The 45,014-nt window shown below is 70.7% G+C and carries 43 protein-coding genes and 1 tRNA gene; 9 read left to right on the top strand and 35 right to left on the bottom strand.

Annotation, left to right across the window (positions count from 1 at the left end):
- From ACLL9L_RS18680 to ACLL9L_RS18695, 4 genes are all read right to left on the bottom strand, one after another.
- A partial coding sequence (locus ACLL9L_RS18680; protein WP_411286158.1) for a PhnE/PtxC family ABC transporter permease occupies positions 1-1,400 on the bottom strand: 1,400 nt, incomplete at its 3' end.
- Entirely contained in the window at positions 1,397-2,143 is a 747-nt protein-coding gene (locus ACLL9L_RS18685) for a phosphonate ABC transporter ATP-binding protein (RefSeq protein ID WP_411286159.1), read from the bottom strand. The genes ACLL9L_RS18680 and ACLL9L_RS18685, both read right to left, overlap by 4 nt.
- Positions 2,140-3,075, bottom strand: coding sequence for a putative selenate ABC transporter substrate-binding protein (locus tag ACLL9L_RS18690; RefSeq protein ID WP_411286160.1), 936 nt, complete (start codon positions 3,073-3,075; stop codon positions 2,140-2,142). Before ACLL9L_RS18690 ends, ACLL9L_RS18685 begins: the two co-directional genes overlap by 4 nt.
- Positions 3,076-3,149: 74 nt before the next feature.
- Positions 3,150-4,232, bottom strand: coding sequence for a radical SAM protein (locus ACLL9L_RS18695; RefSeq protein ID WP_411286161.1), 1,083 nt, complete (start codon positions 4,230-4,232; stop codon positions 3,150-3,152).
- A 103-nt stretch (positions 4,233-4,335) separates the two neighbouring features.
- On the opposite strand from ACLL9L_RS18695, the gene ACLL9L_RS18700 reads away from it, so the two are divergent.
- Positions 4,336-5,016 carry a class I SAM-dependent methyltransferase gene (locus ACLL9L_RS18700; RefSeq protein ID WP_411286162.1) on the top strand — a complete coding sequence of 227 codons (681 nt, stop codon included), beginning with the start codon at positions 4,336-4,338 and terminating at the stop codon, positions 5,014-5,016.
- A 598-nt stretch (positions 5,017-5,614) separates the two neighbouring features.
- Here the strand turns inward: ACLL9L_RS18700 and ACLL9L_RS18705 are convergent.
- Positions 5,615-5,688: transfer RNA gene (locus tag ACLL9L_RS18705), tRNA-Pro, on the bottom strand.
- A gap of 137 nt (positions 5,689-5,825) precedes the next feature.
- On the opposite strand from ACLL9L_RS18705, the gene ACLL9L_RS18710 reads away from it, so the two are divergent.
- Both ACLL9L_RS18710 and ACLL9L_RS18715 read left to right on the top strand, forming a co-directional pair.
- Positions 5,826-6,125 carry a hypothetical protein gene (locus ACLL9L_RS18710; RefSeq protein ID WP_411286163.1) on the top strand — a complete coding sequence of 100 codons (300 nt, stop codon included), beginning with the start codon at positions 5,826-5,828 and terminating at the stop codon, positions 6,123-6,125.
- A gap of 102 nt (positions 6,126-6,227) precedes the next feature.
- Positions 6,228-6,950 carry a hypothetical protein gene (locus tag ACLL9L_RS18715; protein WP_411286164.1) on the top strand — a complete coding sequence of 241 codons (723 nt, stop codon included), beginning with the start codon at positions 6,228-6,230 and terminating at the stop codon, positions 6,948-6,950.
- Between the two features lie 98 nt (positions 6,951-7,048).
- Here ACLL9L_RS18715 and der read toward each other — a convergent pair whose 3' ends face one another.
- From der to ald, 9 genes are all read right to left on the bottom strand, one after another.
- Positions 7,049-8,620: a ribosome biogenesis GTPase Der gene (gene der / locus ACLL9L_RS18720; RefSeq protein WP_411286165.1), complete on the bottom strand. Its 1,572-nt coding sequence runs from the start codon at positions 8,618-8,620 to the stop codon at positions 7,049-7,051.
- A gap of 37 nt (positions 8,621-8,657) precedes the next feature.
- On the bottom strand, positions 8,658-9,365 hold the full coding sequence (gene cmk, locus ACLL9L_RS18725) for a (d)CMP kinase (RefSeq protein WP_411286166.1): 708 nt from the start codon (positions 9,363-9,365) through the stop codon (positions 8,658-8,660).
- Positions 9,366-9,393: 28 nt separating this feature from the next.
- On the bottom strand, positions 9,394-10,470 hold the full coding sequence (locus tag ACLL9L_RS18730) for a prephenate dehydrogenase (RefSeq protein WP_411286198.1): 1,077 nt from the start codon (positions 10,468-10,470) through the stop codon (positions 9,394-9,396).
- A 51-nt stretch (positions 10,471-10,521) separates the two neighbouring features.
- Positions 10,522-11,583 (bottom strand): pseudouridine synthase, encoded by a 1,062-nt coding sequence (locus ACLL9L_RS18735; protein WP_411286167.1) that lies wholly within the window; start codon positions 11,581-11,583, stop codon positions 10,522-10,524.
- A complete protein-coding gene (gene scpB / locus ACLL9L_RS18740) occupies positions 11,580-12,221 on the bottom strand; it encodes an SMC-Scp complex subunit ScpB (protein ID WP_411286168.1) in 642 nt (213 codons plus the stop codon). The genes ACLL9L_RS18735 and scpB overlap by 4 nt, the downstream gene beginning before the upstream one ends.
- Positions 12,214-13,161, bottom strand: coding sequence for a segregation and condensation protein A (locus ACLL9L_RS18745; RefSeq protein ID WP_411286169.1), 948 nt, complete (start codon positions 13,159-13,161; stop codon positions 12,214-12,216). The genes scpB and ACLL9L_RS18745 overlap by 8 nt, the downstream gene beginning before the upstream one ends.
- 4 nt (positions 13,162-13,165) lie before the next feature.
- Positions 13,166-14,092 carry a ParA family protein gene (locus ACLL9L_RS18750; RefSeq protein ID WP_411286199.1) on the bottom strand — a complete coding sequence of 309 codons (927 nt, stop codon included), beginning with the start codon at positions 14,090-14,092 and terminating at the stop codon, positions 13,166-13,168.
- A gap of 220 nt (positions 14,093-14,312) precedes the next feature.
- The gene (gene xerD, locus ACLL9L_RS18755; protein ID WP_411286170.1) at positions 14,313-15,287 is read right to left on the bottom strand and encodes a site-specific tyrosine recombinase XerD; all 975 of its coding nucleotides are present in this window, start codon (positions 15,285-15,287) and stop codon (positions 14,313-14,315) included.
- A 14-nt stretch (positions 15,288-15,301) separates the two neighbouring features.
- Positions 15,302-16,417 (bottom strand): alanine dehydrogenase, encoded by a 1,116-nt coding sequence (gene ald, locus ACLL9L_RS18760; protein ID WP_411286171.1) that lies wholly within the window; start codon positions 16,415-16,417, stop codon positions 15,302-15,304.
- Between the two features lie 180 nt (positions 16,418-16,597).
- Between ald and ACLL9L_RS18765 the strand changes: the two genes are divergently transcribed.
- Positions 16,598-17,203 carry a hypothetical protein gene (locus tag ACLL9L_RS18765; protein WP_411286172.1) on the top strand — a complete coding sequence of 202 codons (606 nt, stop codon included), beginning with the start codon at positions 16,598-16,600 and terminating at the stop codon, positions 17,201-17,203.
- Positions 17,204-17,250: 47 nt separating this feature from the next.
- Here the strand turns inward: ACLL9L_RS18765 and hisS are convergent, their stop codons facing one another.
- Both hisS and ACLL9L_RS18775 read right to left on the bottom strand, forming a co-directional pair.
- A complete protein-coding gene (hisS, locus tag ACLL9L_RS18770) occupies positions 17,251-18,666 on the bottom strand; it encodes a histidine--tRNA ligase (protein ID WP_411286173.1) in 1,416 nt (471 codons plus the stop codon).
- Positions 18,663-19,364 carry an MBL fold metallo-hydrolase gene (locus tag ACLL9L_RS18775; RefSeq protein WP_411286174.1) on the bottom strand — a complete coding sequence of 234 codons (702 nt, stop codon included), beginning with the start codon at positions 19,362-19,364 and terminating at the stop codon, positions 18,663-18,665. Before ACLL9L_RS18775 ends, hisS begins: the two co-directional genes overlap by 4 nt.
- A 112-nt stretch (positions 19,365-19,476) precedes the next feature.
- Here ACLL9L_RS18775 and ACLL9L_RS18780 point away from each other — a divergent pair, with 112 nt between their 5' ends.
- Both ACLL9L_RS18780 and ACLL9L_RS18785 read left to right on the top strand, forming a co-directional pair.
- A complete protein-coding gene (locus ACLL9L_RS18780; RefSeq protein WP_411286175.1) occupies positions 19,477-20,301 on the top strand; it encodes a peptidylprolyl isomerase in 825 nt (274 codons plus the stop codon).
- 74 nt (positions 20,302-20,375) lie between these two features.
- Complete coding sequence (locus tag ACLL9L_RS18785; RefSeq protein WP_411286176.1) at positions 20,376-21,863, top strand: DUF349 domain-containing protein; 1,488 nt, start codon at positions 20,376-20,378, stop codon at positions 21,861-21,863.
- A 180-nt stretch (positions 21,864-22,043) separates the two neighbouring features.
- On the opposite strand, the gene ACLL9L_RS18790 is transcribed toward ACLL9L_RS18785, so the two are convergent.
- The 10 genes from ACLL9L_RS18790 to pdxT form a co-directional block, all read right to left on the bottom strand.
- Positions 22,044-24,383 (bottom strand): RelA/SpoT family protein, encoded by a 2,340-nt coding sequence (locus ACLL9L_RS18790; protein ID WP_411286177.1) that lies wholly within the window; start codon positions 24,381-24,383, stop codon positions 22,044-22,046.
- A 67-nt stretch (positions 24,384-24,450) separates the two neighbouring features.
- On the bottom strand, positions 24,451-24,996 hold the full coding sequence (locus tag ACLL9L_RS18795) for an adenine phosphoribosyltransferase (protein ID WP_411286178.1): 546 nt from the start codon (positions 24,994-24,996) through the stop codon (positions 24,451-24,453).
- Positions 24,996-26,174, bottom strand: coding sequence for a protein translocase subunit SecF (secF, locus tag ACLL9L_RS18800; protein WP_411286179.1), 1,179 nt, complete (start codon positions 26,172-26,174; stop codon positions 24,996-24,998). The genes ACLL9L_RS18795 and secF overlap by 1 nt, the downstream gene beginning before the upstream one ends.
- A gap of 2 nt (positions 26,175-26,176) precedes the next feature.
- On the bottom strand, positions 26,177-28,090 hold the full coding sequence (gene secD / locus ACLL9L_RS18805; protein WP_411286180.1) for a protein translocase subunit SecD: 1,914 nt from the start codon (positions 28,088-28,090) through the stop codon (positions 26,177-26,179).
- A gap of 10 nt (positions 28,091-28,100) precedes the next feature.
- Complete coding sequence (yajC, locus tag ACLL9L_RS18810; RefSeq protein ID WP_411286181.1) at positions 28,101-28,421, bottom strand: preprotein translocase subunit YajC; 321 nt, start codon at positions 28,419-28,421, stop codon at positions 28,101-28,103.
- Between the two features lie 302 nt (positions 28,422-28,723).
- Positions 28,724-29,857: a Holliday junction branch migration DNA helicase RuvB gene (gene ruvB / locus ACLL9L_RS18815; protein WP_411286182.1), complete on the bottom strand. Its 1,134-nt coding sequence runs from the start codon at positions 29,855-29,857 to the stop codon at positions 28,724-28,726.
- Entirely contained in the window at positions 29,854-30,447 is a 594-nt protein-coding gene (ruvA, locus tag ACLL9L_RS18820; RefSeq protein WP_411286183.1) for a Holliday junction branch migration protein RuvA, read from the bottom strand. The genes ruvB and ruvA overlap by 4 nt, the downstream gene beginning before the upstream one ends.
- The gene (gene ruvC, locus ACLL9L_RS18825; RefSeq protein WP_411286200.1) at positions 30,444-30,965 is read right to left on the bottom strand and encodes a crossover junction endodeoxyribonuclease RuvC; all 522 of its coding nucleotides are present in this window, start codon (positions 30,963-30,965) and stop codon (positions 30,444-30,446) included. The genes ruvA and ruvC overlap by 4 nt, the downstream gene beginning before the upstream one ends.
- A 100-nt stretch (positions 30,966-31,065) precedes the next feature.
- A complete protein-coding gene (locus tag ACLL9L_RS18830) occupies positions 31,066-31,824 on the bottom strand; it encodes a YebC/PmpR family DNA-binding transcriptional regulator (RefSeq protein WP_411286184.1) in 759 nt (252 codons plus the stop codon).
- The gene (gene pdxT / locus ACLL9L_RS18835; RefSeq protein ID WP_411286185.1) at positions 31,821-32,441 is read right to left on the bottom strand and encodes a pyridoxal 5'-phosphate synthase glutaminase subunit PdxT; all 621 of its coding nucleotides are present in this window, start codon (positions 32,439-32,441) and stop codon (positions 31,821-31,823) included. The genes ACLL9L_RS18830 and pdxT overlap by 4 nt, the downstream gene beginning before the upstream one ends.
- 211 nt (positions 32,442-32,652) lie before the next feature.
- Here pdxT and kynU point away from each other — a divergent pair, with 211 nt between their 5' ends.
- The 3 genes from kynU (at position 32,653) to ACLL9L_RS18850 (ending at position 35,960) form a co-directional block, all read left to right on the top strand.
- Positions 32,653-33,909 (top strand): kynureninase, encoded by a 1,257-nt coding sequence (gene kynU, locus ACLL9L_RS18840; RefSeq protein WP_411286186.1) that lies wholly within the window; start codon positions 32,653-32,655, stop codon positions 33,907-33,909.
- A complete protein-coding gene (locus ACLL9L_RS18845; RefSeq protein ID WP_411286187.1) occupies positions 33,906-34,871 on the top strand; it encodes a DUF3500 domain-containing protein in 966 nt (321 codons plus the stop codon). The genes kynU and ACLL9L_RS18845 overlap by 4 nt, the downstream gene beginning before the upstream one ends.
- Before the next feature lie 78 nt (positions 34,872-34,949).
- Positions 34,950-35,960 (top strand): aldo/keto reductase family protein, encoded by a 1,011-nt coding sequence (locus ACLL9L_RS18850; RefSeq protein ID WP_411286188.1) that lies wholly within the window; start codon positions 34,950-34,952, stop codon positions 35,958-35,960.
- Positions 35,961-36,057: 97 nt separating this feature from the next.
- Here the strand turns inward: ACLL9L_RS18850 and pdxS are convergent, their stop codons facing one another.
- From pdxS to thrS, 9 genes are all read right to left on the bottom strand, one after another.
- A complete protein-coding gene (gene pdxS, locus ACLL9L_RS18855; protein ID WP_411286189.1) occupies positions 36,058-36,981 on the bottom strand; it encodes a pyridoxal 5'-phosphate synthase lyase subunit PdxS in 924 nt (307 codons plus the stop codon).
- An 84-nt stretch (positions 36,982-37,065) separates the two neighbouring features.
- Positions 37,066-37,614, bottom strand: a complete 549-nt coding sequence (locus tag ACLL9L_RS18860; protein WP_411286190.1) for a hypothetical protein — start codon at positions 37,612-37,614, stop codon at positions 37,066-37,068.
- Positions 37,611-38,798 carry a glycosyltransferase family 4 protein gene (locus tag ACLL9L_RS18865; protein WP_411286191.1) on the bottom strand — a complete coding sequence of 396 codons (1,188 nt, stop codon included), beginning with the start codon at positions 38,796-38,798 and terminating at the stop codon, positions 37,611-37,613. Before ACLL9L_RS18865 ends, ACLL9L_RS18860 begins: the two co-directional genes overlap by 4 nt.
- On the bottom strand, positions 38,795-39,766 hold the full coding sequence (locus ACLL9L_RS18870; protein ID WP_411286192.1) for a phosphatidylinositol mannoside acyltransferase: 972 nt from the start codon (positions 39,764-39,766) through the stop codon (positions 38,795-38,797). Before ACLL9L_RS18870 ends, ACLL9L_RS18865 begins: the two co-directional genes overlap by 4 nt.
- Positions 39,763-40,392, bottom strand: coding sequence for a phosphatidylinositol phosphate synthase (pgsA, locus tag ACLL9L_RS18875; RefSeq protein WP_411286193.1), 630 nt, complete (start codon positions 40,390-40,392; stop codon positions 39,763-39,765). The genes ACLL9L_RS18870 and pgsA overlap by 4 nt, the downstream gene beginning before the upstream one ends.
- A 13-nt stretch (positions 40,393-40,405) precedes the next feature.
- The gene (locus tag ACLL9L_RS18880; protein WP_411286194.1) at positions 40,406-40,987 is read right to left on the bottom strand and encodes an HIT family protein; all 582 of its coding nucleotides are present in this window, start codon (positions 40,985-40,987) and stop codon (positions 40,406-40,408) included.
- 44 nt (positions 40,988-41,031) lie between these two features.
- Complete coding sequence (locus tag ACLL9L_RS18885) at positions 41,032-41,505, bottom strand: XdhC family protein (RefSeq protein WP_411286195.1); 474 nt, start codon at positions 41,503-41,505, stop codon at positions 41,032-41,034.
- Positions 41,506-41,519: 14 nt separating this feature from the next.
- On the bottom strand, positions 41,520-42,569 hold the full coding sequence (locus ACLL9L_RS18890; protein WP_411286196.1) for an SGNH/GDSL hydrolase family protein: 1,050 nt from the start codon (positions 42,567-42,569) through the stop codon (positions 41,520-41,522).
- Positions 42,570-42,658: 89 nt separating this feature from the next.
- A complete protein-coding gene (gene thrS / locus ACLL9L_RS18895) occupies positions 42,659-44,683 on the bottom strand; it encodes a threonine--tRNA ligase (RefSeq protein ID WP_411286197.1) in 2,025 nt (674 codons plus the stop codon).
- Positions 44,684-45,014 lie beyond the last annotated feature (331 nt).

Here is a 45,014-nt window from a genome sequence, read left to right on the forward strand (position 1 = left end):
ACGAGCCGACCGAGGATCCCAGCGGTGTACAGGCCGAGCGCGATGGCGCCCGGGAGGATGCCAGGAAACATCGCGAGCAGGGCGATGACGGCCCACACGGTCGGGGGAACGGAGCGCGCCACCAGCAGCAGGGCTCGGGCGGCGAACTGCCCCGCCAGTCGTGGCGCGCGCCACCAGGGCGGTGCGGCGGTGCCGGATGCGGTCGGGCGCATCCGGGTGGCGAACGGGCCAATGACGAGGGTGATGACCACGGCAAGGGCCATCGCCAGCACTGCCATGGCCACGGTGTCAAGGGTTGCGCCGACGAGCTCGGACCACCCTCCGGGAGGCAGCGCGGGAGGGAACATGTCGTCGAGGAGCCGCTCGGTCAGCTGCCGGGTCCGCGGAGACGTCAGGCCCGACCAGGACACACCCGACGCGAAGCAGGCGATGACCACCCCGCATACGGCCAGGACGGCCGACCACCGTGCCCAGCGGGAGTGGTTGGCGCGGCGGGACAGGGCCGTGCCGCCGCTCCAGTCCGAGCACGTCATCACGGCCAGGTCGGTGCGGACGCGCGAGCTCCAGACGTCGACGACGGCTGACATCAACAGGACAGCACCGACGAGGGTCCACACCTCGTCCCAGGACCGGGAGCGCAGGCTCACCACCAGCTCCTCGCCCAGTCCGCCGACCCCGACGACGCCGAGCACGACACTCGAGCGGATCGCACACTCGAATCGGTAGAAACTGTACGACAGCAGTAGCGGGACCGCGGGGGGCAGCAGGCCGTACGCCAGAGCCGGAAACGAGCGAGCACCGCTGGCTCGCATGGCGGTCAAGGGATGGGGCGAGACTCCGTCGAGGATCTGAGCGAACACGTTCGCCGTCTGGGCGCCGAACGGAATGGCGATGGCGAGCACCGCGACCAGCGGGTCAAGGCCAAGCACGCTGACGAAGAGCAGCGCCCAGATCAGCTCGTGGATGGACCGGGTGGCGACGAGCAACGCTCGTAGGAGGAACCGGACGGCGCCGACGACGGGCCCGGGGCGGCGCCGCCACGCGGCGTTGCTGAGCACCAGAGCACCCATCGCACCGATGGCCAGGGCACCCACCGTGCCCAGCGCGGCATACACGACGGTGACGAGCGAGGCGTGCAGGACAATGTTGAGGAAGTCGGGCGACGTGGCGGGATGGAGCGCGGCGCCGAGTAAGTTGCCGAGCAGGGGCAGCCCACCGGGGTTGACGATGGCTTGATCGGGGGGAGTCGAGCGGGCCAGGGCCCAGCCGACCGGCCCGATGACCGCGAGGACGCCGACGAGACGACGGATGCGGACGCTGGTCGCGCTGACTCGGTGGGGCGGGCGGCCCGGCCCGTCACGGGCAGCCTGGTCCGGGGGGCGGCGCAGGTCGACGGTCATCTCAGGGCGTAAAGCTCGTCGAGATGGCCGTCGTTGACGTCAGCCACCGCCCGGTCCAGGACGATCCGACCGTGCTGGAGACCGATGATCCGGGTGCAGTGCCGTCGCGCGAGCTCTGGCTGGTGGAGGCTGACAACCAGCGTCTGGTTCGGGCTGGCCGTGCGCAGCAGCTGGAGCACTTCGGCCGCGCGGGACGGGTCGAGGCTGGAGACGGGTTCGTCAGCCAGGACGAGCTCGGGGCACTGCACGAGGAGGCGGGCGATGGCGACGCGCTGACGTTCGCCACCGGAGAGCCGCTCGGTGCGTTCGTGCAGGGCGAACCCCAGCCCGACCCGATCGAGGGCGGAGACGACGACAGGGTCTGCTCGAGGAAAGGTGAGGGCGAGCAGCGCTCGGCCTGTGCTCCAGTCGCCCAGGCGGCCGGCGTTGACGTTGTGGAGCACGCGCACCTGGTCCACGAGGTCCAGCCGCTGGCTGATGGTGCCGATCCGCCGTTGTACCGACCTCAGCTGGGACGCGGACAGGCCGCCGAGGTCGGTGCCGAGCACCTCAACCGTCCCCGTGGTTGGAGCCAGCGAGCCGTTGAGCAGCCGCAGCAGGGTGCTCTTGCCCGCACCGCTTGGACCCAGCAGGGCGACGCGCTCGCCGGGGTGGACGGTCAGGTCGATGCCGTCGAGAGCGATCCGGTCGTTGAAGCGAGCCCCCGCGCCGCGCAGCCGCGCCGCCGCAACGCCCTGACTCATGCCAGCAGTCCCAGCGACTTCGCCACGGTCTCGATCTGGTTGTAGTTCGAGGTCTTCGTGGTGATGAACGACGTGGCCCCGAACAGGTCGAGGATGGCCTTGTCCTCGGGCACGCTGGCCTTCAGCCCGAGCAGCGCATCGGTGATCTTCGCGGTGGTGCCGGCGCCGTAGTTCTGGTCCAGGTCCGGCCGGGCCAGCCAGTGGTAGTCGGCGAAGCCGGGAGTGCGCCAAAGGACGACGACCTTGGAGATGTCGACCTTGCCGGCCTTCTGCGTGGACGTCCAGACCTGTTCGTTGACGGCACCGGTCTCGAAGCTGCCCGATGCGACGGCCTCGATCGTCGCGTCGTGGGAGCCGGAGAAGCCCGGCTTTCCCTTGAGGCGCGTCAGGTCCACGCCGCCCTGCTGCATGAAGTACTGCGGCATCAGGCGTCCTGACGTCGAGGTCTCGCTGCCGAACGTGAGCGAGTGTCCTTCCAACGCCTTGAGACCAGAGCCCTCGATGAACGCCTGGAGACCCGAGGACGAGTTGGCGATGAAGAGGCTGTGGAACGCCGCGTCGATGTCGCGCTGCGCGATTGCCGTCGCCCCGAAGACGCGGGCCCGGGCCTGGACTCCGGTCAGTCCACCCATCCAGGACATGCCGATGTCGCCGACCTCGAACGCGCGCACGACGGCGGCGTAGTCGGTGATCGGCTGGTACTTCACCTGGAGCCCGGTCACGCTCGAGAGCCTCGTCGCCAGCAACGGGTAGAGCCGGTTGAGCTTGGCCGGGTCCTGGTCGGGGATCGCGGAGATGACCAGCGGGCCGCCACCTCCGGCACCGGACCCGGCGGTCGTTGACGAGGCGGCGCCGGGCGACTCCGACGAGCAGGCGGCCAGGAGCAGCAGGCTCCCGGAGCCGAGGATGAGACTGCGGCGGGAGGTGCACATCAGGGGTCGCTCCAGATCTGGTCGCTGGGATGGCAGGTCCGGGCGAGCGAGTCGGTTCACCGGGACGGCTGCCGTCAGGCGCACCGGAAGACCTCACGGCCGGATCGGGTGGCGGCGTCCTGGACGGCCATCGTGTCCCGGACCACGCCGAAGACCTCCGCGAGGGGCAGCGGGGCGTCGGCGATGCGCATGTTCGGGTTCGTGACGGCGACGGGATGCCACCAGGCGCCGTCGGCGGTGATCGTGGGCTCGGGTTCCAGGGTGTCGATCGATACGTGGATCCCGGTGTCCGCGAAGCCTTCCTGAGCCACCGGTCGGATGATGCGGTCCGCCGGGTCGATCCCCTCGGCGTCGAGCCGGGTATGCAGCGCCCCGACGGTGGCCGGGTCCTCGTCGTACAACGTCGCGGCCACCCGCACGCGGAAACCCATCGACCGGGCCTCGCCGATGCCGGCTAGGGCCTTGGACCACGAACCGGCGCCGCGTTGGGCGTCGTGCAGCTGCGGCGTCGCCGAGTCCAGGCTGACCTGAAGCACGACGCCGCGGTCCATCGACTCCAGGGTCTGGCGCCGCGTGCCGCGCGCGAAGATCATCGCGTTCGTGAGAATCGTTCGATGAAGCCCGTCGGCTGCCTGCACCAGCTCTCCCAGCTGAGGATGCATGAACGGTTCCCCCCCGGTGAGGAAGACCTCGACCCCGCCGAGCGCCTGGAACTCGGAGAAGGCCTCCGCCGCCACCCCCGGGGTAAGTCGGCGTGCCTCCGCCTTCGGCGAGGACTGCGCGCAGCAGTAGGTGCAGGCCAGATTGCAGTCGAAGTTGGTATACACCCAGAGCCGCTGCCCGACCGGGGTCCGCGCCCCGAGCGTGAACATCGTGTCCGGCTGCGGGCGAACGACCTTGCGCACCGCGAACCACCACGGCCCGCCGTCCCCGTCAGCATGCAGGTCGACAACCTCGTGCCCGACCAGGTCGGCCCACACCGGCAGATCCGTGACGACCGAGGGTTCGGCACTGCGGACGCCGAGCAGATCCCCGTCGTCGAGCCGTCGCATAGCGCGGGTAATCAGCAGCAACAGCCCGCTGCCGCAGTCCATGTCACCGCCGTCCACCAGACGAGCCACGTCGCCGAGCGGTGTGGACGTCGGTGGGGTAACCATGCGTGCAAATCTAAGGGGTCGCCGGCGCGGATCCCCGCATACCGGACATGACGTGCCGCTTACGTGCCGCCCCCTGCACTGGGGCGGCGGTTATGGTCACCACATGAGCACAGACGCGAGCCCGCCCCAGCGGCCGTCCGACGCCGGAGCCCGGAAGAACTTCTGGGAGGGCGTCCATGACGCCAAGGACGTGGACGGCGTCTCGTGGTGGCAGTCAGTGCCAGGCCTGTCTCTGGGCCTGGTCGACGCCACCCACCTGGCCGCGGAGGAAGCCATCATCGACGTCGGCGCCGGGTGGTCGACGCTGGTCGACCATCTCGTCGACCGGGGTTTTCACGACCTGACGGCGATCGACCTCTCGGCCACCGCGCTTCAGACCGTGCGAGACCGTCTCGGCGACGCCGGGGCGGACGTCGTGCTCGAGGTCGCCGACGTCCTCGACCTCAGGCCCCGCCGGCGGTTCGCGCTGTGGCACGACCGCGCCGTCTTCCACTTCCTGACCGAGCCGGACGAGCGGGAGGACTACTTCGCGTCCCTCGAACGGTCCTTGCGTCCCGGCGGCTGGCTGGTGGTCGCAACCTTCGGTCCAGACGGTCCCGCGACCTGCAGTGGCCTGCCCATCGTGCGCTACACCCATGAGGAGCTCGCCGCCCAGTTCCCTGGCTACCAGGAGGTCGACCGCGCCGGGGAGGACCACGTCACGCCCTGGGGGAGCACGCAGCAGTTCACGGCGCTGCTCCTGCGCCGTCCGGCCCGCGCTTCCGGGTCCGGCGCCCAGGGCTGACCCGGGGCCGGTTCGCCAGCGGAGGCGAAGATGAGGCGTTCCCAGTCTCACGTCAGGGCAAAGCCGACGTGGTTCTCGTCCGGTGAGCGGGTGATGTCGCCAACCTCCGCCAGCAGCCGGCCGGCGCCGAAGGGGCCACGACGCGCACCGCCTGCTTGGATGCGCCGGCAAGAGCCGCTGTGGTGGTGCGGGCGGCTGGCGCGTCACGAGAACGAGTGCCCTCACCCCGCTGATCTGTGGGTTGCCCCCGAAGTAGCCCGCCAGAAGTTTGAGGGTGGCGGATTCTCGTGTCCTGCGCCAGTAATTCGTTAGTGAAGTTGCTGGATGGAGTATGCCGCGCACTGGACGCCCGAAAGCGTTGCTGGAGTTAGGTGTTGAGGAGCTGGCGCAGTTGTCTCGGTGGGTCGGCGGCGTCAGTCGTCCCAGGCGCTCCGACACCGGGGCACTTCTTGAGGCTGGCACCGTGTTTTCGGCCTGGTGGGGACAAAGTGGGGACAGGCGGTCCGACGTCCCACAAAGCCCTGGCGAGGCGAGCCTTCGTGAAGGCGGCGTTTGACCTGCGGTGATGCGCCTGCGGTGATGCGGTAGAGCTGTTCGGTCGGGCTGACAGGATTTGAACCTGCGACCCCTTGACCCCCAGTCAAGTGCGCTACCAAGCTGCGCCACAGCCCGTGGCTTGCCCTCCCAGTGGGGAGGAGAGCGAGTGGAACCTTAGCGCACGGCATACGGGCGGTCGAAATCGGGCGTCTCCCCCTAGCGGTGTCTGACGGTGAGGAGCAGGCTGGACCCACTCTGGAAGGAGTCTCACCATGAACGAACACCGCTGGGCAGACGCCCTCACCCACGTCGTGGCACGAACGCCCGAGACGGACGCGGCCGTCGACACCGACCAGGAGCGCGCCGACCACCACCGGGAGGTCAGCGACGACCTGCAGGCCGTGATCACCAGGGTGGGCGCCACCCACAAGGGCGACACCAAGGAGGTCATCCTCGCCAATCTCCAGCGCGCGCTCGAGGCATCTGGGCACTGGCCGCAGCCCCGGTCGTGGCTCGAGGCGGTCGCCGCTGACATGGAGGTCGGGCACCTCTACCGGTGCGGAACTGAGTGAGCCCCGACACACGTTGCGTAGTGACACCGCCCCCGACCGGGTGGTGACCGTCCGCGGCTCCTCCCACATGGGGCGGGACCGGACGGCTACCGAAGGAGTGTCATGGGATTCCTCGACAAGCTCTTGGGCAGGGAGCCCGCCGGCCCGCAGGCCACCTCGCAGGAGCAGCCCTCCCAGCATCAGCCCTATCGGCCTCAGGACGGGGACGGGTCCGCTGCCGGCGGACCGCAGTCCACCGATGAGCGAGCCATCGGCCGCTACCGGTACCTGCTGCGGACCGCTCCTCCGGAGGCCATCGAGAAGGTCCACGCCGAGGCGTTCGCGCAGCTCACCCCCGAGCAGCGGAGCCAGGTCCTGGGCCAGCTGAGCCAGGACCTGCCCGAGGCCGAGCGTCCGCGCAGCGACGACCCGCAGGAGATGGCTCGGGCCGCAACCCGCGCCGAGATGCGCCAGCCCGGCTACCTCCAGCAGTCCTTCGGCCGTGGGCAGATGGGCGGCGGTCGCATGGGCGGCGGCATGGGCATGGGCGGGATGATCGGCGGCTCCATGCTGGGAGGCATCGCCGGCGTCGTGGTCGGGTCGGCGATCGCCAGCAGTCTCTTCGGCGGTTACGACCAGTCCCCGGAGGCCGCCGAGGCGGGTGGCGCCTCGGACGGCTCTGGTGGGGACACCGGCGGCGACGGCTCCGGCGACGCAGGCGGGACGGACGCCAGTGGACAGGACGTCGGGTATGCCGATGCGGGGGGGAGCGACCCGGGCGCTGGTTTCGACTCCGGCGGGGGGTCGGACTTCGGCGGCGGCGACTTCGGCGGCGGGGACTTCTGACCCGACCCACCTGGCCGCGGCGGGGACTTCTGACCCGACCCAGCTGACCGCGGCGGCCCGGCATACCCTGCCCGGCCGCCGCACTCAGGTGTGCCGGGCTACTTCTTGTGGCGCTTCTCGCGGACCCGCACGGACACCTCGATCGGCGTGCCCTCGAAGCCGAACTCCTCACGCAGGCGCCGCTCGAGGAACCGACGGTAGCCCGCCTCGATGAACCCTGACGCGAAGATGACGAAACGCGGCGGGCGGGTCGAGGCCTGTGTCGCGAAGAGGATGCGGGGCTGCTTGCCACCACGGACCGGGTGGGGGTGCCCCGCGACGACCTCGCCGAAGAAGGCGTTGAGCCGACCGGTGGGCACCCGGTAGTCCCAGGAGTCCAGTGCGGTCTCGATGGCGGGGACGAGCCGGTCCATGTGACGGCCGGTCTTGGCCGAGATGTTGACGCGCGGAGCCCACGGGATCTGCACGAGATCGCGCTCGATCTCCCGTTCGAGGTAGTAGCGCCGCTCCTCGTCGAGGTTGTCCCACTTGTTGTAGGCGACGACGAGCGCTCGCCCCGAGTCGATGACCTGCTGGATGACCCGGACGTCCTGCTCGGCGATGCTCTCCTGCGAGTCGATGAGGACCACGGCGACCTCGGCCTTCTCCAGCGCGGTCTGGGTCCGCAGCGAGGCGTAGAAGTCGGCCCCGCGGGTCTGGTGCACGCGGCGCCGGATCCCGGCGGTGTCGACGAAGCGCCACGTCTTGCCCCCGAGGTCGATCAGCTCGTCGACCGGGTCCCGGGTGGTGCCCGCGACGGGGTCGACGACGACCCGCTCGGAGCCGGCGAGCTGGTTGAGCAGGCTCGACTTGCCGACGTTGGGCCGCCCAACGAGGGCCACCCGGCGTGGGCCGCCGCGGCGGTAGGCCTCACCCACCGCGGAGAAGTCGGGGAGCACCTCGAGCACCGCGTCAAGGACGTCACCGCTGCCACGCCCGTGGAGGGCGGAGACGGGGTAGGGCTGGCCCAGGCCGAGGTTCCACAACGCGGTGGCGTCGGACTCGAAACGTTGGTCGTCGACCTTGTTGGCCACGAGAATCACCGGCTTGCCGGCCCGGCGCAACAGCCGCACGACACCCTCGTCGGTGTCGGTCGCCCCAACGACGGCGTCGACGACGAACATCACGACGTCGGCGAGCTCGACGGCGATCTCGGCCTGCTCGGCGACGCGCAGGTGTATGCCGGATGCGTCGACCTCCCAGCCGCCGGTGTCGACGAGGGTGAACCGGCGCCCGGCCCACTCGGCCTCGTAGGCGACCCGGTCACGGGTCACCCCTGGCACGTCCTCGACGACGGCCTCGCGGCGGCCGAGGATGCGGTTGACGAGCGTCGACTTGCCCACGTTGGGCCGTCCCACGACGGCCACGACGGGCTGGGGGCCCGCGAGCTCGTTGCCGTCGGCGTCGAGGCCGTTGGACTCGAGCAGGTTGCGGTCCTCGTCACTGAGGTCGAAGTCGTCGAGTCCCGCCCGCAGGGCCCGCTCGACCGAGGCGTCGACCGGGACGTCGTCGACCAGGGGGTCCTTCGTCCGGACGTCGCGGGTGGGGTCGGTCGTGTCGCTCACAGGGTCCTCGTTCGGTCGATCAGTCAGGTGCTCCGGGCGTGGCTGCAGGAGGCCACAGCCACCCATTGTCCCTCAGTCGTCGAGGTCCTTCGTCACATCGGGCTCAGGCGTGGGCGCAGGGGACCGCCCGCACCACCGCGAGCACCGCCTCGACAGACCCGTCGAAGTCGAGGTGCGAGGTGTCCACCGTGACGACCCCGTCGGCGGCGCTGGTGAACTGCGAGACCGTGGAGTCGTCCCGGTCCCGGCGCACCACCTGGTCGTGGGTGGCGGCCATCGCCTGCGCGTCGGCCTCCCCGTGCAGCTCGGTCGCGCGACGAGCGAGTCGGGCCTCCTCGCTGGCGGTGAGGAGGATCCGCACGTCGGCGTCAGGCGCGACGACCGTGGTGATGTCGCGGCCCTCGACGACGCAGCCGCCCTTCTCCTCGGCCGTCTCGGTGATGAGGGCGCGTTGGCGCAGCCTGAGGATGGCCCGGACCCCGAGGTTGGTCGCGACCTGCGAGACGGCAGCCGAGATGCGCGTCTCACGGATGGCCTCGACCACGTCCACGCCGCCGACGACGACCGTGGGGGCGGACGGGTCGGAGCCGATCTCCAGCGGCAGGGCCTGGGCCGCTGCGCTGACGGACCGCTCGTCCTCGAGGTCGATCCCGCGCTCGAGACACCACCAGGTGACGGCGCGATACATGGCCCCGGTGTCGAGGTAACCGACCCCGAGCTCACGGGCCACGGCTCGCGACACGCTCGACTTGCCGGAGCCGGAGGGTCCGTCGATCGCGACGACGAGATCCTGGATGGGGCTCGAGCACATGGACGGACAGCCTAGAGGACGCCGACGGTCAGTCGTGAACGCGCCAACCACGCTCGTCGAGTGCCCGACGCAGGTGCTCGGCCGAGCCCGGGACGACCGACACCTCGGCCAGGCCGAAGGGCTGGCCGAGCCCGTGCTCGAGGTGGAGATCCTCGAGGTTGACCCCGGCCTCGCCCATGTCGGTGAAGAGCTGGCCGAGGGCGCCGGGGCGGTCCGGCACGACGACCACGACGACCGCGTATGCCGTGGGCGCCGCGCCGTGCTTGCCCGGGATCCGCGCGTGCCCGACGTTGCCGTTGCCGATGGCCCGGTTGACCACCTCGAGGGCCCCGACCCCGTCTGCGGTGTCGAGGGCGTCCAGGGCGGTGATGACCTCGTCGAGGTCCGTGCGCAGCTCACGCAGCACGTCGCGGACGGCTGCGGCATTGCCCGCGAGGATCTGGGTCCAGAGCCGGGGGTCGCTCGCTGCGATCCTGGTGACGTCCCGAAGCCCCTGCCCGGCCAGGGCAACGGCCGGGTCGCTGAGGTCGCGCAGCCGGCTCGCGACGAGGCTCGCGGCGAGCTGGGGCACGTGTGAGACGACCGCGACCGCGGCGTCGTGCTCGTGGGCCTGCATGACGCTGACCGCGGATCCTACGGCCCGGGCGATCTCCCGGACGGCGTCGACCGCTGCCGGGAGGCTGCGTGCGGTCGGGACGATGACCCAGGCCCGCCCCTCGAAGAGGTCGCCGCGCGCCGCCATCGCCCCGCTGCGCTCGCGGCCGGCCATCGGGTGCGACCCCACATAGCGCGCGAGGTCTCCCCCGGCCGCCCGGACGGCGTCGGCGACGGCACCCTTGACCGAGGCGACGTCGGTGACGAAGGCCTCCGGCCAACGTGTCAGCTCCGCCGAGATGACGTCGGCGGCGACGTCCGGCGGCGCCCCGACCACGACCACGTCGGGCTTTTCGGCGACGTCGCTCGCCAGCTCCCCCGCGCCGAGGTCACGCGCGAGGCGCATGGCCGTCGGTGACGGGTCGAGCAGTGACACTCGAAAACCTTTACGGGACAGGGCGATGCCAAGGCTGGCCCCGATGAGGCCAGTCCCGACGATGCGCACGTGCATGCTCACGGCGCCAAGGCTAGCGAGCGGGTGACCCGACCCGGAGCGGACCGCTCACAGGCCGGCCGCGGTGTAGAGCTTTCCGACCTCGTCGGCGCTGAGCTTGCGCGTCCGCCCCGACTTGAGGTCGTTCAGCCGGATCGGGCCGACCTGGGTCCGCACGAGGGTGATCACCGGGTGGCCCACCTCGTCGAGCATCCGGCGCACGACGTGTTTGCGCCCCTCGTGCAGGACCACCTCGACGAGCGCCCGGCCCGGTTGGGAGTCGACGACCTTGAAGGAGTCGACGGTGACCGGACCGTCCTCCAGCTCGATGCCCTCACGAAGCCGCTTGCCGAGGTCGCGGGGCACCGGTCCGGGGATCTGCGCGAGGTAGGTCTTCAGCACCCCGTATGCCGGGTGCTGCAGCCGGTGGGCCAGGTCACCGTCGTTGGTGAGCAGGAGCAGGCCCTCGGTGTCGGCGTCGAGACGTCCGACGTGGAAGAGCCGTTCTGGCCGGTTGGCGACGTAGTCGGCCAGCGAGACCCGGCCGAGGTCGTCGTTCATCGTCGAGACGACCCCGAGCGGCTTGTTGAAGGCGAGATGGACGCGCGACTCGTCGAGCTGCACCCGCACCCCGTCGACGTGCACGGTCTGCCGGGCGGCGTCGATCCGGACGCCGAGCTCCGTGATGACCTGACCGTCGACCTCCACCCGGCCGGCGGTGATGAGGTTCTCGCAGGTGCGCCGCGACCCGACACCGGCGGCCGCCATCAGCTTCTGGAGACGGACACCGTCAGGATCGTGCACGTCGACCGGTGCCGCCTCGGCACGCGGCGGCAGCTTGGTCGGCTGGCTGGCCTTGGTGGAGCCCGCGAACCGTGGGGACGTCGGGCCCTTGCGACCCTGACCCGAGCTGGTCGGGCCACCAGGACGCGGACGACCCGTGCCCGCGCCACCACGCCCGGCCCCACCCGCGCCACCACGTCCGACGCCACCCGGGCCACCACGGCCGGCACCAGGGGCGCCGCTGCGACCTGAGCCGCCGCCCGCACCAGCGCGCCCCGCGCCGCCGCTGGACCCACCACGGCTGCCGCTGCCGCCCGAGCGACCACTTCCTCCCGGCTGGCCGCTCATGACCGACCCTGCTCGGCGAGCTCGTCGAGCACGTCGACCTCCGGGAGGTAGGGAGCCAGCGCCGGCAGGTCGTCGAGCGACCTCAGCCCCATCCGCTGCAGGAAGTAGGAGGTCGTGCCGTAGAGGATGGCTCCACCGTCTCCCTGCTCGTCGAGCTCCTGGATGAGGTTGCGGTTCATCAGGGTCCGCACGACGCCGTCGACGTTGACCCCGCGCACGGCCCCGACCCGGGCCCGCGAGACGGGCTGGCGGTAGGCGACGACGGCGAGCGTCTCGAGCGCTGCCTGGGTGAGCTTGGCCTGCTGCCCGTCGATGAGGAACTTCTCGACCACCGGGGCGTAGTCGGGCCGACTGTACATCCGCCACCCTCCCCCGAGGCTGCGCACCGTGAAGCCGCGCCTGGACTGGGCGTAGTCCTCCTCGAGCGCCGCGAGCTGGGCGAGGACGTCCTCGACCGGCAGCTCCAGCGCCGCCGCGATCGTGACCTCGCTGACCGGCTCGTCGACGACCATGAGCACCGCCTCGATGGCGGACCGGACCCCGCCGGGGAAGGTGTGGACGTCGAAGGCGATCTGCTGCTCGCCCACCGTCTCTGTGCTCGTCTCCGCGCTCGTCTGCTCGCTGGGTGCGTCACTCATGCTGGCCTCCCGGCCTGTCGTGGTCCGTGGTCATGTCGCTGGTCTCGCCGGCTGGGGCGCCGGCCCCGTCCGCGGTGTCGCTCTCGTCGAACTCGTCGCTGACGACGAGCTCGCCGCCGTCCGCGCCGATCCACCGCACGGTGAGCTCGCCGAGGGCCTCCCCCTGCTCCAAGGTGATGGCGGCCTCCTTGAACAGCTCGAGGAGCGCCAGGAAGCGGGCGACGATGACCATCGTGGAGTCGGCGTCAGATACGAGCGCGCGGAACGAGCACGCGCGGTCACGGCGCAGCCGCTCGACGATCAGGCTCGCCTGCTCACGCACGCTGACCTGTGGCGCGTGCAGGTGCTCCAGGCCGACACCGGGAGGGACCTTGGGGGTGATGGCCCGGGCCGCCACCATGGCAAGCTGCTCGGGGGTCACGCCCATGACCAGCTCGGGGAGCAGGGCGGCGAAGTGGGGCTCGAGGCCGGCCTGCCGTGCGGTCATCCTGCCGGCCGTCGCCATCGAGGCGGCGAAGGCCTTGGCGATGTCCTTGAAGGCGCGGTACTGCAGCAGCCGGGCGAAGAGCAGGTCGCGCGCCTCGATGAGGGCGAGGTCCTCCTCGTCGTGGGGGCCGGTCTGTGGAAGCAGGCGGGAGGACTTGAGGTCGAGCAGTGTCGCGGCGATGAGCAGGAACTCGGACGCCTGCCCGAGGTCCCACTCGATGTCGCTGGCGCGGGCCGCCTTGAGGTGGGAGATGAACTCGTCAGTGACGCTTGCGAGGGCGATCTCGGTGATGTCGAGCTTGTGCTTGGAGATGAGGCCCAGCAGCAGGTCGAACGGTCCCTCGAAGACGTCGAGGTGCACCCGGAAGGGCACGGGGGCGCCCCGTCGGGTGATCACGCCCCCGGGAGCGACCCGATCGTCGACGCTCACGTCGACGGGCGAGGCGTCGGTCATCGGGTCAGGCCGCCCCACCGCGCGAGATCAGCTCACGGGCGAGCTGGCGGTATGCCGCTGCGGCGCCGTGCGTCGAGGCGTACGTGGTGATCGGCTCGGCAGCCAGCGTCGCGTCCGGGAACTTCACCGTGCGGCTGATCACGGTGTGGAAGACCGTCTCGCCGAAGTGGTCGACGACCGACCGGACGACCTCGCGGCTGTGGAGGGTGCGGCTGTCGTACATCGTCGCGAGAATGCCGTCGACCTGCAGCCGCGGGTTGAGCCGGTCGGTGATCTTGTCGATGGTCTCGACGAGCAGGGCCACTCCGCGCATGGCGAAGAACTCGCACTCGAGCGGGATGAGGACCCCGTGGGCCGCGGTCAGCGCGTTGACGGTGAGCAGGCCGAGAGAGGGCTGGCAGTCGATGAGGATGACGTCGTAGTCGTCGATGATGGGCCGAAGGACACGGGCAAGGATCTGCTCCCGGGCGACCTCACCGACGAGCTGGACCTCGGCAGCGGACAGGTCGATGTTGGCCGGCACGATGTCGAGGTTGTCCGTGGCGGTGGGCTGGATGACCTCGTGGATGTCGTGGCCGCGCTCGATGAGCAGGTTGTAGATCGTCACGTCGAGCTCGTTGGTCCTGATGCCGAGGCCGACCGACAGGGCGCCCTGCGGGTCGAAGTCGACGACGAGGACCTTGCGACCGACCTCGGCCAGGGCCGCGCCGAGGTTGATCGTCGTCGTCGTCTTGCCGACGCCCCCCTTCTGGTTGCACATGGCAATGATGCGGGCCGGGCCGTGGTCGGCCAGCGGCTGGGGCTCGGGGAACTGCGGCATCGGCCGACCGGTCGGGCCGTTGGCGCCGACGCCGGCGAGCTCGGTCCCGGGCAGTGGGAGGTCTCGCCCCGGCAGCTCATGGGCGCGTCGCTCGTCGCCGGACCCCGGCATCGTGACCTCCACCTCTGATTGAGGTTGAGGCTCGGAGGGCTGGTGGTGCTCGGTCCCCTCGTCGGTGGGTGCCTGGCTGGACGGGTTCACCTCTGCGGTCACAGGTGCGTCACTCCCGGGTGCGTCGATCTGGTCGGTCAGCCTCTCGCTGATCGGCACGACCTTATCAGCGGGCCCACCCCAACCGCCCCGTCGGAAACCTCGCCCGGAGCCAGCAGGGTCAGCGCGCCCTCGGGTGGGCACCGGCATACACCTCGCGCAGACGCTGCACGCTGACCATCGTGTAGATCTGTGTCGTCGTCACCGAGGCGTGCCCGAGCAGCTCCTGGACGACCCGCACGTCCGCGCCGCCGTCGAGCAGGTGCGTGGCGAACGAGTGGCGCAGGGTGTGCGGCGAGATGCGTCCCCGCAGGCCCGCGCGCTCGGCCGTCGTGCGCAGCGTCGCCCATGCGCTCTGCCGGGACAGCCTCGCCCCGCGCTGGTTGAGGAAGAGGGCAGGCGTGCCCTTGCCGCGGGTGGCGAGCTCGGGCCTGCCCCGGACGAGGTATGCGGAGACCGCCTCCCGCGCGTAGCGGCCCACTGGCACGATCCGCTCCTTGCGGCCCTTGCCGAACAGCCGGACGGATCCCGACCCCTGGGCCCCGGGGTCGGCCAGGTCGATGTCGTCGACGTCGAGTCCGACGGCCTCGGAGATGCGCGCCCCGGCGCCGTAGAGCACCTCGAAGAGCGCCCGGTCGCGCAGTGAGGTCGGCGTGTCACCGAGGGACGCGGCGGCGAGAATCGCCTCGACGTCCTCGACCGGGATCGCCTTGGGCAGGCGGCTCGCCGGCTTCGGCGGTGTGACGTCGCCCGCGGGATCGGTCGCGACCTGACCTTCGCGGGCGAGGAACCGGTGGAACCCCCGGACCGCGATGATCGACCGGGCCGCCGACGAGGCGGCGAGCGGCCGATGCTCCGGCGTCCCCTCGCGAAGCGAGGCGAGGAAGGCGCTGACGTCGGCCTCGACGACCGAGCCCGCGTCGGTGATGCCTCGCCCGGCGAGGAAGGAGCGATAGCGGTCGAGGTCGCGACGGTAGGACGTCACGGTGTTCTTCGCCGCGCCCCGCTCGACCTCGAGGTGGTCGAGCCAGCCGATGACGTCCCCCTCGAGCCGGGCCCGCGCCGTCCCGTCCGGCAACGCTGTCCCGTCTGGCAACGCTGTCCCGTCCGTCAGCTCAGGACCTCGTCCAGGTCGACGGAGGCGACCCCGTGGGCCTCGGCCACCGGTCCGTAGGTCACGGTGCCGGCACAGGTGTTCAGGCCCAGGGCCAGGGCGCGGTCGCGTCGCAGGGCGTCTCGCCAGCCACGGTTGGCGAGCTCCACGGCATACGGGAGGGTGACGTTGGTCAGGGCATAGGTGCTGGTGTGCGGCACCGCGCCGGGCATGTTGGCCACGCAGTAGAAGACCGAGTTGTGGACCGCGTAGGTGGGCTCGGCATGCGTCGTCGGGCGGGAGTCCTCGAAGCAACCGCCCTGGTCGATCGAGATGTCGACGAGGACCGAGCCGGGCTTCATCCGCGAGACCTGCTCGTTGGTGATCAGCGTCGGGGCCTTCGCGCCGGGGACGAGGACGGCGCCGATGACGAGGTCGGCGTCGACGATGGCGCGCTCGACCTCGTAGGCGTTGGAGGCGACCGTCTGGCAGTGGCCCTGGTAGATCGCGTCGGCGTGCCTCAGCTTGCTCACGTCGCGGTCGAGCAGGAGCACCTCGGCCTGCATGCCGAGGGCGATCGCGGCGGCGTTCATCCCCGAGACTCCGGCGCCGATGACGACGACCTTGGCGGCGTAGACCCCCGAGACGCCGCCCATGAGGACGCCGCGCCCACCTTGGGCGCGCATCAGCGTGTGGGCGCCGACCTGGGGTGCGAGGCGGCCGGCAACCTCGGACATCGGGGCGAGCAGCGGCAGCGAACGGTCCGGGAGCTCGACCGTCTCGTAGGCGATGCCGGTGACCTTGCGGGCACACAGCTCCTCCGTCAGCGGCTTGTCCGCCGCGAGATGCAGATAGGTGAAGAGGGTCTGCCCCTCACGCATCCGGGGGTATTCGACCGCGACCGGCTCCTTGACCTTGAGGACGAGCTCGCCCTCGGCCCACACGTCGTCGGCCGAGTCGAGGATCTTCGCGCCCGCGGCGATGTAGTCCGCGTCGTTGATGGACGACCCGACACCGGCGTCCTTCTCGACGAACACGTCGTGCCCGTGCCGGGTCAGCTCGTGGACGCCGGAGGGGGTGATGGCGACGCGGAACTCGTTGTTCTTGACCTCGCGGGGGATGGCGACCTTCACGAAATTACACGTCCTTCAAGGGTGCCGGCGCGTCCGGCTACGCTGCCGTGGCTGCCAGTTCGCTCTCGTGGAGCGCCCCGAGTCTAGACCCGGCGCCGACCGTGGGCAGGGACCTCCCCACCTCGGGTGGCACCTGGGTTCGGTCGCGCCCGAGCCCGTGGTCGACGACAGGAGTGTCTCGTGAAGATCTACTCGGACCTGCCCGCCCGACGCAGCGCCCAGCTGCTGTCGGACGTGTTCGTCGTGTGCTGGGTTGCCTTGTGCGCGTGGGTGGGTCGCATCGTGCACGACGCCGTCCTCGGCCTACGGCAGCCCGCCGACGCCGTCGTCGACGCGGGAGGGTCGTTCGGCGAGAATATGACCGGTGCCGGCCAACTGCTCGGGAGGCTGCCCGGCGTCGGGGACGACCTGGCCAAGCCGTTCCGGTCGGCAGCCGGTAACGGTGAGCAGCTCGCCGCGGCCGGCCGCGACTTCGGCATCGCCGTCGACCGGCTCGCGCCGATCCTCGGACTCGTCACGGCCCTGACCCCGATCCTCCTGGTCCTGGGGATCTGGCTGGTGGCCCGGGTGCGCTTCGTCCGGCGGGCACGGGCCGCACAGGGTTTCGTCGACGAGGACGCCGATCTGGACCTCTTCGCCCTGCGGGCGATGGCCCGTCAGCCGATGCACAAGCTCGCCAGGATCAGTGACGACCCGGTTGGAGCCTGGCGGGCCCGCGACCCCGAGGTGATCCGCCGGCTCGCGGTGCTCGAGCTGAGGTCGAGTGGCCTCCGCCCTCCCGACTGACACTCCTCCCCCGGGTGGGATTGTGAACCGGGGGTTGGAGCGCGACATCACCCCGACCGGGCAGAATCGGGGCCCTGGGCAATCCGGGTGACGCTCGCATGGAGGTCGTCGGCGGGGCAGTCCCACGTCGACGCGTCCGCCGCGACCTGCTCTCCGCTGCGAATGTCCTTCACGGCGTCCCCCCCGCCGTGGGGGTCCCCAACGTCCGGGAACCAGACGTAGGGGATGCCCCGCCGCTCGGCATACCGGATCTGCCTGCCGAGCTTCGCCGCGCTCGGGGCGACCTCACACGGTATGCCGCGCCCGCGCAGCGCCGTCGCGACGGCGAGCGAGCGGGGCCGTTCCTCGTCGGTGTTGAGCGCGACGAGGACCGCGGCGGGCGTCGAGCGGGAGGCCGTGACGAGTCCCTTGCCGAAGAGCAGTCCGAGGATGCGCGAGACCCCGATCGAGATGCCGACCCCCGGGTAGGTCGTGCGGCCGTCCGAGGCGAGCGCGTCATATCGGCCGCCCGAGCAGAAGGAGCCCCAGGACTCGTGGCCGACGAGCTGGGTCTCGTAGACGGTGCCGGTGTAGTAGTCCAGGCCGCGGGCGATCCGCAGGTCGGCGACGACCCGGCCGGGGGCGTGCTCCATCCCGGCCGTGATGACGCCGGCGAGGGACTCGAGGCCCTCGGCGAGAATCGGGTGGCTGACGCCGAGGTCGCGGACCCGGTCGACGAACGAGAGGTCCGGGGTGCGGATGCTCGCGAGGGCGAGGCACTGGGCGGCCTGTTCCGTGGTGGCGCCGGCGGCGACGAGCATCGCAGCGACCTTGACCGGGCCGATCTTGTCGAGCTTGTCGATGATCCGCAGCGTCCCGATGACGTCGTCGAGGCCGATGGCGAGGTAGAAGCCCTCGGGGATCTTGCGGTTGTTGACCTGGATGACGAAGTCGCCCACCGGGAAGCGGCCGAACACGTCGGCCACGACGAGCGGCATCTCCGCCTCGAAGTGCGGCGCCAGCTCACCCACGTCGACGACGTCGATGTCGGCCTGGGTGAACTCGCGGTAGCGCCCCTCCTGAGGACGCTCACCGCGCCACGCCTTCTGGATCTGGTAGCGGCGGAAGGGAAAGCTCAGCTTGCCGGCGTTCTCGAGCACGTAGCGCGCGAAGGGCACCGTCATGTCGAAGTGCAGGCCCCACCTGCTGTCGTCCTCGCCACCGCCGAGTCTCGAGACGGCGTAGATCTCCTTGTCGGCGTCCTCGCCCTGGGAGCTCAGGCGGTCGATGGGCTCGATGGAGCGGGTCTCGATCGAGGCGAACCCGTGCAGCTCGAACGTCTCCCGGATGACGTCGAGGAAGCGCTGCTCGACGATCCGGTCGGCGGGCAGGTATTCGGGAAAGCCGCTGATCGGCAGGACCTTGGCAGCCCGGGGGGTCCGGCCCGGGGTCACGGCCGGGCTGCTGCCCGGTCCGCCGCTCACGCCGTCAACCCTTGCAGGTGGGGGTTGGTCGCCCGTTCGCGGGCGATCGTCGTGCCCGGGCCGTGCCCCGGCAGCACGAGCATGTCGTCGGGCAGCGGCAGGACGACGTCGCGCAGCGAGCGCCGCATGGCCTCCGGGTCGCCGCCGGGCAGATCGGAGCGGCCGATCGAGCCGGCGAAGAGCACGTCACCGCTGACGCAGGTGGCGGTGGCGCCGGTCTCCTCGCGCAGCTGGTCCGGCACCTCGGGGAGGGTGAACATCACCGAGCCCTCGGTGTGGCCCGGGGCGTGGAGGACGCTCAGGTCGAGGCCGGCGAGGGGCAGTCGCTCGTGATCGCGTACCGTGACGACCTGGCTCGGCTCACGCCACGTCGACTGCCGGCCGAACTGCCGCTCGAGCATCGCGACCAGGCCGGGCTCGAGACTCGCGAGGGGGTCGGCGAGGCGGTAGCGGTCGTCCTGGTGGATGTATGCCGCGATGTCGCCCCCGCAGACGGGTGTCACGGAGTAGACGTGGTCCAGGTGGCCGTGGGTGAGCAGGACCGCGGCCGGGCGCAAGCGGTGCTCGCGCAGGACCGCGGCGAGCTGCTCCTCGACGCCGATGCCCGGGTCGACGACGAGGCACTCCTCGCCCGGCGAGGTGGCCAGCACATAGCAGTTCGTGTCGAAGGCAGCAGCCGGAAAGGCGATGGTCAGCACTGTCAGAGGGTATCCGCCGCCCCAACCGTCACGGACTCGTGACCCCGTCCCGTGCACGCGGGTTGGGGCCCTGCCTAGACTGACCCTTCGTCCCGGCCAGACCGGGGTCCGCGTGAGGCACGAGCGGGAGCTCGCGCAGAAGGAGGCCCAGTCCGTGCGTGACAAGCAGGCCGTGTTCGCCGTCCTCGGAGTCCTGGTCGTGGTCGTCGGGTTCGTGTGGTTGGCCAACGTGCTGACCAACCGCACCGACACCGCTGCCACCCCCGAGCCCTCGAACACGGTGCAGACGGACCCCTCCGCGGACGCGACGTCCTCCCCCACACCGACGGCCACGCCCTCGGTCCTGGCCGGGTGCACACCCGTCCCCGCGAACCAGACCGCAGTCAAGACGCTGACGGCGCAGCCGGACCTCGAGGGCGCCAAGGGCAAGACCTTCGTCGCGACGATCACGACGAACTGTGGCGCGATCACCGTCGAGCTCGACGGGGCGAAGGCTCCCGCCGCGGTGTCGTCGTTCATCCTGCTGGCCAAACAGGGCTACTGGGCGCCGAGCCCCTGCCACCGCCTGACCGGCGCGGCGCAGGGCATCTTCGTGCTGCAGTGCGGCGACCCGACCGGCACCGGCAGTGGCCCCGGTCCCGGCTATCACTTCGGGGTCGAGAACATCCCCGCCAACGACGTCTACCCCGCCGGCTCCCTGGCCATGGCCCGCAAGTCCGGGGACCCGAACAGCAACGGCGACCAGTTCTTCGTGGTCTACAAGGACACGACGCTCCCGAAGAGCGGTGACGGCAACGGCTACAGCGTTTTCGGCAAGGTCACCGGCGGAATGGATATCGTCGACAGGATCGCCGCCGCCGGGATCAACCCGACCGACCAGACCTCGCCCCTCGCACCGATCAGCATCCTCACCGTGGATGTCCAACCGAAGGCCTGAACACCGTGACTGACGCCGACCTTCCCCTTGAGGAAGACACCGCTGCTGGGGACACCACCCCCCAGCAGCCTCCCGTGACCCCTTCCGACCTCGACGGGGGGCCAGTGCGGGCGGCGGTCCCCGCGGAGCCGGTGGTGGGAGAGCCGGTCCCCGCGGAGCCGGCGGTGGAAGAGCCGGTGGTGGAAGAGCCGGTGGTGGCCTCGATCGTGACGAGGGAGCCCAGCCCGACCCCGGCCGCGATGCCCACGCACCCGTCGGTGTCGCCGGCGAAGCCGTCGCCGGCCATCTTCGCCCGGACCCACGGCGCGCCCGACCGCTCGGCCTTCGGCCGCGTCGCCGAAGACGGGGCCGTGTTCGTCAAGACGGGTGACGGAGAGCGCGAGGTCGGCTCCTACCCGGGGGCGACCCCGACCGAGGCGCTGGCCTACTTCGCCCGCAAGTACGACGAGCTCCTTGCGTCGGCAGACCTGCTCCACCAGCGGGTGACCCAGACGGAGATCGCCGCGAAGGACGCCCAGGAGGGCTACGCCAAGCTCAGGCAACAGACCACCGAGCCCAACGCGGTGGGTGACCTGGCCGCCCTCGAGGCTCGGGTGGCGGCGATCGGTGAGGCAGTCGAGACCCGCAAGGGCCAAGAGGCCCAGCAGAAGGCGGCAGCGCGGGAGGAGGGCCGCGCCCTGCGCGAGAAGCTCGTGGCGGAGGCGGAGAAGATCGCCTCCCAGCCCGAGGAGAAGGTCCAGTGGAAGAACAGCGGCGCCCGGATGCGCGAGCTGCTGGATGAGTGGAAGGAGCACCAGCGCTCCGGACCTCGTCTGGACCGCGCCTCGGAGTCGGCGATGTGGCAGCGCTTCAGTGCCGCCCGTAACAGTTTCGACCGCGCCCGCAGGGTGCACTTCGCCCAGCTCGACGGCCAGCAGTCCGAGGCCAAAGTTGTCAAGGACCGACTGGTCGCCGACGCCGAACGCCTCTCGACCAGCAAGGACTGGGCGCCCACCGCCACGGCCTTCAAGAATCTGATGGACGAGTGGCGGCGCGCGGGCCGGGCCGGGCGGGCCGACGACGACGCGCTCTGGGAGCGTTTCCGCTCGGCCCAGGACGCTTTCTTCACTGCCAAGGACGAGGTCGTTGCAGCCGAGGAGGAGTCCTTCCGCGGCAACCTCGAGGTCAAGCTGGCCCTCCTCAGGGAGGCGGACGGGCTGCTGCCGATCACGGACCTCGAACAGGCGAAGGCCTCGCTGCGCAGTATCCAGGACCGTTGGGACAAGGCTGGCAAGGTGCCCCGGGCCGACATCGACCGGACCGAGAAGGGTCTCAAGCGCGTCGAGCAGACCATCCGGGACTCGGAGGAGAAGCGCTGGTCATCGAGCAACCCCGAGGCGGCCGCCCGAGCCCAGAGCCTGGCCGACCAGCTCGAGTCCGCCGTCGCCGGACTGCGCGCCGACCTCGCCAAGGCCGAGGACTCCGGCAACCAGCCGAAGATCGAGCAGGCGAGGTCGGCGCTCGAAGCCCGTGAGCAGTGGCTCGCCCAGGCCCGAGCAGGCGTCGAGGAGTTCGGCAGCTAGCCCTCTGGCCCAGCCCCACAGGTTGCGCTTACCCCGACATGTTGCGCCCGCGGCCGCGCGGAAGGCGCACTGGCCAGCAAAAGCACGGTCCTGGACGCAACAGGTGGGACGGATCTGCCGTGGGCGTGGTAGCCGGTGCGGCTCGTTGCGGCGCGGTCACCGTATGCCGGTACGCCGCGGTTACGGGGTCGGAGAGGACGCCCGGTCAGTGGGTCTCTCGTCGGGCGTCGCCCTGCCCCCGGTGATCCGGTAGACGTCGAACACCCCGTCGATCCTGCGCACGGCGTTGACGACGTGGTCGAGGTGACCCGGGTCGGCCATCTCGAAGGTGAACCGCGAGATCGCCACCCTGTCCCGAGAGGTCTGCACCGACGCCGACAGGATGTTGACGTGCTGGTCCGACAGCACCCGGGTCACGTCGCTGAGGAGCCGGTTGCGGTCCAGCGCCTCGACCTGGAGCTGGACGAGGAAGACGCTCGACGCTGACGGCGCCCACTCGACGTCGACGAGCCGATCGGCTTGTGCCAGCAAGGACTCCGCGTTCGTGCAGTCCTTGCGGTGCACCGACACACCACTCCCCCGGGTCACGAACCCGAGGATCGGGTCACCCGGGACGGGGGTGCAGCACCTGGCGAGCTTGACCCACACGTCCGCGGTGCCGACGACGACGACACCCGGGTCCCCGGTGCGGCGACGGGCCCGGCTCCTGGTCGGGACGGTGGCCTCGGCGAGGTCCTCGCTGGCCCCCTCCTCGCCCCCGAACGAGGCCACCAGCCGGTTGACGACATGGATCGCAGAGATGTGTCCCTCACCGACCGCGGCATACAGGCTCGCGATGTCCGGATGGCGCAGCTCCCCCGCGATGCCGGTCAGACTCTCGACCGACATGAGGCGCTGGAGCGGCAGGCCCTGCTTGCGCATCGCCTTCGCGATGGCGGTCTTGCCGCTCTCGATCGCCTCCTCGCGTCGCTCCTTGGAGAACCACCCGCGGATCTTGTTGCGGGCGCGGGCGCTCTTGACGAAGGTCAGCCAGTCCCGCGACGGCCCGGCGCCGTCGGCTTTCGAGGTGAGGACCTCGACGACGTCGCCGTTCTCCAGCACCGACTCCAGCGGCACGAGTCGACCGTTGACGCGCCCGCCGATGGTGTGGTGCCCGACCTCGGTGTGCACGGCATACGCGAAGTCGACCGGGGTCGCCCCGGCTGGCAGCGCGACGACCGACCCCTTCGGCGTGAAGACGTAGACCTCACCCCCCTCCATCTCGAACCGCAGGGAGTCGAGGAACTCCCCCGGGTCCTCGGTCTCTCGCTGCCAGTCGAGCAGCTGCCGCAGCCAGGCCATGTCGTTGACCGGCCCTGAGTCGCTGGTCGTCGCGCCGCTCTCACCCGGCTTCGCGTCCTCCTTGTACTTCCAGTGCGCCGCGACCCCGTACTCCGCGCGGCGGTGCATGGTGTTCGTGCGGATCTGGATCTCGACCGGCTTGCCCTCGGGCCCGATCACGGTCGTGTGAAGTGACTGGTACATGTTGAACTTCGGCATCGCGATGTAGTCCTTGAACCGCCCGGGGACGGGATTCCAGCGCGCGTGGAGCGCCCCCAGCGCCGCGTAGCAGTCGCGGACCGTCTCGACGAGCACCCGCACGGCCACGAGGTCGTAGATCTCCTCGAAGTCGCGGCCCCGGACGATCATCTTCTGGTAGACGGAGTAGTAGTGCTTGGGCCGGCCGGTGACGGTCGCCTTGATCTTGGCGCCGCGCAGGTCCTCGGCGACCTGGGTCCGCACGCCGGAGAGGTATTCGTCCCGGGCGGGCGACCGCTCGGCCACGAGGCGCACGATCTCGTCATAGACCTTGGGGTAGAGCGCGGCGAACGACAGGTCCTCGAGCTCCCACTTGATGGTGTTCATGCCGAGCCGGTGGGCCAGCGGGGCGTAGATCTCGAGCGTCTCGTGGGCCTTGCGCTGGGCCGACTCCTTCGAGACGTAGCGCCACGTCCGCGCGTTGTGGAGCCGGTCGGCCAGCTTGATGACGAGGACCCGGATGTCGCGGGCCATCGCCACGACCATCTTGCGCACCGTCTCGGCCTGCGCGGCCTCACCGTAGGTCACCTTGTCGAGCTTGGTCACGCCGTCGACGAGGCCCGCGACCTCGTCACCGAACTCACGGCGCAGCTCCTCGAGGCCGTATGCCGTGTCCTCGACTGTGTCGTGCAGCAACGCCGCCGCGAGGGTCGCCGGCGTCATGCCCAGCTCGGCCAGGATCGTCGTCACAGCCAGCGGGTGGGTGATGTAGGCGTCACCGCTCTTGCGCATCTGGCCGCGGTGCGCGATCTCGGCGATCTCGTAGGCACGCTCGATGACGGCTACGTCTGCCTTGGGGTGGGTGGTGCGCACCGTCTGCAGGATCGGCTCGAGGGCCGGGTTGCCGCTCGAGCGGGTCCCCCCGAAGCGAGCCAGCCGGGCCCGCATGCGTGCGGGCGTCGTCAGCGGGGACGTCGCATCGGTGCGGGCATCCTCACTCATGCAGCGAGTGTAGTCAACGCCTGCGAGCCCGCTGGACGTGGTTCCGGACCGACCCAGACCCGCGAGGTCAGAGCGTGACGACGGCGTTGACCTCGCGCCCCGTCAGCTTGCCCCGCCCGTGGAGGAAGGACAGCTCCAGCACCACCTCGATCGCGACGACCTCACCACCGGCGCGCTCGACGAGCTCCGAGGTGGCTGCGGCGGTCCCTCCTGTGGCGAGGACGTCGTCGATGACGAGGACCCGTGCGCCCGCCGCAAGGGCGTCACGGTGGATCTCGAGGACGGCTGATCCGTATTCGAGCGTGTACTCGACCGAGTGCGTGGCAGCCGGCAGCTTGCCGGCCTTGCGGACGGCGACGAAACCGATCCCGAGTGCGTAGGCGACCGCGCCGCCCAGGACGAACCCCCGGGCCTCGATCCCGGCAACGATGTCGACGCGGCCCGAGTAGCGGGCGGCGACGTCGTCGACGAGGGCCACGAAGGCCGAGCCGTCGGCGAGCAGCGGGCTGACGTCCTTGAAGAGCACCCCCGGCTCCGGGAAGTCGGGGACGTCGCGCAGGAGGCCGACCACGAGGTCGTGGATCGACGCCGGCGGGTCGGCGTCGCCGGTCATCACCGCTTCGACTTCGGGGGGCGCTTCGGCTGGTTGCGCGGGCCGCTCTGGGCCCACTTGTGGACTTCGCGGGGGGCGCCGTCCGCCGCCCGGACGTCCTGGACCACCGTCGACCCCGCGGCATGGTGCGTGGACCCGTCGGACGACAGCGTCGTCTGCGCCTCCGCTGGCGCCCCTGCACCGACGGGGACCGCGACCTTCGTCTTCGACTGTGCTCGGGAGGCTGCCTGGTCGAGGTCCTTCACCGCGGCCTCGCCCCGCCGCAGGTCGACGAGCAGCGGGGTGGCGATGAAGATCGAGGAGTAGGCCCCGACGGCGATGCCGACGAAAAGCGCCAGGCTGAGGTCCAGCAGCGTCCCCGGCCCGAGCCTGGTGAAGCCGACGACGAGGATCGCCGCAATGGGCAGGAGGGCGACGACCGTCGTGTTGACCGACCGGACGAGGGTCTGGTTGACGGCGAGGTTGGCCGCTTGGGCATACGTCCGGCGGCGGTTGGCCATCGCCGCCGTGGTGTTCTCGCGGACCTTGTCGAAGACGACGACGGTGTCGTAGAGGGAGTAGCCGAGGATCGTGAGGAACCCGATCATCGACGACGGGGTGATCTCGAACCCGAACAGCGCGTAGATCCCGACGGTGATGACCAGGTCGTGGATCAGGGCCACGAGCCCCGCCACCGCCATCGTCCAGGTCCGGAAGTAGATGGCCATGACGAGTGCCACGAGGATCAGGAAGACCACGAGCGCCTGGATCGCCTTGGTGCTGACCGACTGACCCCAGGACGGACCGATCAGCGAGGCGCTGACGTTGGTCGCCGGCACCCCGAAGCCCGTGCCCAGCGCAACCTTGGCGGCCTCGTTGGACTCGTTGGCCGCCTCGGTCTGGACGCGCACCGAGTTGCCACCGATCACCGTCGTGAGGACGTTGCCCCCGATGCCGGCCTGGGAGATGGCAGCCTGGGCCTTGGCCTCGTAGCCCTGGGTGTTGGTGACCCCGTTGATCCGGAACTCGGAGCCACCACGGAACTCGATGCCGAAGTTGAGCCCCCGCGCGAAGATGCCCACGAGGGCGAGCACGATCAGGACAGCCGACACGGCATACCAGGTCCTCTGGCGTCCGATGAAGTCGATGGAGCGCTTGCCGGTGTAGAGATCGTTGCCGACCTGGGAGACGTTGATCATCGTCAGGCCTTCCCCTCGGCCAGTGGCCGGGTCGTTGCAGTGGTGGCGCGGGCGCCGGAGAACTGCCCGCGCCCGACGTATCGGGGCTTGGCGCCGAGGCGCTGGGGGTCGAGCCCCGAGAGCCGGTGCCCACCGCCGAAGAAGCTCGTGTGGGCGAGCAGCCCCATGACCGGGTGGGTGAAGAGGAAGACGACTGCGAGGTCGATGAGCGTCGTGATCCCGAGCGTGAAGGCGAAGCCTCGGACGTTGCTCGTGGCCAGGAGGTAGAGCACGGCGGCCGCAAGGAAGTTCACCGCGTCGGCTGCCAGGATCGTGCGCCGCGCGCGCTTCCAGCCGGCATCCACCGCAGCCACGAGGGGGCGCCCTTCGCGCACCTCGTCGCGGATGCGCTCGAAGTAGACGATGAACGAGTCGGCTGTGACGCCGATGGCGACGATGACCCCGGTCACCCCCGCCATGGTGAGGCGGAAGTTGTAGGACCACCCGAGGAAGGTCAGGACGCCGAAGGTGAGGACTGCTGCCACGACGAGCGAGGCCACGGTGACGAAGCCGAGCAGGCGATACTGCAGCAGCGAGTAGACGACGACGAGGAGCAGGCCGATGAGGCCGGCGAGCAGCCCGAGCTTGAGCTGCTCGCTGCCGAGCGTGGGGCTGATGTCCTCCTGTGTCTGCAACGAGAACGACATCGGCAGGGCGCCGAACTTCAGCTGCTGGGCCAGGGCCCGGGCGCTGTCGATGGTGAACGAGCCGGTGATGCTCGCCTGCCCGTTGGTGATTGCGGCCCTCGTCGTCGGGGCGGAGACGACGAGCTTGTCGAGGACGATCGCGAACTGGTTCTGGGCGCCCTTGAGGCCGAGCAGCCGGGTCGTCACGTCACCGAACTTCCTGGCGCCGTCGCCGGTGAACTTCAGCGAGACCTCGACGATGCTCGTCGGCTGGCCGTTCGGGCCGGGTTGGTAGCCCGAGCTGGCGTCCGCGATGTCATTGCCGTCGACCTCGACCGGGCCGAGGATGTACTTCTGCTGCTTGTCGTCCGAGCACGTGACGAGAGCCTGGGCAGGGTCGTCGACGAGGGCGTTGACCACCCCTGGCTTGGAGCAGTCGAGGTCGGTGAACTGCTTCTGCAGCTCGGGGGTGGCCCAGGCGAGGTCACTCGCGCTGGTCGGCGCTGTGGTTGGGGTGCTGGCTGGGGTGGCCGCGGCCGGGGTGGCCGGACCCGGGGTGGCCGGACCCGGGGTGGCCGCGGCCGGGGTCGTGGCGCCCGGGGTCGTGGCGCCTGGGGTCGGCGTGTCGACCTGGAGCAGTGCGGGCGGCAGCGCGGCGTTGGCCGGGGTGGTGGCAGGGTTGGCGGTGGGCGGCGCGTTCGGGGTGAACACAGGCGGCGGCGTCGTCGCCGTCGGCGTCGCCGGGGCGGTGGCCGTGCCGGTGCCCGTAGCGGTCCCGGTGCCCGTGGCGGTCCCGGTGCCCGTGGCGGTCCCCGTGGGGGTGGGGTTGGCTGCGGCGGCGGCCTGCGGCGATCCGTAGTTCGCGGTGAGGACCGCCCTGAAACGCAGCTGCGAGGGCTTGCGGATCGCGTCGAGCGTCTTGGCATCGGGCTGGCCGGGGATCGAGACGACGATGTTGCGCCCGCCCTGGGTGGTCACCTCGGCCTCGCTCACGCCGTAGGAGTTCACCCGCTGCTGGATGATGTCGCGGGCCTTGTCGAGCTGACCGGAGTTGACCTGGGCGTTGGGATCGGCGAGGACGGGCTGGAGCACCATCTCGGTCCCACCCTTGAGGTCGAGGCCGAGCTTGGGGGCGAGCTCTCCATCGCTCCAGGCGCGGGCGGCGCCGATCCCTCCGAAGAGCGCGATGATCAGGACGAGGAGCGCCACGAGGACGCGCAGGGGGTTGCGCTTGCGAGAGTCGATAGCCACGGACCGGCCTCTACCGGGTATCGGTCGGTGAGGTGACCGGCCCGGACGGTGCTCCACCGGGAGCCGAGACGTCGACCTTGGTCGCGATGGCCCGCCGGTCGAACCGGATAGACGTCCCGGGAGCGACCTCGAGGGTCGCGATCAGCTCGTCGAGAGCAACGATCCTGGCGAAGAGACCCGAGGTCGTGCACACGTCGTCACCGACGGCGAGGCTGGACTGCACGTCCTGGATCGCCCGCGCCCGCCTGCGCTGGCTCCAGAACATGAACCCCACGAGGAGGAGCAGCAGCACCGGGAGCAGCAGGGCGCCCAGCCCGTTTCCTTCAGACATGAACCAAGTCCTTCGTGTCGACCAGTGTGGCAGCGTCCTGAGGGAGAACGTCTCCGCGGCTGCGAGAGTGCCGACCCCGTGGGCCGACGCGCCCGCGAGAGTCTAGGTGAGGCGCAGGCGTGCAGCCAAAGCACGCGCCCGACATCTGCCACATTGTGACGTGACGGGGACTGCCCGTGGGGAAGCCGCGCCGCGGGTGCCGGCCGCCCTGCCGTATGCCGGGTTGACGGGGGTCTAACGGGCTCGTGCCCGGCAGCCTCGCAACCCCACATCCCCGCCGACGCGCGAAGCCCCGAGGCCCCTCAGCCCCCGAAGCGACCCTCGTCCTCGAGCGGCAGCAGGGCGGCCGCTCCGCCGGCCTGGAAGGAGCCGCTCGTGGACGGCGGCGTGAGACCCAGGTGCGCCCACGCCTGTGGGGTCGCGGCCCGCCCACGGGGGGTGCGCACGATGAGGCCCTCGCGCACGAGGAAGGGCTCCGCCACCGTCTCCACCGTGTCGGCCTCCTCCCCCACGGCCACGGCGAGCGTGTTGAGGCCAACCGGTCCGCCCCCGAAGCGACGGCAGAGTGCTTCGAGGACGGCGCGGTCGAGCCGATCGAGGCCGCGGTCGTCGACGTCGAAGAGCGCCAGCGCGACCTTGGCCGACTCGAGGTCCACGACGCTGCGGCCGTGGACCTGAGCCCAGTCACGGCAGCGACGAAGCAGTCGGTTGGCGATGCGGGGCGTCCCCCGTGAGCGCAGGGCGATCTCCTGGATGCCGGCGGCATCGGCCTCGACCTCGAGCAGGCGGGCCGAGCGCCGCAGGATCGTCGCGAGGTCCTCGGTGGCATAGAAGTCGAGGTGCCCGGTGAAGCCGAACCGGTCGCGCAGGGGCGCCGGCAGCATCCCGGCGCGGGTCGTCGCACCGACGACGGTGAAGGGTGGCAGCTCGAGGGGGATGGCGGTCGCCCCCGGGCCCTTGCCGACGATGACATCGACCCGGAAGTCCTCCATCGCGAGGTAGAGCATCTCCTCGGCCGCCCTGGACATCCGGTGGATCTCGTCGAGGAAGAGCACCTCCCCCTCTGCCAGCGAGGACAGGATCGAGGCGAGGTCGCCGGCATGCTGGATCGCGGGGCCCGAGGTCACCCGGATCGGCTGGTCGAGCTCGGCCGCGACGATCATCGCCAGCGTGGTCTTGCCCAGCCCGGGGGGACCGGAGAGCAGCACGTGGTCGGGGGGTGCCCCCCGCCGGCGAGCGGCCTCGAGGACCAGCGAGAGCTGGTTGCGCACCCGGGTCTGGCCGGTGTAGTCCGCGAGCCGTCGCGGCCGCAGGGCCATCTCGACCTTGCGGTCCTGGTCGTCGCCACGGCCGTCGACCACCCGGGCCGTCGCGTCGAAGGAGCCGTCGTCCTCGGCCCAGATGCCGCGGACCTCGTCATCGTTCGTCGTCGTCATCGTCCGAGCACCTGCAGGGCCGCGCGCAGCAGCGCCGAGACGTTGGCGCCGTCTGCGGACAGCGGGACCACGGCGTCCACCGCGTCGTCGGCCTGCTTGGAGCTCCAGCCGAGCCCGACGAGGGCCTCGCGCACCTGTCCCTGCCACGCCCCCGTGGCGGGCTGGTCGCTGACCTGGGCCGTGCTCGACGGCACGCCGATCGTGTCGCGCAGCTCGAGGACGATGCGTTCGGCGCCCTTCTTACCGATGCCGGGCACCTTGGTCAGGGCAGCGAGGTCGCCGGAGGAGACCGCGAGGCGCACCCCGTCCGGGGAGTGCACCGCGAGCATCGCCAGGGCCAGCCGGGGTCCGACCCCGGACACGGTCTGGACGGTCTCGAAGACCGCCTTCTCCTGGTCGTCGGCGAAGCCGTAGAGCGTCAGCGACTCCTCCCGCACGACGAGCGTCGTCGACAGCGCAGCGGTGGACCCCGTCCGGAGCGACGCCGCGGTGGCGGGGGTGGTGTGCACGAGCATGCCGACGCCCCCGACCTCGACGATGACGGAGTCCAGACTGGTGCGCAGCACCGTCCCGCGCAGGGAGGCGATCATCGCGCCGCCCCCTGTCTGGCGAGCGCCTCGTCGATGCGGCGTTGGGCTCCCCCGCGCCACAGGTGGCAGATCGCCAGCGCGAGGGCGTCAGCGGCATCGGCCGGCTTCGGCGGGGCATCGAGACGCAGCAACCTGGTCACCATCGCCGTCACCTGCGCCTTGTCGGCGCGGCCGCTGCCGGTGACGGCGGCCTTGACCTCGGTGGGGGTGTGCAGATGGACCGGTATGCCGCGGGCCGCCGCAGCGAGCATCGCCACGGCCGTGGCCTGGGCGGTGCCCATGACGCTCGAGACGTTGGCGTCGGCGAAGACCTGCTCGATCGCCACCGCGTCCGGACGGTGGCGGTCGACCCAGTCCTGCATCTCGACCTGCAGCGCGAGCAGCCGCTGCGCGGTCGGGAGCGACGACGAGGTGCGGAGCACGCCGACCTCGACCATCCGCAGCGGGCGTCCGAGGTCACCCTCGACCACGCCGATGCCGCACCGGGTGAGACCGGGGTCGACGCCAAGGACGCGCACCACGGCATACCTCCCTCGTCGTCACGGTGTCCGAACAGGTGTTCGGGACCGACGCTACACGCGGGGGCGAGCCAAACCGGCGCAGACGCGCCGAGGGGGCTCAGTCATCCTCGTCGAGCTGCGCGAGGATGTCGTCGCTGACCTCGCCGTTGGCGTAGACGTTCTGGACGTCGTCGGAGTCCTCAAGGGCCTCGAGGACGCGGAACATCTTGCGTGCCCCGTCGGCGTCGAGCTCGACCTGGAGGGCGGGCACCCAGGAGGCCTCGGCCGAGTCGTAGTCGATCCCCGCCGCCTGCACGGCGGTGCGGATCGCGACGAAGTCGGCGGCCTCGGAGACGATCTCGAAGCTCTCGCCGAGGTCGTTGACCTCCTCCGCACCGGCGTCGAGGACGACCTCGAGCAGGTCGTCCTCCGACAGGGCGCCCTTCGGGACGATGACGACGCCCTTGCGGTGGAAGACGTAGGAGACGCTGCCGGGGTCGGCGAGCTGACCGCCGTTGCGGGTCAGGGCCGTCCGCACCTCTGCGGCCGCGCGGTTGCGGTTGTCGGTGAGGCACTCGATGAGCACCGCGACACCGTGCGGCGCGTATCCCTCGTAGGTGATGCTCTGCCAGTCCGCGCCGCCGGCCTCGGCCCCGGAGCCGCGCTTGACCGCGCGGTCGATGTTGTCGTTGGGGACCGAGGTCTTCTTGGCCTTCTGGACGGCGTCGAAGAGCGTCGGGTTGCCGATGACGTCGCCACCGCCGGTGCGGGCGGCGACCTCGATGTTCTTGATGAGCTTGGCGAAGAGCTTGCCCCGCCGCGCGTCGACGACGGCCTTCTTGTGTTTCGTCGTTGCCCATTTGGAGTGGCCGCTCATGATCTCTCCCTCACCATCTCGACGAACAACTCGTGGACCCGCGTGTCGCCGGTGACCTCCGGGTGGAACGAGGTGGCGAGCAGGTGCCCCTGGCGAACGGCGACGATCCTACCCGCGGCGGGCCCGCCCGCGACACGGGCCAGCACCTCGACGTCCGCCCCGATGTCCTCCACCCACGGTGCGCGGATGAACACCGCGTGCACCGGGGTGTCCAGCCCGAGCATGTCGATGTCCTCCTCGAAGGAGTCCACCTGACGCCCGAAGGCGTTGCGCCGCACCGTGATGTCGAGCCCTCCGAGGGTCTGCTGGTCGGCCCGGCAGTCGGCGATCCGGTCGGCGAGCATGATCATCCCGGCGCACGACCCGTAGACGGGCAGCCCGGCCGCGATCAGCGCCCGCAGCGGCTCGAAGAGCTCGAGGGCGCGGACGAGCTTGTCCATCGTCGTCGACTCCCCGCCGGGGATGACGAGGCCCCGTATGCCGTCCAGCTCACGCGGGCGACGCACGGCCTCGACCCGCGTGCCCAGACCCTCGAGGACCCGGATGTGCTCACGGACGTCGCCCTGGACGGCGAGCACGCCGATCAGGGGCGGCGGGAGGAGACCGGAGGAGCTCATGGCGTGGAGCTCATCCGGCTCACGGCGGCTCATCCGGCTCACGCGGTGGGCCTCAGCGGACACGGACGAAGGGGCGGCGGTCGCTGTCGCAGCCAGCGGCGGATACCGGGCGAGGACGTCCCTGCGTCGGTGCGAGATGGTGCGGTCACAGCCCCGAACCCTACGTCGCCGCGCGCAGAGGTCCCGCACGGAGTCGGATACGGTCACCAGCATGGACTCCACGGAGCGGATCACGGACCGGTTGACCGCTCGCGCCCTCCTCCTCGACACGCAGCACGCGGCCGTGGACCGCCGGGCGGCGTTCGTCATCCCCGATGGCACCGTCTACCTCGACGGCAACTCCCTCGGCGCCCTGCCCCGGGCCGTGCCCGACGCCGTCGCGGACGTCACGACGCGACAGTGGGGTCAGCGGCTGATCCGGTCGTGGAACGAGTCGGACTGGTGGAGTGCCCCCGAGCGTGTCGGCAACCGGATCGGCGAGCTCGTCGGCGCCGGCGCCGGGCAGCTGGTCGTGACCGACTCGACCTCGACCAACCTCTTCAAGGTCTTCGTGGCGGTCTCCCGGATGGACCCGGGGCGCACCCGGGTGCTCATCGACCCCGACTCCTTCCCCACCGACCTCTACGTCCTCGACTCGGCGGCCCGGCTGACCGGCCTCACCGTCGAGCAGGTCCACCCCGACCGGGCTGCCGACCGCATTGCCGAGATCGGCGACGAGCTCGCCCTCGTCGTCTACTCCTCCGTCGACTACCGCACGGGGGAGCTCTGGGACCTCGCGGCGATCACGCAGGCGGCGCACCGGGTCGGGGCGTTCGCCCTGTGGGACCTCTGCCACTCGGCCGGCGCCATCGACGTGCGCCTCGACGACGACGGCGCCGACTTCGCGGTCGGGTGCGGCTACAAGTACCTCAACGGCGGACCCGGCGCCCCCGCCTGGATCTACGTGCGGACCGAGCACCAGGAGAGGTTCCACAACCCCATCGCCGGGTGGCACGGACACGCCCGCCCCTTCGGGATGGAGCGGGACTACGACCCCGCCCCCTCGATCAGCAGGGCCCGGTCGGGCACCGGCCCGATGCTCAGCCTGCTGTCGCTGGAAGCCGCGCTCACGGCATACGACGGCCTGTCGATGGCCGACGTGCGGGCGCGCTCCCTCTCGCTCACCGGGTTCTTCATCGAGTGCCTCGGTGGTCTCGGCATCGACCTGCCGCTCGCGACGCCGGCCCAGGACGGGCGGCGCGGCTCCCAGATCTCGCTGCGCCACCCTGAGGCGTATGCCGTGGTGCAGGCCCTCATGGTCCGCGGGGTCATCGGGGACTTCCGCGAGCCGGACCTCATCCGGCTGGGGTTCGCGCCGCTCTACGTCTCGCACGCGGAGGCGTTGGCAGCCGCAGAGCACCTCTCGCACGTGTTGCGGGACAAGGAGTTCGAGAGTGAGGGGCTCGCCAGGCGGGCCACCGTCACATGAGCCGGCTCCTGCTGAGTCAGATGCGCGAGAGCGCCGTTCGGCTCGTCGCGTCCTTCGACGACGACGCCCGGGCGGCTGGGCTCGGCCCGTTCGGTAGCCCCGACCGGCGGGTCTGGACCTACCTGCCGGGCCCACGCCCCGGCGTCAGGCTCGGCGACCTCGACGCGCAGCAGCGGGGTCTCGTCAGGGACCTCGTTGCCTCCGCGCTCAGCGACTCGGGCGCCCGCACTGCCGACGAGGTGATGGAGCTCGACGGCGTGCTGCGCGACCTCGAGCGTGAGGAGGGGCTGGGTGGCTCGGAGCGGCGGGACCCTCGTCACTACTGGTTCCGGGTGCTCGGCGACCCCGCTGGCGAGGTCTGGGCGTGGCACCTCGCAGGTCACCACCTCGCGGTCCACCTGACGGTGGTCGGCGACGAGGTGGCCGCGACGCCCCTCTTTTTCGGCGCCAACCCCGCTGTCGTGCCTCGCGGTCCGCGGTCGGGGTGGCAGGTGCTGGCCGCCGAGGAGGCGCTGGCACGCGACCTGCTGGGAGCGCTCGAGCCTGGTCAGCTTGCGGTCGCCGTCGTGTCGGCCTCCGCGCCGGACGACATCGCGACCCGGCACGACCCGGTGGCCGATCCATCTGTCGTGCCCGCGGGTCTGGCCCGGGGGGACCTCGACGTGGCCCAGCGCCGTCGTCTCGACGCGCTGGTGCGGTGCTACCTCTACCGGGTCCACGACGACCTCGCCGCCTGGGCGTGGCGCTCCGTCGTCGACGGCGGGCTCGACGCGGTGACGTTCGCCTGGGCCGGATCGCTGCAGCCGGGTGGCGGGCACTACTACGCCGTCAAGGGGTCGACCTTCCTGATCGAGTACGACAACACCCAGAGCTGGGCCAACCACGTCCACACCGTGTGGCGCGACCTGCGCCGGGACTGGGGCAGCGACCTGCTCGCCGCGCACCACGCGGCCTCACACTGACGAGGGACGTCCGCCCGGACGGGGCGTGCGTCGGGACCCCGCGGGGTGCGGCTCGGGGCGACGGCTTAGGGTCGTTGCATGGAATTTCGATACCTCGGCAACAGCGGGCTCAAGATCTCAGAGATCACCTACGGCAACTGGCTCACGCACGGATCGCAGGTCGAGAACGACATCGCCGCGCAGTGCGTGCGGGCGGCGCTCGATGCGGGCATCTCCACGTTCGACACGGCGGATGTCTACGCCAACACCGCGGCCGAGACGGTCCTCGGGGACGCCCTCAAGGGCGAGCGCCGGGAGTCGCTCGAGATCTTCACGAAGGTCTACTGGCCCACCGGGCCCGGTGGCAAGAACGACACCGGCCTGTCCCGCAAGCACATCATGGAGTCCATCAACGGCTCGCTCACCCGCCTGCAGACCGACTACGTCGACCTCTACCAGGCCCACCGCTACGACACGGAAACCCCGCTTGAAGAGACGATGCAGGCCTTCGCCGATGTCGTCCGGCAGGGCAAGGCCCTCTACATCGGGGTCAGCGAGTGGACAGCCGAGCAGATCCGCGACGGCGTCAGGCTCAGCAAGGAGCTCGGCATCCAGCTCATCTCGAGCCAGCCGCAGTACTCCATGCTCTGGCGGGTCATCGAGGACGAGGTCGTCCCCACCTCCGCGGAGCTCGGCGTCTCACAGATCGTCTGGTCCCCCGTTGCCCAGGGCGTCCTCACCGGCAAGTACAAGCCGGGACAGCAGCCGCCCCAGGGCTCGCGCGCCACGGACGAGAAGGGTGGCGCCGACATGATCAAACGATTCATGAACGACGACGTGCTCACCCGGGTCCAGGACCTCGAGCCGGTCGCCGACGAACTGGGTCTGTCGATGGCTCAGCTCGCTGTCGCCTGGGTCCTGCAGAACGACAACGTGGCTGCCGCACTCATCGGCGCCTCCCGGCCCGAGCAGGTGACCGAGAACGTCAAGGCGGCAGGGGTGCAGATCCCGAGCGAGCTGATGGCGCGGATCGACGAGGCCCTCGGCGACGTCGTCGAGCGTGACGCCGGCAAGACCACCGAGACCGCGCCGCAGAAGCGGGTCGCCTGACCGGAGTACGCCCTACCGGAGTGCGACGCTGTGGCCGTCAACCCGGCTGCCGTCAACCCGCCTGAAGGACGTCCTCCAGGCGGGTGGCAAGCTTGGGCTACCAGCCGCGCTCGGCGAGGCGGTGTGGCTGGGGGATCTCGTCGACGTTGATGCCGACCATGGCCTCTCCGAGGCCGCGTGAGACCTTGGCGACCATGTCGGCGTCGTCGAAGAACGTGGTCGCCTTGACGATCGCCTCGGCGCGCTGGGCGGGGTTGCCGGACTTGAAGATCCCGGAGCCGACGAAGACGCCCTCGGCGCCGAGCTGCATCATCATGGCCGCGTCGGCTGGGGTGGCGATGCCGCCGGCGGTGAAGAGGACGACGGGGAGCTTGCCGGCCCGGGCGACCTCCTTGACGAGCTCGTAGGGGGCCTGCAGCTCCTTGGCCGCGACGTAGAGCTCGTCCTCGGGGAGGTTCTCGAGGTGGCGCAGCTGCTGGCGGATCTGGCGCATGTGGGTCGTCGCGTTGGAGACGTCACCCGTGCCTGCCTCGCCCTTGGAACGGATCATGGCTGCGCCCTCGGTGATCCGGCGCAGCGCCTCACCGAGGTTGGTCGCGCCGCAGACGAACGGGACGTTGAACCGCCACTTGTCGATGTGGTGGGCGTAGTCGGCCGGGGTGAGGACCTCGGACTCGTCGATGTAGTCGACACCGAGGCTCTGGAGCACCTGGGCCTCGACGAAGTGGCCGATCCGGGCCTTGGCCATCACCGGGATGGAGACGGCCGCGATGATGCTGTCGATCATGTCGGGGTCGCTCATCCGCGAGACGCCGCCCTGGGCGCGGATGTCGGCCGGCACGCGCTCCAGCGCCATGACGGCGACCGCTCCCGCATCCTCGGCGATCCTGGCCTGATCGGCGGTGACGACGTCCATGATGACGCCACCCTTGAGCATCTCGGCCATGCCCCGCTTGACCTGCGTGGTGCCCGTCCGGGGGCCCTTGTCCTGATCCGACTCGTCGTGCGCCTGCTGTGTCACGTGCTTCTCAACCGCTTCCGTGCTCGTCCCTGCCAATCCGGACACAACCGTCCGGCGCACCCCCAATGATAGTGACCGCTGGGACTAACCCCGCAGCCCGGTCGGCAGCTCGTCGTCGAACTCCACGGTCGAGGGCAGCTCCGCGTAGCCGGCGAGACGGAAGAGGCGCACCGCGGTCTGGCGTCGCACCCGCCGCACGTCGATCACCGCGTCGTTGTGGAAGCGGCGGGCCAGCTGCACCCGGGTGCCTGCGGCGGCGACCCGGGCGATGGTCTCCCGGGTCAGCTCGTCGGTCTGGCGCAGTCCGGCGAGGACGTCGGGCGTCAGCGCCACCTCGAGGGCGTCGGTGAGGTCGGACTCGACCATCTCGCGGTCGTCCTCCTCCCCGTCCGCCACGGCGAGGGACTCCGACGCGGCCGCCGCGAGGATCAGCGTCGAGGCCGCGTCCAGGTGCCCGGAGTTTGCCAGCTCGAGGGTCGCCTCGGCCCGACGGACGAGCTGGGCGTCGAGCGCGGCGAAGGTGCCCTCGACGCGGGCATGCAGCCGGTCGAGGCGGGCGGCGTTGTAGGAGAGGTACCAGCCGAGGAGCACGATGACGACGACGCCGAGGGTGACCCACTCGAGCGTGCTCACGGACTCACCCCCCGTCCGGTCCGCAGCAGTCGCGACCACCGCGAGGCGACCTCGGTGGAGGGCCGCACCCGCAGTGCCCCCTCGGTGACCGTCTCGTAGACCGCCATGATGTCGTCCGCGACGACCGACCAGTCGAAGAGGTCGGCCCGCCCGCGGCCCGCGGCGGCGATCCGGGCCCGCGCGTCCGGCTCCCCGAGCAGCTGGACGAGCCGTCTCGCCAGGTCTGCACTGTCCTCGTTCGCGAAGGTCGCCCCGGCCCTGCCCCCGTCGAGCACGCGCACGAAGGCGGGCAGGTCGCTGGCCAGCACCGCCGCGCCCGCGCTCATGGCCTCGATGAGGATGATGCCGAAGCTCTCTCCCCCGGTGTTGGGCGCGAGGTAGACGTCGACAGAACGCAGCAGCCGGGCCTTGTCCTCGTCACTGACGGCGCCGAGGAACTCGCACGCCGCCGCGACCTTCGGCGCCATCGTCGCCCGGATGTCGTCCGGGTTGCCGGGTCCGGCCACGAGGACCCGCAGGCCCGGGACGGCACGCAGGACCGCGGGCAGAGCGGCGGCGAGCACCGGCATACCCTTGCGCGGTTCAGCCATCCGCCCCAGGAACGCCACGGTCGGGCGCTGCGGGGTGCCGACCCAGTCGGGATGGCGGGCGGCGAGGTCGAAGCGGTCCACGAAGACCCCGTTGGGGATGACGACCGCGTCGCCGCCGAGGTGCGTGGTGACGGTGCGGCGGGCGTCCTCCGACACCGCGATCCGGCCGGTGATCTTCTCCAGACTCGGGCGGACCATGGGGTAGGCCGCCTGCAGCGCGCGGGAGCGCAGGTTCGATGTGTGGAAGGTCGCGACGATCGGCCCCTCCGCGGCCCACAGGGCGAGGATGGCCACGCTCGGCGTGATCGGCTCGTGGAGGTGCAGGACGTCGAAGTCACCCGCCTCGAGCCACCGCGACACCTTGGCGGCGCTGATCGGCCCGATGTTGAGCCGGGCGACAGAACCGTTGTAGCGCACCGGGATCGCGCGCCCGGCGGAGACGACGTAGTCCGGCAGGACGGTGTCCTCGTCGGCCGGCGCGAGGACGCTGACGTGGTGGCCCTGGGCGATGAACACCTCGGCCAGGTCACGCACGTGATACTGCACGCCCCCGGGGATGTCGAAGGAGTAGGGGCAGACGATGCCGATCCTCATCGAGGACCCGTGTCCCCGGCCAGGTCGTCGAGGAAGATGCGCTGCAGCATGTGCCACTCGGCGGTGTGGACGGCGATCGAGGCACCGACGTAGTCCACGCACTGCTGGACCATCACGGCAACCTTCTCCTTGGTCGAGCCCTCCTCGGGCACCGGGATCTCCGGCGAGAACTCGATGACGAGGCCCTTGCGGCTGCCCGGCACGTGCGGCGCGTCCTCGTAGCGCACCGCCGCCGCGAACAGCGGTGCCTTCGTCATCAGGGCGAGGACGGCCGGGCCCTTGGCGACGCGGGCCCGGTGCCCGCAGAAGTCGACCTCGATCCCACCGCGGGTCAGGTCACGATCGGCGAGGAGGGCGACGAAGTCGCCCCGACCGACCGCTGCCTTGAGCCCGGTGAACGGGTCGTCCCCGCCGGTCAGCGGCAGGATCGTCATGCCGAGGGTCTCCCGGAAGTCGAGGAACTCCCGGAAGACCTCTTCCGGCTCGAGCCGCTCGACGACGGTCGTCACCGGCGCGAGGTGGGTCGTCGACCAGGCGGCAGCGCTGTCCCAGTTGCCCATGTGCGGGACGAAGACGACCGCCGCACGACCCTCGGCGAGGGCCCGGCGCACGGGTGCGTCCCCGGTGGCCCGGGTCGCGGCCCCCATCTCCTGCGTGGTGCGGTCCCGGAGCCGGAACGAGTCGCAGTAGTAGCGCAGGTAGGAGCGCATGCCGTCGCGCACCAGGCGATCCAACGCCTCGGCGCCGAGCTCGGGCCGCACCCGGGCGTAGTTGGATCGCAGCCGCGCCACCCCCTTGCCGCCGCGACGCGTCGACACGTCAGCCACCAGGTCGAAGAGCCGGTATGCCGCGGTCGCCGGCAGTGCGCGCACGAGGGACCACCCCAGCCGGTAGCCGAGGACGACGACGGTGTCGACGGCCCGGTGGCGCACCCCGCCCAACCCTCCGACGAGCGCCCCGTCGGTCACGAGGGCTGGGTGCCGGCGGCGAGGGCCTGACGGCGGACCGTGAGCATGCGCTGCAGGACCGTGATGAGGCTGGCCACCGCGAGGAGCGCGAGGACGACGGTGAGCAGCACCACGGAGACGCCGAGACCGACGAGAGCGGTGGCGGCCAGGACGGCGAAGAGCCGGTCGGCCCGCTCGGCGATCCCCACGTTGGCGGTCATCCCGAGACCCTCGGCGCGGGCCTTGGCATAGCTGACGACCATGCCGAGGATGAGACAGGCCAGGGCGAGCCCCGCGGTCAGGAGGTTGTAGTCCGGCCCGGGCCCGGCGAAGTAGAGGACCAGCGCCCCGAAGATCGACGCATCACCCACCCGGTCGAGGGTCGAGTCGAGGAACGCCCCCCAGCTGCCCTCCCGGCCGGACATCCGGGCCATGACGCCGTCGACGTTGTCGCCGAAGATGAACAGGACGACGACCATCGTGCCCAGGAGGAACTGGCCGCGGGGGAAGAAGGCGAGAGCGCCGACGCAGACGCCGAGGGTGCCCACGACCGTGACGACGTCCGGGCTGATCCCCAGTTTGAGGAACAGCGAGGCGATCGGCGTCATGACCTTCGTCCAGGTCTCGCGCATGAGTCGGTTCAGCATGTCGGGCCCCAGCCTACTGGCCGGGAGCGCTGGGCCACGACGCGACGAGCCGGGACCGGACGTCCTCGAGGAGCATCGGCAGGGCCTTGGTCTGGGCGATGACCGGGAGGAAGTTGGCGTCGCCGCCCCACCGTGGGACCACGTGCTGATGCAGGTGCGCCGCGACGCCCGCGCCGGCGACCGCGCCCTGGTTCATCCCCAGATTGAAGCCCATCGGGTGCGAGCTGGCCTCGAGTGCGCCGATCGCCTGTTTCGTCAGGGCGGTGAACTCCACCGTCTCCTCGTCGCTGAGGTCGACGTAGAGCGACACGTGCCGGTAGGGGCAGACGAGGACGTGACCGGGGTTGTAGGGAAAGAGGTTCAGCACGACGTAGCAGTGCTCACCGCGGTGGACGATGAGCCCCTCGGCGTCGCTCTTGCCGGGGGCCGCGCAGAAGGGGCAGCCCTCCCCTGCCGCCTCGCTCGGCTTCTCCCCTCCGATGTAGACCATCCGGTGCGGGGTCCACAGGCGCTCGAAACCGTCCTCGACGCCGACGAAGTCGGCTGGGGTCTCGAGGTCCCCTCCTGGCCCGCTCATGGCCACGATCTTAGGCATGATGGCAAGCATGGTTTCCAGGGACACGCAGCCGCGTGGCTGAGTCAGGAGCGGCGCATCGGGCCGCCGGTGCGGCCGTGGCTCCAGGCGACGACCTGCGCCACGACGGACAGCGCGATCTCGCCGGGCGACTGCCCGCCCGTGTCGAGTCCGGCCGGCACGCGGAGCCGCTCCAAGGCCTCGTCTGCGATCCCTTCGTCGCGCAGGGTGGCGAGCAGGTTCTGCGAGCGGGACCGGCTGGCCATCATTGCGACGTAACCCGCGGCGCCCGCAAGCGTCTCACGCAGGACGGTGTCGGTGTCCGGGGCGTCGTGGTCGGTGAGGATGACTGCGTCGAACGGTGTCGGCGGGGTCGCCCGGATCTGGTCGAGCGGTGAGCCATGGGGGTCGTCGGCGTCGAGCACGACGACCATGCAGCCGACCACCTCGGCAATCGTGACCATGGCCTCGGCAATGGCATTCCGCGTGATGATGATGATCTGGCCCGACGAGGTGTCGCGAGAAGTGTCAGCACTCATACCGTCACGCTACGTCAGCGACCCACGTTCTGGAGGGCGTCGGCCCTGCGGTCCGCGGCGTCGATGCTCGCCCGACTGCTCAGGTCGACCCCGGCAGACGTCGCTGCCGCCCTCGCGGCGGGGGTGTTGAGGTCCGGCAGGACGAACTCCTTCGGCTTCACGCGCGCATCCTGGGCGGCATACGGGCGGGTCTGTGAGACAAGGCGATCGGCGGATGCAGCAGCCGCCTGCTGGACGGCCGTCGTGACGCGCAGCGCCGCTCCGGTGAGCCTGGTGCTGACGACCGGGGTGTAGCCGGAAGCGTGTCCCGCTCTGTTCGGGTGGTAGGAGTCGGTGATCGGGCTGGACAGGCCGTTGATCCATTCGGCGCTGGCGCAGACCGCGTGCCCGACGAAGGCGCTCGTCGGGTTGGCGAAGGTGAATCCCGCCGAGCCCGCCGCGGTCGCCAGCCGGCTGTTGAGCAGGTCGGCGGTGGCGTTGAGCCGCGTCTCCTCCGCCGGGGAGAACCACGTCAGCGCATTGCAGTCCTGGCCGTTGAACACCCGCGGGTATCCGACGATGACCACCTTGGCGTTGGGGGCCTTCACGCGGATGCTGGCGTAGAGCGTCGTCAGGCGGGACGGGAGGACGCCGTTGATGGTGGCCTGCGCACGGTCAATGGCTCCGTTGCAGTTGCTGAGCCACCCCGGCTTCGCGCACTCGGTGAGCACGCTCGCGAAGCCTGCGTCGTTGCCACCGACGCTGAGGGTGACGTATGCCGTGCTGCTGGCCAGGGCGCTCAGCTGCCCGGTGGTCACGTCGGCGACGGTGGCGCCGGAACAGGCCCGCAGGGTGAGGGAGAAGCCCCGGGCGGCAGCGATGAGGGAGGGGTAGGCGTAGACCGAGCGCTGGCACGACGTACCGTCGTTGAGGTAGGCCCGCGTCCCCACCCCCGAGGAGTAGGAGTCGCCGAGGGCCACGTAGGAGCTGCCGACGGCCTGGGCCGGCGAGGCGATGAACACGAGGGCCAGGGCGGCCGCGGAGGCAGCTCCGACGGACGTGATGACGGGGCGGGTCATCGCCATGGTGTCTCCAGTGCTCGACGTGACCGCTCGACGTCGAGCGGCCCCTCGGAGCATGGCATCGACCTGAGGCCCGCGCCCGTCGAAAACCGTCAGGCTTCCGCTTGCGCCCCACCGGACGGCTGGGCGCCGTCGGGCGATGTCGTGACCTGGGCTCGGGCCGTGACCGCGCCGGTGATCTCCGCGATCGCCTCGGCCACAGGGACACCGTTGCGCTGGGAACCGTCGCGGTAACGGAAGGACACGGCGCCAGCGGCCCGGTCCTCCTCGCCCGCGATGAGGACATAAGGCACCTTGGCCTTGCTCGCGTTGCGGATCTTCTTGGGGAACCGGTCGTCCGACGTGTCGAGCTCCACCCGAACGGCCTTCTCCCCCAGCCGATCCAGCACACCCTGGAGGTAGTCGTTGTATTCGTCGGCCACCGGCACGCCGAGGACCTGCACCGGTGACAGCCACACGGGGAACGCGCCGGCATAGTGCTCGACGAGGACCCCCAGGAAGCGCTCGATCGACCCGAACTTGGCGGAGTGGATCATCACCGGCCGCTGGCGCGAGCCGTCGGCGGCCTGGTACTCGAGCTCGAAGCCGCGTGGCTGGTTGAAGTCGTACTGGATCGTGGACATCTGCCAGGTGCGGCCGATCGCGTCGCGGGCCTGGACCGAGATTTTGGGCCCGTAGAAGGCGGCGCCGCCCGGGTCGGGGACGAGCTCGAGACCTGTCTCGGTCGCGACGTCCTCGAGGATTGTCGTCGCGGCGGCCCACTCCTCGTCGGTGCCGATGAACTTGTCGTTGTCGCCATCCCGCGTGGAGAGCTCGAGGTAGAAGTCGTCGAGGCCGAAGTCCTTGAGCAGCCCGAGGACGAAGTCGAGCAGGTGGCGGACCTCGGCCGGGGCCTGCTCCGGCGTGACGTAGGAGTGTGAGTCGTCCTGGGTCATCCCGCGCACCCGGGTCAGGCCGTGGACGACGCCTGACTTCTCGAACCGGTAGACCGACCCGAACTCGAAGAGCCGCAGCGGCAGCTCACGGTAGGACCGCCCGCGCGACCGGAAGATCAGGTTGTGCATCGGGCAGTTCATCGCCTTGAGGTAGTACGAGGCACCCTCGAACTCCATCGGCGGGAACATCGTCTCCTTGTAGTAGGGCAGGTGCCCGGAGGTGTGGAACAGCCCCTCCTTGGAGATGTGCGGCGTGCCGACGTAGTGGAAGCCCTCCTCGATGTGCCGCCGGCGGACGTAGTCCTCCATCTCCCGCTTGATCACCCCGCCCTTGGGGTGGAAGACCGCGAGTCCCGAGCCAAGCTCGTCAGGGAAGGAGTAGAGGTCGAGCTCGGCGCCGAGCTTGCGGTGGTCACGGCGCTCGGCCTCGGTCAGGCGGTCGAGGTAGGCCTTGAGCTCGTCCTTGGACGGCCACGCCGTCCCGTAGATGCGTTGCAGCTGCGGGTTCTTCTCGGAACCACGCCAGTAGGCCGCGGCCGAGCGCATCACCTTGAAGGCGTTGCCGAGCAGCTTGGTGTTGGGCAGGTGCGGTCCGCGGCACAGGTCGCGCCACGCCAGCTTGCCGTCGCGGCGGTGGTTGTCGTAGATCGTCAGCTCGCCGTCACCCACCTCGGCGCCGGCGCCCTCCGCAGCGTCGGCAGCGTTGCCCTTGAGGCCGATGAGCTCGAGCTTGTAGGGCTCGTCCTTGAGCTCCTCGCGGGCTGCGTCGTCGTTCGTCACGCGGCGCGAGAAGGTCTGCCCCTCGTTGATGATCCGCTGCATCGACTTCTCGAGGGCCTTGAGGTCATCGGGCGTGAACGGCACCTCGACGTCGAAGTCGTAGTAGAAGCCGTCCCGGATCGGCGGGCCGATCCCGAGCTTCGCGCTGGGGTTGACCTGCTGGACCGCTTGGGCGAGGACGTGGGCAGCCGAGTGGCGCAGGACGGCGAGCCCGTCCTCGGACTCGACGGTGACGGGCTCGACGACGTCACCTTCGGCAAGGAGATGGGCCAGGTCGACGAGCTGCCCGTCGACGCGGGCGACGACGACCGCGCGGTCACCCTCGAAGAGCTGGCCCGCCGTCGTTCCCGCAGTCACCACTCGCACGTTCCCAGCGACGGACACGGTGATATCGGCAGACACGGTGGCTCACTCCTTGGTCGGTGCCGGCAGGTGGTGGTGCCGACGCTCAGAGGCTCGGGGGGGGCGCCGTGTGCTCAAGGCGCGACCAAAGGTTATCTGCCCGCGTGACGGCCTCGCGACGTCGTTCCTGACGCAGCTCCCCTGACAGACCCGCGGTCGGGGTGATGAGTGCTGGATGACCTCGATCTCAGGCCCGGGTCGTCCCCACGGTGACCTCGTCGTGGACGGCAAGGTCACCCGGGACCGGCACCACGGCATACACGCCGGTGCAGGTCCCGGCGGTGGAGGTGACCTCGAGCTCGACGTCCCCGATCCGCAACCGCCGCCCAAC

The sequence above is a fragment of the Lapillicoccus sp. genome (assembly GCF_046595215.1).
Classification (GTDB): Bacteria; Actinomycetota; Actinomycetes; order Actinomycetales; family Dermatophilaceae; genus Lapillicoccus.

Excerpts from the sequence above, each read along its gene's own strand:
- ACLL9L_RS18685 (WP_411286159.1), bottom strand. The coding sequence starts at position 2,143 with ATGAGTCAGGGCGTTGCGGCGGCGCGGCTGCGCGGCGCGGGGGCTCGC.
- ACLL9L_RS18690 (WP_411286160.1), bottom strand. The coding sequence starts at position 3,075 with ATGTGCACCTCCCGCCGCAGTCTCATCCTCGGCTCCGGGAGCCTGCTG.
- ACLL9L_RS18695 (WP_411286161.1), bottom strand. The coding sequence starts at position 4,232 with ATGGTTACCCCACCGACGTCCACACCGCTCGGCGACGTGGCTCGTCTG.
- ACLL9L_RS18700 (WP_411286162.1), top strand. The coding sequence starts at position 4,336 with ATGAGCACAGACGCGAGCCCGCCCCAGCGGCCGTCCGACGCCGGAGCC.
- ACLL9L_RS18710 (WP_411286163.1), top strand. The coding sequence starts at position 5,826 with ATGAACGAACACCGCTGGGCAGACGCCCTCACCCACGTCGTGGCACGA.
- ACLL9L_RS18715 (WP_411286164.1), top strand. The coding sequence starts at position 6,228 with ATGGGATTCCTCGACAAGCTCTTGGGCAGGGAGCCCGCCGGCCCGCAG.
- der (WP_411286165.1), bottom strand. The coding sequence starts at position 8,620 with ATGGGTGGCTGTGGCCTCCTGCAGCCACGCCCGGAGCACCTGACTGAT.
- cmk (WP_411286166.1), bottom strand. The coding sequence starts at position 9,365 with ATGTGCTCGAGCCCCATCCAGGATCTCGTCGTCGCGATCGACGGACCC.
- ACLL9L_RS18730 (WP_411286198.1), bottom strand. The coding sequence starts at position 10,470 with ATGCACGTGCGCATCGTCGGGACTGGCCTCATCGGGGCCAGCCTTGGC.
- ACLL9L_RS18735 (WP_411286167.1), bottom strand. The coding sequence starts at position 11,583 with ATGAGCGGCCAGCCGGGAGGAAGTGGTCGCTCGGGCGGCAGCGGCAGC.
- scpB (WP_411286168.1), bottom strand. The coding sequence starts at position 12,221 with ATGAGTGACGCACCCAGCGAGCAGACGAGCGCGGAGACGAGCACAGAG.
- ACLL9L_RS18745 (WP_411286169.1), bottom strand. The coding sequence starts at position 13,161 with ATGACCGACGCCTCGCCCGTCGACGTGAGCGTCGACGATCGGGTCGCT.
- ACLL9L_RS18750 (WP_411286199.1), bottom strand. The coding sequence starts at position 14,092 with ATGCCGGGGTCCGGCGACGAGCGACGCGCCCATGAGCTGCCGGGGCGA.
- ACLL9L_RS18790 (WP_411286177.1), bottom strand. The coding sequence starts at position 24,383 with ATGAGTGAGGATGCCCGCACCGATGCGACGTCCCCGCTGACGACGCCC.
- ACLL9L_RS18795 (WP_411286178.1), bottom strand. The coding sequence starts at position 24,996 with ATGACCGGCGACGCCGACCCGCCGGCGTCGATCCACGACCTCGTGGTC.
- secF (WP_411286179.1), bottom strand. The coding sequence starts at position 26,174 with ATGATCAACGTCTCCCAGGTCGGCAACGATCTCTACACCGGCAAGCGC.
- yajC (WP_411286181.1), bottom strand. The coding sequence starts at position 28,421 with ATGTCTGAAGGAAACGGGCTGGGCGCCCTGCTGCTCCCGGTGCTGCTG.
- ruvB (WP_411286182.1), bottom strand. The coding sequence starts at position 29,857 with ATGACGACGACGAACGATGACGAGGTCCGCGGCATCTGGGCCGAGGAC.
- ruvA (WP_411286183.1), bottom strand. The coding sequence starts at position 30,447 with ATGATCGCCTCCCTGCGCGGGACGGTGCTGCGCACCAGTCTGGACTCC.
- ACLL9L_RS18830 (WP_411286184.1), bottom strand. The coding sequence starts at position 31,824 with ATGAGCGGCCACTCCAAATGGGCAACGACGAAACACAAGAAGGCCGTC.
- pdxT (WP_411286185.1), bottom strand. The coding sequence starts at position 32,441 with ATGAGCTCCTCCGGTCTCCTCCCGCCGCCCCTGATCGGCGTGCTCGCC.
- kynU (WP_411286186.1), top strand. The coding sequence starts at position 32,653 with ATGGACTCCACGGAGCGGATCACGGACCGGTTGACCGCTCGCGCCCTC.
- ACLL9L_RS18845 (WP_411286187.1), top strand. The coding sequence starts at position 33,906 with ATGAGCCGGCTCCTGCTGAGTCAGATGCGCGAGAGCGCCGTTCGGCTC.
- ACLL9L_RS18850 (WP_411286188.1), top strand. The coding sequence starts at position 34,950 with ATGGAATTTCGATACCTCGGCAACAGCGGGCTCAAGATCTCAGAGATC.
- ACLL9L_RS18865 (WP_411286191.1), bottom strand. The coding sequence starts at position 38,798 with ATGAGGATCGGCATCGTCTGCCCCTACTCCTTCGACATCCCCGGGGGC.
- pgsA (WP_411286193.1), bottom strand. The coding sequence starts at position 40,392 with ATGCTGAACCGACTCATGCGCGAGACCTGGACGAAGGTCATGACGCCG.
- ACLL9L_RS18880 (WP_411286194.1), bottom strand. The coding sequence starts at position 40,987 with ATGCCTAAGATCGTGGCCATGAGCGGGCCAGGAGGGGACCTCGAGACC.
- ACLL9L_RS18885 (WP_411286195.1), bottom strand. The coding sequence starts at position 41,505 with ATGAGTGCTGACACTTCTCGCGACACCTCGTCGGGCCAGATCATCATC.
- ACLL9L_RS18890 (WP_411286196.1), bottom strand. The coding sequence starts at position 42,569 with ATGGCGATGACCCGCCCCGTCATCACGTCCGTCGGAGCTGCCTCCGCG.